The organism is Streptomyces sp. NPDC002835, assembly GCF_053591995.1.
Genome location: NZ_JBSFUW010000010.1, coordinates 192,021 through 240,969 on the forward strand (window position 1 = coordinate 192,021; position 48,949 = coordinate 240,969).

The 48,949-nt window shown below is 71.3% G+C and carries 43 protein-coding genes and 3 pseudogenes; 27 read left to right on the top strand and 19 right to left on the bottom strand.

What is annotated here, in order from left to right; genetic code table 11:
• From ACWD01_RS14130 to ACWD01_RS14145, 4 genes are all read left to right on the top strand, one after another.
• The coding region (locus ACWD01_RS14130) for an FG-GAP-like repeat-containing protein (protein ID WP_451161431.1) at nt 1-1,230 on the top strand (1,230 nt) is incomplete at its 5' end.
• 553 nt (nt 1,231-1,783) lie between these two features.
• Nucleotides 1,784-2,269 (top strand): hypothetical protein, encoded by a 486-nt coding sequence (locus ACWD01_RS14135; RefSeq protein ID WP_451161433.1) that lies wholly within the window; start codon nt 1,784-1,786, stop codon nt 2,267-2,269.
• Nucleotides 2,270-2,678: 409 nt separating this feature from the next.
• Nucleotides 2,679-3,742, top strand: a protein-coding gene (locus ACWD01_RS14140; RefSeq protein ID WP_451161435.1) for an IS630 family transposase whose coding sequence is annotated in 2 segments (ribosomal slippage) — nt 2,679-3,122 and nt 3,125-3,742 — 1,062 coding nt in all. Because the reading frame shifts where the segments join, the coding sequence is not laid out codon by codon here.
• Nucleotides 3,743-4,107: 365 nt separating this feature from the next.
• Nucleotides 4,108-4,506 (top strand): DUF4440 domain-containing protein, encoded by a 399-nt coding sequence (locus tag ACWD01_RS14145; RefSeq protein ID WP_451161437.1) that lies wholly within the window; start codon nt 4,108-4,110, stop codon nt 4,504-4,506.
• 188 nt (nt 4,507-4,694) lie between these two features.
• Here ACWD01_RS14145 and ACWD01_RS14150 read toward each other — a convergent pair whose 3' ends face one another.
• A complete protein-coding gene (locus ACWD01_RS14150) occupies nt 4,695-5,303 on the bottom strand; it encodes a dihydrofolate reductase family protein (RefSeq protein WP_451161439.1) in 609 nt (202 codons plus the stop codon).
• Between the two features lie 145 nt (nt 5,304-5,448).
• On the opposite strand from ACWD01_RS14150, the pseudogene ACWD01_RS14155 reads away from it, so the two are divergent.
• Nucleotides 5,449-5,541 (top strand): annotated as a pseudogene (locus tag ACWD01_RS14155) (transposase); the annotation flags it as partial.
• A 405-nt stretch (nt 5,542-5,946) separates the two neighbouring features.
• Here the strand turns inward: ACWD01_RS14155 and ACWD01_RS14160 are convergent.
• Both ACWD01_RS14160 and ACWD01_RS14165 read right to left on the bottom strand, forming a co-directional pair.
• Nucleotides 5,947-6,522 carry a hypothetical protein gene (locus ACWD01_RS14160; RefSeq protein WP_451161441.1) on the bottom strand — a complete coding sequence of 192 codons (576 nt, stop codon included), beginning with the start codon at nt 6,520-6,522 and terminating at the stop codon, nt 5,947-5,949.
• A gap of 351 nt (nt 6,523-6,873) precedes the next feature.
• Nucleotides 6,874-7,827 (bottom strand): LysR family transcriptional regulator, encoded by a 954-nt coding sequence (locus ACWD01_RS14165; protein ID WP_451161443.1) that lies wholly within the window; start codon nt 7,825-7,827, stop codon nt 6,874-6,876.
• Nucleotides 7,828-7,916: 89 nt separating this feature from the next.
• Between ACWD01_RS14165 and ACWD01_RS14170 the strand changes: the two genes are divergently transcribed.
• The 10 genes from ACWD01_RS14170 (at nt 7,917) to ACWD01_RS14215 (ending at nt 16,438) form a co-directional block, all read left to right on the top strand.
• A complete protein-coding gene (locus ACWD01_RS14170; RefSeq protein ID WP_451161445.1) occupies nt 7,917-8,840 on the top strand; it encodes a zinc-binding dehydrogenase in 924 nt (307 codons plus the stop codon).
• The gene (locus tag ACWD01_RS14175) at nt 8,837-9,964 is read left to right on the top strand and encodes an alpha/beta hydrolase family protein (protein WP_451161447.1); all 1,128 of its coding nucleotides are present in this window, start codon (nt 8,837-8,839) and stop codon (nt 9,962-9,964) included. The genes ACWD01_RS14170 and ACWD01_RS14175 overlap by 4 nt, the downstream gene beginning before the upstream one ends.
• 164 nt (nt 9,965-10,128) lie before the next feature.
• Nucleotides 10,129-11,412, top strand: a complete 1,284-nt coding sequence (locus ACWD01_RS14180) for a DUF7224 domain-containing protein (RefSeq protein ID WP_451161449.1) — start codon at nt 10,129-10,131, stop codon at nt 11,410-11,412.
• A 2-nt stretch (nt 11,413-11,414) separates the two neighbouring features.
• Nucleotides 11,415-12,017: a hypothetical protein gene (locus ACWD01_RS14185; protein ID WP_451161534.1), complete on the top strand. Its 603-nt coding sequence runs from the start codon at nt 11,415-11,417 to the stop codon at nt 12,015-12,017.
• On the top strand, nt 12,014-12,763 hold the full coding sequence (locus ACWD01_RS14190) for an ABC transporter ATP-binding protein (RefSeq protein WP_451161451.1): 750 nt from the start codon (nt 12,014-12,016) through the stop codon (nt 12,761-12,763). Before ACWD01_RS14185 ends, ACWD01_RS14190 begins: the two co-directional genes overlap by 4 nt.
• A 271-nt stretch (nt 12,764-13,034) precedes the next feature.
• Nucleotides 13,035-14,081 carry a sodium:calcium antiporter gene (locus tag ACWD01_RS14195; protein WP_451161453.1) on the top strand — a complete coding sequence of 349 codons (1,047 nt, stop codon included), beginning with the start codon at nt 13,035-13,037 and terminating at the stop codon, nt 14,079-14,081.
• 142 nt (nt 14,082-14,223) lie between these two features.
• Entirely contained in the window at nt 14,224-14,442 is a 219-nt protein-coding gene (locus ACWD01_RS14200) for a hypothetical protein (protein WP_451161455.1), read from the top strand.
• Nucleotides 14,443-14,525: 83 nt separating this feature from the next.
• Nucleotides 14,526-15,530 carry a sporulation protein gene (locus ACWD01_RS14205; protein ID WP_451161457.1) on the top strand — a complete coding sequence of 335 codons (1,005 nt, stop codon included), beginning with the start codon at nt 14,526-14,528 and terminating at the stop codon, nt 15,528-15,530.
• A gap of 103 nt (nt 15,531-15,633) precedes the next feature.
• Complete coding sequence (locus tag ACWD01_RS14210; RefSeq protein WP_451161459.1) at nt 15,634-16,089, top strand: tellurite resistance TerB family protein; 456 nt, start codon at nt 15,634-15,636, stop codon at nt 16,087-16,089.
• An 85-nt stretch (nt 16,090-16,174) separates the two neighbouring features.
• On the top strand, nt 16,175-16,438 hold the full coding sequence (locus tag ACWD01_RS14215; protein ID WP_451161461.1) for a GlsB/YeaQ/YmgE family stress response membrane protein: 264 nt from the start codon (nt 16,175-16,177) through the stop codon (nt 16,436-16,438).
• Between the two features lie 54 nt (nt 16,439-16,492).
• On the opposite strand, the gene ACWD01_RS14220 is transcribed toward ACWD01_RS14215, so the two are convergent.
• A complete protein-coding gene (locus ACWD01_RS14220; RefSeq protein WP_451161463.1) occupies nt 16,493-17,431 on the bottom strand; it encodes a M56 family metallopeptidase in 939 nt (312 codons plus the stop codon).
• 4 nt (nt 17,432-17,435) lie between these two features.
• Nucleotides 17,436-17,840, bottom strand: coding sequence for a BlaI/MecI/CopY family transcriptional regulator (locus ACWD01_RS14225; RefSeq protein WP_451161465.1), 405 nt, complete (start codon nt 17,838-17,840; stop codon nt 17,436-17,438).
• 189 nt (nt 17,841-18,029) lie between these two features.
• Between ACWD01_RS14225 and ACWD01_RS14230 the strand changes: the two genes are divergently transcribed.
• Together ACWD01_RS14230 and ACWD01_RS14235 are read left to right on the top strand one after the other, a co-directional pair.
• On the top strand, nt 18,030-18,605 hold the full coding sequence (locus tag ACWD01_RS14230) for a TerD family protein (RefSeq protein WP_451161536.1): 576 nt from the start codon (nt 18,030-18,032) through the stop codon (nt 18,603-18,605).
• Between the two features lie 50 nt (nt 18,606-18,655).
• Entirely contained in the window at nt 18,656-19,237 is a 582-nt protein-coding gene (locus ACWD01_RS14235) for a TerD family protein (protein WP_451161467.1), read from the top strand.
• 65 nt (nt 19,238-19,302) lie between these two features.
• On the opposite strand, the gene ACWD01_RS14240 is transcribed toward ACWD01_RS14235, so the two are convergent.
• The 5 genes from ACWD01_RS14240 to ACWD01_RS14260 form a co-directional block, all read right to left on the bottom strand.
• A complete protein-coding gene (locus ACWD01_RS14240; protein ID WP_451161469.1) occupies nt 19,303-20,499 on the bottom strand; it encodes a GDSL-type esterase/lipase family protein in 1,197 nt (398 codons plus the stop codon).
• A gap of 337 nt (nt 20,500-20,836) precedes the next feature.
• Nucleotides 20,837-21,268, bottom strand: a complete 432-nt coding sequence (locus ACWD01_RS14245) for a hypothetical protein (RefSeq protein ID WP_451161471.1) — start codon at nt 21,266-21,268, stop codon at nt 20,837-20,839.
• Between the two features lie 131 nt (nt 21,269-21,399).
• Nucleotides 21,400-22,338 (bottom strand): adhesin, encoded by a 939-nt coding sequence (locus ACWD01_RS14250; protein ID WP_451161473.1) that lies wholly within the window; start codon nt 22,336-22,338, stop codon nt 21,400-21,402.
• Nucleotides 22,339-22,447: 109 nt separating this feature from the next.
• Nucleotides 22,448-24,367, bottom strand: a complete 1,920-nt coding sequence (locus ACWD01_RS14255) for an MFS transporter (protein ID WP_451161475.1) — start codon at nt 24,365-24,367, stop codon at nt 22,448-22,450.
• A 163-nt stretch (nt 24,368-24,530) separates the two neighbouring features.
• Nucleotides 24,531-26,954, bottom strand: coding sequence for a serine hydrolase (locus ACWD01_RS14260; RefSeq protein WP_451161477.1), 2,424 nt, complete (start codon nt 26,952-26,954; stop codon nt 24,531-24,533).
• 221 nt (nt 26,955-27,175) lie between these two features.
• Between ACWD01_RS14260 and ACWD01_RS14265 the strand changes: the two genes are divergently transcribed.
• The 3 genes from ACWD01_RS14265 to ACWD01_RS14275 all read left to right on the top strand — a co-directional run bounded on the left by ACWD01_RS14265 (nt 27,176) and on the right by ACWD01_RS14275 (nt 29,518).
• Complete coding sequence (locus tag ACWD01_RS14265) at nt 27,176-27,913, top strand: GOLPH3/VPS74 family protein (RefSeq protein WP_451161479.1); 738 nt, start codon at nt 27,176-27,178, stop codon at nt 27,911-27,913.
• A 354-nt stretch (nt 27,914-28,267) separates the two neighbouring features.
• Entirely contained in the window at nt 28,268-29,137 is an 870-nt protein-coding gene (locus tag ACWD01_RS14270; RefSeq protein ID WP_451161481.1) for a helix-turn-helix domain-containing protein, read from the top strand.
• A 171-nt stretch (nt 29,138-29,308) separates the two neighbouring features.
• A complete protein-coding gene (locus ACWD01_RS14275; RefSeq protein ID WP_356899236.1) occupies nt 29,309-29,518 on the top strand; it encodes a DUF397 domain-containing protein in 210 nt (69 codons plus the stop codon).
• 135 nt (nt 29,519-29,653) lie between these two features.
• Here ACWD01_RS14275 and ACWD01_RS14280 read toward each other — a convergent pair whose 3' ends face one another.
• A complete protein-coding gene (locus ACWD01_RS14280) occupies nt 29,654-30,493 on the bottom strand; it encodes a hypothetical protein (protein WP_451161484.1) in 840 nt (279 codons plus the stop codon).
• 80 nt (nt 30,494-30,573) lie between these two features.
• Between ACWD01_RS14280 and ACWD01_RS14285 the strand changes: the two genes are divergently transcribed.
• Both ACWD01_RS14285 and ACWD01_RS14290 read left to right on the top strand, forming a co-directional pair.
• Nucleotides 30,574-31,356, top strand: a complete 783-nt coding sequence (locus ACWD01_RS14285; RefSeq protein ID WP_451161486.1) for an SDR family oxidoreductase — start codon at nt 30,574-30,576, stop codon at nt 31,354-31,356.
• A 213-nt stretch (nt 31,357-31,569) separates the two neighbouring features.
• The gene (locus ACWD01_RS14290; protein ID WP_451161488.1) at nt 31,570-33,123 is read left to right on the top strand and encodes a sodium:solute symporter family protein; all 1,554 of its coding nucleotides are present in this window, start codon (nt 31,570-31,572) and stop codon (nt 33,121-33,123) included.
• Between the two features lie 68 nt (nt 33,124-33,191).
• Here the strand turns inward: ACWD01_RS14290 and ACWD01_RS14295 are convergent, their stop codons facing one another.
• The 3 genes from ACWD01_RS14295 to ACWD01_RS14305 form a co-directional block, all read right to left on the bottom strand.
• Nucleotides 33,192-34,322, bottom strand: a complete 1,131-nt coding sequence (locus ACWD01_RS14295) for an ADP-ribosylglycohydrolase family protein (protein ID WP_451161490.1) — start codon at nt 34,320-34,322, stop codon at nt 33,192-33,194.
• 200 nt (nt 34,323-34,522) lie between these two features.
• Nucleotides 34,523-37,117: a bifunctional FO biosynthesis protein CofGH gene (locus ACWD01_RS14300; RefSeq protein WP_451161492.1), complete on the bottom strand. Its 2,595-nt coding sequence runs from the start codon at nt 37,115-37,117 to the stop codon at nt 34,523-34,525.
• Between the two features lie 90 nt (nt 37,118-37,207).
• Nucleotides 37,208-38,572, bottom strand: coding sequence for a cytochrome P450 (locus tag ACWD01_RS14305; protein WP_451161494.1), 1,365 nt, complete (start codon nt 38,570-38,572; stop codon nt 37,208-37,210).
• A gap of 221 nt (nt 38,573-38,793) precedes the next feature.
• Here ACWD01_RS14305 and ACWD01_RS14310 point away from each other — a divergent pair, with 221 nt between their 5' ends.
• The 3 genes from ACWD01_RS14310 to ACWD01_RS14320 all read left to right on the top strand — a co-directional run bounded on the left by ACWD01_RS14310 (nt 38,794) and on the right by ACWD01_RS14320 (nt 41,136).
• Nucleotides 38,794-39,984, top strand: coding sequence for a sensor histidine kinase (locus tag ACWD01_RS14310; protein ID WP_451161496.1), 1,191 nt, complete (start codon nt 38,794-38,796; stop codon nt 39,982-39,984).
• Complete coding sequence (locus ACWD01_RS14315; protein WP_451161498.1) at nt 39,981-40,757, top strand: hypothetical protein; 777 nt, start codon at nt 39,981-39,983, stop codon at nt 40,755-40,757. Before ACWD01_RS14310 ends, ACWD01_RS14315 begins: the two co-directional genes overlap by 4 nt.
• Nucleotides 40,758-40,938: 181 nt before the next feature.
• Nucleotides 40,939-41,136 (top strand): hypothetical protein, encoded by a 198-nt coding sequence (locus ACWD01_RS14320; RefSeq protein WP_451161500.1) that lies wholly within the window; start codon nt 40,939-40,941, stop codon nt 41,134-41,136.
• 103 nt (nt 41,137-41,239) lie between these two features.
• Here the strand turns inward: ACWD01_RS14320 and ACWD01_RS14325 are convergent, their stop codons facing one another.
• Entirely contained in the window at nt 41,240-42,067 is an 828-nt protein-coding gene (locus ACWD01_RS14325; protein WP_451161502.1) for an LLM class F420-dependent oxidoreductase, read from the bottom strand.
• A 145-nt stretch (nt 42,068-42,212) separates the two neighbouring features.
• Here ACWD01_RS14325 and ACWD01_RS14330 point away from each other — a divergent pair.
• Together ACWD01_RS14330 and ACWD01_RS14335 are read left to right on the top strand one after the other, a co-directional pair.
• Nucleotides 42,213-42,527, top strand: a pseudogene (locus tag ACWD01_RS14330) (CehA/McbA family metallohydrolase); the annotation flags it as partial.
• A 59-nt stretch (nt 42,528-42,586) separates the two neighbouring features.
• Nucleotides 42,587-42,958: pseudogene (locus ACWD01_RS14335) on the top strand (VOC family protein); the annotation flags it as partial.
• Nucleotides 42,959-43,015: 57 nt separating this feature from the next.
• Here the strand turns inward: ACWD01_RS14335 and ACWD01_RS14340 are convergent.
• The 4 genes from ACWD01_RS14340 to ACWD01_RS14355 form a co-directional block, all read right to left on the bottom strand.
• Nucleotides 43,016-43,387, bottom strand: coding sequence for a hypothetical protein (locus ACWD01_RS14340; RefSeq protein ID WP_451161504.1), 372 nt, complete (start codon nt 43,385-43,387; stop codon nt 43,016-43,018).
• 95 nt (nt 43,388-43,482) lie between these two features.
• On the bottom strand, nt 43,483-45,036 hold the full coding sequence (locus ACWD01_RS14345) for an APC family permease (protein ID WP_451161506.1): 1,554 nt from the start codon (nt 45,034-45,036) through the stop codon (nt 43,483-43,485).
• Between the two features lie 276 nt (nt 45,037-45,312).
• A complete protein-coding gene (locus tag ACWD01_RS14350) occupies nt 45,313-46,764 on the bottom strand; it encodes an aldehyde dehydrogenase family protein (protein ID WP_451161508.1) in 1,452 nt (483 codons plus the stop codon).
• A complete protein-coding gene (locus ACWD01_RS14355) occupies nt 46,761-48,500 on the bottom strand; it encodes an N-acyl-D-amino-acid deacylase family protein (protein WP_451161510.1) in 1,740 nt (579 codons plus the stop codon). The genes ACWD01_RS14350 and ACWD01_RS14355 overlap by 4 nt, the downstream gene beginning before the upstream one ends.
• Between the last annotated feature and the right edge of the window lie 449 nt (nt 48,501-48,949).

Below are 48,949 nucleotides of genomic sequence, written 5' to 3' on the forward strand. Positions count from 1 at the left end.
GCCCCCAGGACCGACTACCCCACCGACAGCGGCCCCGAGTCGGTGGCGGTGGGGGACTTCGACGGTGACGGCGACCTCGACCTGGCCACCGCCAATGTCGGTGCGAACACGGTGTCGGTGCTGCTCGGCAATGGTGACGGCACATTCGCCCCCAGGACCGACTACCCCACCGACAGCGGCCCCGAGTCGGTGGCGGTGGGGGACTTCGACGGTGACGGCGACCTCGACCTGGCCACCGCCAACGTCTTCGCGGGCACGGTGTCCGTGCTGCTCGGCAATGGTGACGGCACATTCGCCCCCAGGACCGACTACCCCACCGGCCTCACTCCGGTCTCGGTGGCGGTGGGGGACTTCGACGGTGACGGCAATCTGGACCTGGTCACCGCCAACTTCGTCCCGGGCACGGTGTCCGTGCTGCCGGGCAACGGCGACGGCACATTCGCCCCCAGGACCGACTACCCCACCGACAACGCCCCGGAGTCGCTGGCGGTGGGGGACTTCAACGGCGGCCTGCCCGACGTGGTCACCGCCAACGTCAACGCGAACACGGTGTCGGTGCTGCTCAACACCACTTCCCCTACTGCTCCGATGATCACCGGTCCGGCGGACGGTTCCACGATCGACGACACGACCCCGACGTTCACTGGCACCGGCGGGCCCGGTGACACCGTCACGGTCACTGACGAGAACGGCAACGTGATCTGCACGGCGACGGTGGACGAATCGGGGAACTGGTCCTGCACGGCGACCACGCCGATCCCCGAAGGGGATCACACCTTCACCCCGACCGCCACCAACGCCCAGGGCAGCACCACCGGTGAGTCGGTGACGGTGACCATCGAAGGGCCGGCTCCGACGGCCCCGGTGATCACCAGTCCGGCGGACGGATCCACGATCAGGGACTGCCCTGGACGTCCCGACAAGCACCCCGACGCCATGGAGGCCGCAGGGCGGGGTTGCACAGTGACCTTCATCGGCACCGGCGGACCCGGTGACACCGTCACCGTCACCGACGAGGACGACAACGTGATCTGCACCGCCACCGTCGATACCGACGGGAACTGGACCTGCACCTCCACCACGCCCCTTCCTCGGGGGACCCACACCTTCACCCCCACCGCCTACGTCGCCGGCGACACCACCACCGGGCCCTCGGTCACGGTGACCATCAAGCCACGACACAAGCCCCACCACCCCCACCCCAAGCCCCACGCCATGGGAGTTCTGTGAAACGGGGAGGGCCACGACCCAGGCACCCGCGGACGGCGGTTGTCCTGAGGCCGAAGCAGCGCCGCCCACGCCGACGTACACGCGGAGACAGAACGCCCCACGCAACAAGAGGCGACTGATGGCGCCCGCCCGACCCGTACAGCAGGGCCGTACAGCAACCCCACTGACCGTCCAGGTCGGATAGCGTCCCTCCGAGGCCGCGAAGCGACCGGTATGACCGCCGCTGACCGATCCGGCTAGAGCTACGGATCAAAAGGTGCCCGTGCCCTTCCCGTGCCCGTTCGGCCGGGAACTGACGGGGAACCACGGTTATTGACGGACAGCACAAAGAGAACGGCCCCCGACCGATTCACCTGGTCAGGGGCCGTTCATCTGCGGTGGGTGTGGGATTTGAACCCACGGTGACATCGCTGCCACGACGGTTTTCAAGATCGCTCACCCTCACGACTCGGCCCTGACTGTCCCACGACGGATTCTGACGACGGGCCGTGGAGTAAAGTCGTCGTGATCACTACAAGGCGGCCTCCTGGAGATCCGGCGTGTCCGGCGGACAGTGATTGTCACCACGGTGCTTGCGGCCTGTCTGTTGTCCTGTTCCGCGGGCGCGGACGACACTTCCCGGGGCGGCGGAACACGGGACACCTCCCGTTCCTCGTCCGCCACGGCAACGGCGAAAGCCGCGGCGCAGGATACCGCTGCCAACCCAACTCCCGCGGCGTCCCCCGGGCCGGAACTGGTCCGCGACGCCTTCGCCGGCCTTCAGGCCACACTCAACGACACCTGCACAACAGGGTCGGGAGACTGCGCGTACTTCCTGGGAAGGGTCCACGAAGAACTGATGGGCCTCGACGCGGCGATGAAGGCGGACCTAAAGGGGCCGGGTCACTTCCCTGAGCCCATCGCGTGGATCGCCGACCTCCGCACGACACTCGACGGCGACAACTCTACGGAGAACCTGGAGACTCACCGCACAGAGCTGATCAGTGTCCGCGATCGGATCAACGTCTGGATGCAGGACCACCCCGACGACTACCGCTGAGCACAAGCCGAGTGGCAGGGACATTCAGCGACACTGCTACCTGCCTTGAGCGATTGACATCAACGTCGCCGGATTCAGCAAGCCGTGCCGTACAGCACCGGAGTACAGCAACCACCGCGACCGCAGTCGCCGGCATCGTTCCCAGGCGGCCGTCTGACCATCCCAGTAGACCTCAGCGACCGCCCCGCCGATAGTTCGCATCGAGGTGGTCGGGCCGTGCCACAGCCGCGCCAGATCGGACGGGGAGCCACGGGGAACCGCGGGCGCCGACAGGGCATGCCCCCTGCATTCGTCGAAGTCGGCATGCCGCAGGTCAGGCCCCAACTCGCCCCACCACGCTCCTACTGAGCTTCAAAGCGTGGTGTCGGCAAGGGCTGACGGCTCATGATCCCTGCGGTATGCCGACTGCATGAGGTATGCGCAAGGGGGCGGGCTGACCGATGAGCGGCGGGCCTTCCGCGAGAAGTTGAGGATGGAAGCGGCCGTGCGGTTCGCCCAGGGCGACGAGAACGCGGTCATCGCGTACGACCTGCGGGTGAGCGTCCGGTCGGTGCAGCGCTGGCGCAGGGCCTGGTCCCAGGACGGGCCGAGAGCCCTGGCCTCCAGAGGCCCGGCGTCGTTGCCGCTGCTCAGTGACGAGCTCTTCGCCGTGCTGGAGCAGGAGTTGGCCAAGGGTCCAGTGGCGCACGGCTGGCCGGACCAGACCTGGACCCTGTCACGGATCAAGACCCTCATCGGGCGCCGGTTCCATAAGAGCTACACCGTGCAGGGTGTTGCCGCGCTGCTCAACCGGCACGGCTGGAGCTGTCAGATTCCGGCCCGCCGGGCGGTGGAGCGCGACGAGGCGGCGGTGGCCGGCTGGGTAAAGGAGACCTGGCCGAGCGTGGAAGGACCGTGGCGGCGCTCGACGCCTGGCTCGTCTTCGAGGACGAGGCCGGCTTCTCGATGACGCCGCCGACCACCCGTACGTGGTCCCGCCGCGGTCGCACTCCCGTCGTGCGCGTGCGGGGCCGCTCACGCCGCCGCTTATCCGTCGCCGCCCTGGCCTGCTACAAAGCAGGCGAACGCTCGCGGCTGATCTACCGGCCCTGTCCGGACGCCCGGCGCGACGGACGCAAGAGCTTCTCCTGGAAGGACTACCGCGACCTGATCCAGACCGCGCACCAGCAGCTCGGAGGCTCGATCGTGCTGGTGTGGGACAACTTGAACACCCACCTGACGGCAGGGATGCGCCGCTACATCGCCGAACGCGACTGGCTCACCGTCTATCAACTCCCGCCCTACGCACCGGACCTCAACCCGGTCGAGGGCATCTGGTCGGTACTGCGGCGCACCACCACGGCCAACCGCGCGTTCGCCGACCCTGAGGACCTGATCACCGCCGTCCGGCGAGGCCTACGCCAGCTCCAGTACCGCCACGACGTCCTCGACGGCTGCCTCACCGGAACTGGACTCGTGCTCGCCCCACCATGACGACATCACGCTTTCAAAGTCAGTAAAGCGGGTGTCGCAGGTTCGAATCCTGCCGGGGGCACAGAGAAGCAGCAGATCAGAGGCCCTGTCGCCCACATGGGCGGCAGGGCCTCTGGCCTTTCCGCGCATGTATGGCACACATGGTCCGCGAAGAGGTGGGAGCAGCAGACGATGCCCGCAAAGGATGAGGCGGGCCCAGCGTCGGCACCAGAACCTGGTCGATCGCCTGGAGTCGCTGATGAGAGCTGCCCTCAAGCCTCCTTGCGGGGTGAGCTTGCAGTGGCGGTGCACGATGTTCCTCGACGACGGACCACAGTCCGTCGAGGCCGACGATGTCGGACGCCCTTCGCTGTTACCGTCGCGCCATGTCCAAGACCGAGATAGACGTGGTGACCGCCGAGTTCTTCGATGCCTTTGACAACCGGGGCGGCAAGGCCGCCGACGTGGCCCGGATCCGTCGGCTGGTTATTCCGGGGGGCGTGATCGTCCATGTCGGGCCGGAGCTGACGGTATACACCGTGGACGAGTTCATCGAGCCTCGCCAGCGGCTGCTGGCCGACGGCCGGCTGGTCGAGTTCTCCGAGTGGGAGACCTCTGAACGAACAGAGATCGCGGGTGATATCGCGTCGCGGCTCGGCGAGTACCGCAAGGCCGGGATCTTGGACGGTGAGCCGTTCGAGGGAGGCGGGACCAAGACCATCCAGTTCGTCCGCACCTCAGAGGGATGGCGGATCACAGCGTTTTCCTGGTACGACCATCCGTGACCACAGGGGCGGTCGACGGCGGTGCTCATCGACATGAGTTCATGTGGTGCGCCGAACCGGGCCATCTGAACAAGATCCTCTTACAGGTCTCTGGACCGCTCCTTCCCTGGAGCGAGACCTGGCCGCCGTGGCGCGTCGGCCACTGATGAGCAGACGATCCGGACCGGACCGGCGACGGCGCCAGGTGCTCAGCCGACCACGCGGTATCGCAGGTGCGTGACCCCTGGGGCGTCGACGACGCGGACGAGGTCGAGCCGGTGGGGCGAGCCCAGCGCGCCGAAGAGCGACCGGCCGGCACCGAGCAGTACGGGGATCTGGTGGATCTCAAGCTCGTCCAGCACCCCGGCCCGCAACGCCAGCTGCGCCGTCGTCGCCCCGTGGACCATCACGTTGCGCTCACCGGCGGCCTCCTTGGCCCGCGCCATGGCCGCCTCGATGCCGTCGGTGGCGTAGTGGACGTTGGGGCCACGGACAGCGTCGTCGCCGGCCTCGGAGCGGGTGAACACCTCGATGTGGACGCCGTCGTGGTGGTCGCCGCCCCAGCCGCCGGCCGCGTCGAACGTGCGTCGCCCCGTCAGCACTGCGCCGGTGGCCAACATCTCGTGGACCACCGGAAGGCTGGCCGCGTCGGTTCTGATGACCGGTACCCCCACTCCGCCACGGGCCTCGTGGTCACCGTCGAACAGCCACGCGTGCAGCTGCTCGCCGCCGGTACCGAGGCCGTTCCCGGGACCGTCATCGGGACCGGCGATGAAGCCGTCGAGCGACATGGACATGTAGAGCACGGAACGGGACACGATCGGGTCCTCCTGTCGTGACGGAGCGTGGACGGGCCGAGCGAGTCATCAGGCTGCCTCATGTCGCCCCTCCTTCTCCCTACCGACCACCTGCGTGTCCGGACCTCATGGTGAGCAGCCCGCGTTATCGGCCAGGGCCGGCCGCTTCTGGTCCGGCTCCTACTTCGCCGGGTCCTGCGGCGGCGCACCGCTCCAGGTCGTCAAGGACTACATCGAGAACCAGAAACGCCCCACCTGACCGTCACAACGGAGGCGCAGAGAACTCCGGCGCTCCGCGCCTCCGCCCCAAGGACCGCATTCCCTCCCGGCCTGAAGGCCGGGATTCCCTGCCGGGACAGGGATGGAAGAGGAGCCACTCCAGCTCCGGCGACGCTGATGTCAGCCGGTGATGTCAGACCACGGGGTGTCCGCTCGGCAGGGGGGCGCGGACGAACCGGGTACATCGCTCGTCGCAAGCGCCCATCACATGGGAGTTCTTTCGTGCTTCCGTCAGGCTCAACCGGCCGTTGGGTCTGACATCACAGCATCCGCCCCGGCATCGCCGCTGATCGTGAGCGAATAGGTAGGAGCTGCCCAGCCGGCGGGGCCATGAGCCCGGGGCCGGCCGACTGATGGCCTGGAGCGGTCGCGCGAACACCGTGCCTCAGAGCTTGCCTCCCACCAGGACCGTGCGATGGCCACCCAGCGCGTGTGCGAATCGTTCAAGGAAGCTGGGGCTGAACTCGGGCCAGTCCCAGAACTCGAAGCCCAGGTAGCCGAATGCGTAGTAGTCGTTGTCCCAAGCCCACGCAGTCAGGTCACCGGCTCGACTACAGCGCGGGCAGGCAACGGCGGCTCGGCCCGTGGCGTGCCAGGTTTTGATGGCCCTGTGGAAGGGCTCGGAGGTACTCTCGATCACGTCCCACTCATCGGTATACAGGTCCACGTGGGCGGCACAGTCGGGGCAAACGGCGTACATGGCATCGCCTTGCCCGCCGTGGAATACGGTTCGGCCTGTCTCGATCTTGAGTCCGTCGCTGGGCTCCCAGTCCACTTGCCCGACCGCCTTGGCCCAGAGCGGACCGGGTGGGTGTCCCAGCGCGGCGCCGAGAACACAATTCGTGCGCTCGGCGCGCACCATCCCTTCCTTGACGAGCCATTCAAGGCCGCGGGCAGCGAGAACTGCCGCCGCTGCCGGCGTGGCATCCAGATCGACGATGGTTTGAAAGTGGCTCCCCATGAGGAGAGACGGTAGAAGACCCCACCGACAGCACCCCATTCCGGTCGCTGCACCGCCATGGAGGCACGCCATCGGATCGGAGACGGTTGCTGCGGTTGCGGTACTCGCTGCTTCATTCGCGTTCACCTCGCCTACCCGACCCGTGTCCCCAAACCCCGAGGAACCGGCCCACGGCCCGCTGCTCGTTCATCGTGTCCGGGACATGCGTCTGGGCCAGCGCCCCTCTGTAGGCCGCGTCTGTTTCCGCGGTGCGAAATCCGCTGGAAGGGACGCGAGTCCTGAAGAGGACGTCTGCATGCGGGTCGGAGTGGGGCCCCGGCGGAGACCCGCCGACACGTGCGCCCGCATCGGTCACCGCCCCGTGCCGCCCCCAGACGTCGTGGCGTGCGGTTCCGGCAGCCAGTCGTGGGCCGGGTCGTATTCCAGCCAGCGGTTGCGGCCGGCCTCTGCCATGAACGCCGCCACCAGGTCGCGCAGTTGGGGATGCCCGCCGTTGTCGCGCCACAGCAGGGCCCAGGCGTACAGCGGTGTGGGGTGCACCAGCGGAACGGACCGGACACCGGGTATACGGGGAAGCGGCACGTCGGCCGGCATCAGTGAGAAGCGGCGCGGGTCCGCGGACAGGTTGGCGAGGAAGTGGTCGAGGCCCAGGTTGGGGCCCTCGGCGTGGTCGCGGATGCCGAACCGTTCGGCGAAGCGGTGCAGGAAATCGAGCCGGTCCAGGGCGCCGGGAGCCCACAGCACACTGTCCCGGAGCTGTTCGGGCCGCAGCGCGGGCTCGGCCGCCAGCGGATGGTCCTCGCCGAGGACGACGTCCACCGGCTCGAGGCGCACCAGACGATGCGTCAGTCCGGCGGGCAGGGGCGGATGGACCCGGCCGAAGCCCGCGTCGACGTCGCCGTGCAGCAGTGCGGACGCCACCGACGGGAGGTCACGGCCGTGGCCGAGTTCCATGGACAACCCGCGGCGGTGTTCCGCTACTTCGGCCAGTGCCCGCATCGGCGCGTACAGGTGGCCCCACACGTCGACCCGTAGCGGACGGCGTTCGTCCCGCACCGCGGCCACGGCCTGGTCCGCGGCGGCCAGCGTCTGGCGGGCCGGTGCGAGGAAGCGATGCCCGGCGTCGGTGAGCCGTACCCCCTGGCCGCTGCGCAGGAACAGCTCGGTGCCGAGCCGGGACTCCAGCCGTGCGATCCGTTTGGACAGGCCCTGTTGTGAGATCGACAGCGTCTCGGCCGCCCGGCCGAAGTGCAGCTCCTGGGCGGCGAGGACAAAGGCGCGGACGTGCGCCAGGTCGAGATCCACGTCTCTCACCATAGGTGACAACCGATGGTTGTCCGCGTTTCCGTTCCCTTGTTGGATTGCCCGGCGCCGCCGCCCGTTTCATGAACCGCATGCAGAGACTGATCCCCACAGGCGATCCGGCGCGTCCGGTCGCCTTCGCAGAGGCTTCCCAGCCCGTTCCGGAGCCGGACGAGGCATTGATCAGGGTCGAGGCGTTCGCGCCGAACCGGGGCGAGACGTTCCTCCTGGAACAGCCGGGACCGGGGCTGCTCCCCGGCAAGGACGTCGCCGGCCTGGTGGTGCAGGCCGCGGCCGACGGCTCCGGTCCGTCCATCGGCGCCCGAGTGGTGGGACACCCGCCGCAGGGCGGCTGGGCCGAGTACGCGGCGGTGCCCACCCACTCGCTCGCGGTACTGCCCGACGGCATCGACGCTGTCCGGGCCGCGGCCCTGCCGCTGGCCGGGATCACCGCGCTCCGGCTGCTTCGTACGGCCGGTAGCGTGACGGGCAGGCGGCTCCTGCTGACCGGCGCCTCGGGCGGCGTCGGCCACTACGTCACCGAGCTGGCGGCGGCCGCGGGAGCGGCGGTCACCGTGGTAACCGCCACGCCGTCCCGCGGCGAGCGGCTGCGTGAGCTCGGGGCGGCAGCGGTCGTGCACCAAGTGGCCGAAGCACAGGGGCCGTTCGACGTGGTACTGGAGTCCACCGGCGGCGACCAACTGCCGCTCGCGCTGTCGAAGTCGGCGCCGGGCGGCATGCTGATCTGGTTCGGCCAGGCGAGCCGTACGCCGGTGACACTGGACTTCTTCGACCTCCTCGCCGGTCCCGAAGGGGCCACGATCCGCCACTTCCACTACGCCGGTGCGCCCTACGGCCTTGACCTGACCACGCTGGTGCGGCTGGTGGACGACGGGCGGCTGCATCCGGAGATCGGCCGCGTCGCCGACTGGCGGAAGACCACACAGATCCTGGTCGACCTGCGGGAACGCCGGATTCGCGGCAAGGCCGTCCTCACCACGGGAGCAGCCCGATGAGCGCCGCCGCATCCATCCCCGAAGGCCCCGCAGCCGCCAGAGCCGCCGCGTTCGCCCCCGAAGCCGCCGAGGCCGCCGCAATCGCCGCCGCAGCGGCCGAAGCCACCGCCATCGCCGCCGAGGTCGCCGCATACGCCGAGTCCCAGTTCACGCGCGCCACCGGAGCCGGGCTGGACCCGCACGAATACCGCCGCGTCACCGCCGGGCTGGCATCCGTCGACGGCTGGGGCGAGGCATTCGTCCGGGCCGCACAGCAGCACGTCGCCCGCGCGCAGCAGGCAGCCTCACCCGTATCCGCGGGCGAGCACTACGAGGTGGCAGCACGCTGGTTCCACATCGCCGCCCTGGAGCCGCACACGGACCAGGCCCTGGCCGAGGCGGCGGCGGACCGTGCCATGGGCCGCGCGCTGGCCCTCCTGGAGCCCGGCGCGCGCAGGGTCGAGGGACCGGGCTTCACCGGCTGGCTGCGCGGCCCCGCCGACGCGCCGGCCACGGTGCTCGTCGTCCCCGGCCTGGACTCCAGCAAGGAGGAGTTCCACGACGTCACCCGGGCCCTGCTGCGCAGGGGCATTGCGGTGTTCACAATGGACGGCCCCGGCCAGGGCGTACTCGCGGCCACCACCACCGTACGGCCGGACTACCACCGGGTGATCGGCCGGGTCGTCGACGCGCTCGGGGTCGACCGGGTCGGGCTCATCGGGCTCAGCCTGGGCGGCTACTACGTCGCGGAGAGCGCCGCCAACGAGCCCCGCGTGGCCGCTGCCGCCGCCGTGAGCGGCCCCTTCCACCTCGACTGGGACACCGCCCCGCCCTTCGTGCGGGACATCCTCACCCGGCGTGCCGGAGGACGCGAGGCGGCCCGCGACTTCGTCCGCCACGTCGACCTGTCCGCGCAGGCACCGCGTATCGAATGCCCGCTCCTGGTCGTGGACGGCGGCCGCGATGTGATCCCCGGCATGACCGACGGAGAGCCGCTGGCCCGGCTCGCGCCGCGCGGCGAGTTCCTGCTCGTCCCGCACGGCGACCACCTCCTCGGCAACGCCCGGCCCGACTGGCTGCCCGCCACCGCCGACTGGCTCGTGGGAGCACTTGCCGGAACCGCCGCACCGACAGGACCGTCCTGATCACGGCAGGTGGACGAGCAGGCCGGGACCGCCACCGGCTCGGCGAGGTTGGCGGCAGGATCTCCGGCACGGTAGACACGACCGACGCCGACTGATCCTGCCGACTGCCCGGGCGGCCGCGTACCGCGCGCGGCCGCCCGGTTCTGCTCTCCCTGCGAGGCTTCATGCGCTTCTCCTCCGCCCTGCGCACGCACCCGGCGGTGCTCGCCCTCCCCGTGCTGGGCCTCTTCTTCGGCTACGTGTTTCTGACGAGCACCCGGCACATCGAGCCGCTCATCGCCGTGCCGTGGCCCGCGCAGGCCGCCTCGTACGCCGTGCACGCGCCGTTCCCGATGGCCGCTGCGGCCGTGGCCGCCCTCGCCGCGGTGGAGGCGACCCGGCTACGGGCCCTCGGCACCTGGGAGTTGGGGGCCGCACGGGCCACGTGGCGGATCGCGGTGCAGCCCGTGCTCATCGCGGTGCTGCCCCTGACGGTGCTGACCGCCGGCGTCACGGCAGGAGGCTTGTGGGTGGTCGGCGTCGCCCCCGACCTGTACGTGCTGCAGCTGATGGGGATCGTCGTCGTCCTGCTCACCGCGCACGGGGTCATCGGGTTCGTCGTCGGGCGCAGGCTGCACGCGCTGTACTCGGCGCCGCTCGTGGCCGTGGTGGTCTTCGTCGGCATCAGCTTCCCGCTGGGGACGGAGAGCTACTGGGCTCACCATGTCACCGGGTCGATCGGCTGGTTGGGGTTCGGTGAGGCGTACTCGCCGGCCATGACGGTGGCCGCGGTGCTGCCGACGGCCGGGGTGGCGCTCGCCTGCGTCGTGCTGGCGGGCCCCCGGCGTATCCGCGTCGCCTCGGTCGCCGCCGGCGTTGTGTTCGCGGCCGGTGGCATCCTCGGTGCGTACGGCATCGCCAAGGACTGGCGTGCCATCGCTCCGGCCGCCGAGGGGCTGGCCCCGGTCACCTGCGAGGGGGCCGTGCCCGAGGTCTGCCTGCCGACGGCCGGCGCCGATCACATCGGGGAGATTCAGGCCGAACTCGCCCGGACGACTGTCCGGTTGGAGGCGCGCGGCATCATCGCCGAGAAGCCCGTCCGCATCACCGACCTCACCGTGGCCGGTGCCCGGCAGCCGGGCGCCACCGGGGCGCACTGGACACTCGACCTCGTGCCCGGCGACGCGGACCAGGCCCTCGGGGAGAACATCGCCATCGCCGTCGTCGGCACGCCCTGCGCGGAACCGGACTGGAACACACTGCACCACAACACCCTCTGGGCCGCCCGGACGATCGGCGTGGAGAGCCGGTACCTCGCCTGGCTGTCCCGTGAGACCGAGGGGTTCGGCCAGGGGCAGAGCAAGGAGCGACTCCTCGCACAGATGGCCAGGGTGGACGGGCTGCCGGCGCGGGAGCAGCGGGCCTGGTACGCCGAGCGGCTGCGGTACGCCTGCCGGGCAGGTCGGTGACCGTGATCTGGTGGCTGCGCCAGCGGGGCGCCCTGGGTCTGCTGCCCGGTGCGCTGCTCGGGTACGCCCTGGGCATCGGGCTCACCCCGCGCGTCGTGCTCGTCTTCCCCGCGCTCCTGGGCGACTACGCGATGGCGACGGAGCTCAGCAGCTTCCTCGGCCTCGTCCCCGGCGTCGCCCTGGTCGTCTGCCTCGAACGGCGGATGCCCTCGGTGGAACGCTCCGCCGTCCGCCGGCTCGACGCGCGGGACATCACGCTGATGACCTGCTTCGCGCTGCTGGCGACGGTGGTCGCGGTGGCGATGGCGCACCTCGGCACGGAGGCGATGTGGAAGGAGGCGATGTGGACGGCGGCACGCAACAATCTGTTCTTCTGCGGACTCGCCCTCGGCGCCTGGCCGTTGCTCGGGCACCGCGCGACGCTGCTGCCCGTCTTCTGGTTGATTCAATCCATGTTCCTCGGGGGCCGCAGCCGCAACGATCCCCACCCGTGGGTGATCGTCACGGAGGAGGCCGGCGTCGCCCATGCCGCCGCAGGGGCTGCCGCCGTCTTTCTCGCCGGGGTGCTCTCCCTCGTCTGCCTCGCATCAAGGACCGACCGATGACTCTGCTGCTCGACCGTGTCACCTTCGGCTACCACCGCTGGGTCCGCCCGGTCCTGAACCGCTTCACCTACGAGGTCCCCGCCGAGGGCCTGACGATCCTGCTCGGCCCCAACGGGGCGGGCAAGTCCACCACGATGGCTCTTCTCGCCGGCACAGTCGCGCCCAGGACCGGCAGGGTCGTGTTCAGCGGCTCCGACCTCACCTCCGCCAGCCGTGCATACCGCCGCCAGGTGGCCTGGCTCCCCCAGCGGGTACCCACCTCACGGCAGTTGACCGCCCGCGAGTACGTGGCGTACGTCGCCTGGCTGAAGGGCGAGAGCCGTACCCGTGCCTGGGAGCGCGCCGCGGCCGCCCTCGACCAGGTCGGTCTCGCCGAGCACGCCGGGCGGAAGACGGCCCGGCTCTCGGGGGGCCAGCTCCGCCGCGCCGGCATCGCCTGCGCCCTCGCCCACGACGCGCGCGTCGTCCTGCTGGACGAGCCGACGGCCGGGCTCGACCCCCACCAGCGCACCGTCTTCCGCGACGTGCTCAGGGAGGTCGCCGCGAAGACCCCGGTGCTCATGTCGACGCACGACATCGCCGATCTCGCCGACGAGGCCGACACCGTCACCCTCATGGACGGCGGCCGGGTGCTCCACCACGGCGGTACGGCCGGATTCCTCGGCCACGCACGCCCCGACGCGGGACCGGCCCGGCGGGCCGAGTCGGCGTACGCCGCGCTCATGGGGCTCGACGGCTCACGGTGACGCAGGGGCCGCGGGACGCCCGCCGCCCACTACCGCCCACCGCCCACCGCCCGCCGCCCGCCGCCCACTACCGCGGGGCGCCCGCCGCCGGCTGCCGCTGGACGCTGGACCCCGGACGACAACGCCCGTGCCGTACCCGGGTCCGGGGCCCCCGCGTCACTACGCTGACCGGCGGGAGAACCCCCCACGGCGAAGCGGGAGACATGCCCGGGGCCACGGCGGGGCAGCCGTACGACGCCGCCGTCTCTCCGTACCGCGTGAAAAGGTGACCGTGCCCGCATTCCTGGACGAGCTCTGGCCGTTGGGCTGGAGCGTCGGCGTCTTCCTTCTGGCCACCGGTGTCACCGTCGTGTGCAGCATCCGGCTGGCGGGCGTGGGGGACACACTGGCCGACCGGACCGGATGGGGCGAGGCGTTCTTCGGCGCCGTGCTGTTCGGGCTGGTCACGTCCCTGTCCGGGGTCGTGATGACGGCGGTCAGCGCGGCCGCGGACCAGCCGCAGCTCGCCTACGGCAACGCCGTAGGCGGCATCGCCGCGCAGACCGTGGCGATCGCGGTGGCCGACGCGTTCCACCGGCAGGCCAACCTGGAACACGCCGCCGCCTCGCTGCGGAACATGATGTTCGGCTGTCTGCTCATCGTGCTGCTGGGCATCGCGCTGATGGCCACGTTCAGTCCCGAGGTGACCGTCCTCGGAGTGCACCCGGCGTCGGTCGCCCTGGTGGCCCTGTACGGGGGCGGCCTGTGGCTCGTCCGCGGGCAGGTCGCGCCCATGTGGCGGGCGGTGCCCACCAAGGAGACGCTGGCGGACGTCCCCGCCCAGGACGACGTCGACGACGAGCTGGCCGCCCGCAGCACCCGGCTGCTGTGGACGGAGTTCGCCGCCGCCGCGCTGCTCGTCATGGTCGGCGGCTGGGCGGTGGCGCGCGCCGCAGAGGGCATCGTGGCGGGCTCGGGTCTCAGTGCGGCGCTGGTCGGCACGGTGTTCATGGGACTGGTCAACGCGCTGCCGGAGACCGTCACGTCCATCGCCGCCGTACGCCGCGGCGCCGTCACGCTGGCCATCGCGGCCATCATCGGCGGGAACTGCCTCGACGCGCTCAACCTGGTCGTGGGCGACATCGCGTACCGGGGCGGATCGCTCTTCCACGCCGCCACTCCGGCCCAGTTGTTCCTCACCAGCGGCGCGCTGGTGATGACCGCCGTCCTCCTCGGCGGCCTGCTGGTGCGCCAGCGGACCGGCTGGCTGGGGGTGGGATTCGACGGCGTCCTGCTGCTGACCATCTATCTCGCCACGGTGGGCGTGCTCGTCTTCTGACCCTCCTGGGAAGGCGTCCGGACGACGCGGGCGGTTTGCGCCACTCCCCTGGTGAAGGGCCGGGTTTCGTCCCTCGCGGCGCACGCCCGCCCCTATGCTTCTACATGCATGTAGAGGAAGTGTCTCTTCGCAGGAGGTTGTCGTGACGTCGACAGATCTGACCAAGGTCCTGGACAAGGCATGGGCGGACAAGCCGCTCACCGATGTGCTCGCCGCGCCCGTCGCCGCGCTCAAGGGGGTGTCGGACCGGGACGGCGAGCTCCTCAAGGAGGCGTTCGGCGTCGAGACCGTGGCGGACCTCGCCGACCTCAAGTACGTCCGCTGGGCGCAGGCACTGGCCGCCCTCGAAGCGGCCAAGTAGTCATCGGGACGCCGCCCCGGCCAAGGGGCGGCGTCCCGGCATTGCGCAGTACTCGCAAGCATCACGAAGGAGTAAGCGCCACGATGGTGTTCAAACGCCTGCTCGGCTCGATCGGCGTCGGCGGCCCGGCCGTCGACACGGTCCTCACCTCCGGGGCGGTGCTGCCGGGCGGCAGCCTCACCGGCGAAGTCCATCTCAAGGGCGGCACCGCGGACTTCGCCGTCGAGGCCGTCGGGCTGGAACTGGTGGCCCGCGTCGAGACGGAGACCGAGGACGGGGAACACGACGGCGTCGTCGTCTTCGAGCGGTTCCGCGTCGGGGGCGGCCTCCGCCTCGCCGCAGGGGAAGAGCTCGGCGTGCCGTTCACGATAGCTCTCCCGTGGGAGACCCCGATCAGCGTGCTGCACGGTCAGCCGCTCGGCATCGTCCTCGGCGTACGCACCGAAGTCGAAATCGCCGGCGCCAGGGACAAGGGCGACCTCGACACCCTTTCCGTGGGGCCGCTGCCCGTCCAGGAGGCGATCCTCGAAGCGTTCGGGCAGACCGGTTTCGGGTTCAGGTCCGCGGACCTCGAGTACGGCCGCATCGGCGGCACCGGGCAGCAGCTGCCCTTCTACCAGGAGATCGAGCTGACGCCCCCGCCGCGGTACGCGCACGCCGTCAACGAGATCGAGCTGACCTTCCTCGCGACCGCCGGGGGCATGGAGGTCGTCCTGGAGGCGGACAAGCGGAGCGGCCCGTACTCCGACGGCCACGACGCGCTGACCCGCTGCACGGTCGCCCTGGACGGCGTGGCGCACACCGACTGGAACGCCGAGGTGGAGAGCTGGGTGCGCCGGCTCGTCGAGCACCGTTCCGCGTACGGGCCCCACTCCTCGTACGGCCACGACGGCCACCACGACGAGGGCCACGGCCGACGGCCCGGTCCCGGCGCGGGAACCGCCGTCGCGGCCGGCGCGGCGGGACTCGCGGTCGGGGTCGCGGGCGGGCTGGTCGCGGCCGAAGTCGTGGACGAGGTGGGCGACTTCCTCGAGGGCGAGGAGGCGGAGGGCGAAGAGGAGGACGGCGAAGAGGGTGACGAGGGCTGAGCCGACTCCACCCCTGATAGCTTCTACATGACTGTAGAAGATTACGGCGGCCGGGCCGGTCTCCCGTACGGCCCGGAACCGCCCCGACACAACCGGAGTTCTCATGGCCCTGTGGGACCGCGTCAAGGAATCCGCATCGACGATGCAGACCCAGCTCATGGCGAAGAAGAACGACCTGAAGAGCGGCGCCTTCCGTGACGCCTCCATGGCGATGTGCGCCCTGGTCGCCGCCGCCGACGGCACCATCGACCCGTCCGAACGGCGCCGCGTGGCCCAACTGATCGCCACCAACGAGGTGCTGCAGAACTTCCCCGCCGACGACCTCCAGCGCCGCTTCGACGACAACCTGGGCAAGCTGACCGCCGACTTCGACTTCGGCAAGGTCGGCGTCATGCAGGAGATCGCCAAGGCGAAGAAGAAGCCCGCGGAGGCGCGCGCCGTCATCCAGATCGGCATCGTCATCGGCGGTGCGGACGGCGACTTCGACAAGACCGAACAGGCCGTCGTCCGCGAGGCCTGCTACGCGCTGGACCTGCCGCCGCACGAGTTCGACCTCTGACGCGGCCCGCCCCGCGTCGCCGTCCCCCTGCGTGGCGGCGCCGTCGTGGGGCAGAAGAACGAACGGCAACCAGGGAAGGAGGACCATGGAGATCAGCGGCATCATCAGCGCGATCGTGATCGGCGTCGTCATCGGCGTACTCGGCCGGCTCGTCCTGCCGGGCCGGCAGCGGATCGGCGTCCTGTGGACCATCGCCGTCGGTATCGTCGCGGCGTTCATCGGCACCGCACTCGCCGCGGCCATCGGCGTCGCGGACACCAAGGGCGTCGACTGGATCGAGTTGCTCGTCCAGATCGCACTCGCCGCCACGGGAGTGGCCGCGCTCGAACGGTTCAAGGCCCCTCGCTGAGGCCCCGGTCGGCCGCCCCGCAGAAGCCTGACCGGAGGCCCCGTGGCCGGCGGTTCAGAGCGGGGTGGCCGCCTTCAGTACGAAGAACAAGGTGACGGCCGAGTTCGCCGACGACAGCGCCGAGGCCGTCGCACCGGCCGCCGCGCCCCAGGCGGCGAGGCCGACCGTGGTCGACAGCGGCGGCCACACGCGCGCCGCGGGCGCCGGCCCCAGCAGGGCCGCCACCCGGCGCGGTACGGGTCCGGCGCCGGCGAATCCCGCGAGCGTCGCGACGGGCGCGCCGCGCGTTACCAGCCCGGCCTTGCCGATCGCGCGGGCCACGACGCGCCGGCTGCCGACCGCCGCGGCGGCCTCCTCGTCCGCCCACCGCTCGGCCGTGTACGTCACGGCGGTGCGCAGCGGACGCAGGAACGGGTTGGCCCGCGCGGCGAGTTGTACGGCCAGCAGGTAGCGGTGGTGGCGGCCGGCGAGGTGGGCCCGCTCGTGCGCGAACAGCGCCCTGCGCTCGGCCGCGTCCAGGCGGGAGAGGATGCCGGTCGTGACCACGACCCGACCCCGTTCCCGGCGGGTGCCGGGCAGGGCGTACGCGTACGGAGCGGGGTCCGGCAGCACGGCCACGGGCCGCGGCGGCAGCGCGGACAGGGCCTGGGCGGCCCGGCGCCGGACGCGGTGGTGGCGCCACGCGGCCCGGCAGCACGACGCGAGGACGACCGCCAGCGCCGGGATGGCGGCCCTGCCCGCGACCTCGTCGTACGGCACCGCCTCCCGTACCTCGGGGTCGGACCAGCCGTCGGGGAGCGGGTTGCCCGGTAACTGCGCGGTGCCGACGACGACGAGCAGTGCCAGGCACAGCGTGCTGCACACGGCGAGCACGCCGGCGACCGCCGACAGCAGCCAGGTGGCGGCGCGCGGGTGCAGATGGTGCTCGGCCAGGCGCGCGACCGGCCATGCGCTCAAGGGCAGTACGAGTGGCAGGAAGACGAAGACCCCCATGCGGTCAGTCTTCCCCTTCCTCCGCCGCCTGCGCCAGCAGGGCCCGCAGCAGCTGCTCGTCGTCCGGGGGCAGCGCGGTGACGAAGCTCGCGAGGACCGCTTCCCTGTCCGCCTCGGCGTCCAGCATCCGGCGCATCCGCAGCGCGGCGAGTCCCGCCTCGTCGGCGTTCGGCGTCCACGCGAACGACCGGCCCGCGCGCTCGCGCGAGACGGCGCCCTTCGCGTGGAGCCGGGTCAGGATGGTGATGACGGTGGTGTACGCGAGGTCCCCGCCGAGCCGCTCCTGCACCCACGCGGTGTTCACCGGCCCCGGCGCGTCACGCAGCGCGGCCAGCACCTGGCCCTCCAGCTCGCCCTGGCCCCGACGGCGAGGCGACTGCCGACCGCCGTCCTGGTTCTGGCCCGTCATGCCGTGTCCCTCCCGTCCCTCCTGCCCCCGCACCTGGCGCCGGAGCGGTTCATCGTACTGAGCGGGAACGCCGTCGTCGGCCGCGGACCGGTCCGGAAAAGCCCCTTCAGTTCTACACTGATGTAGATTTTTTGTCGGGCCTGTCGCGGGCCGGCGATCCGGGAACGCGTCGTGGGGAAGGGATTCGAGATGGGTGTGAGCCTCGGCAAGGGCGGCAACGTTTCACTGAGCAAGGAGGCACCGGGACTGACCGCGGTACTGGTCGGCCTCGGCTGGGACGTACGGACGACGTCCGGCGCGGACTTCGACCTCGACGCGAGCGCGCTGCTGCTGAACGAGACCGGCAAGGTCGTCTCCGACCAGCACTTCGTCTTCTACAACAACCTGACCAGCCCCGACGGGTCGGTCGAGCACACCGGCGACAACCTCACCGGCGAGGGCGAGGGCGACGACGAGTCCATCAAGGTGAACCTGGCCGCCGTGCCGGCCGGCGTCGCCAGGATCGTCTTCCCGGTCTCCATCCACGACGCCACCGCCCGCGGGCAGAGCTTCGGACAGGTCCGCAACGCCTTCATCCGCGTCGTGAACCAGGCCGGCGGCGCCGAGCTCGCCCGCTACGACCTGTCGGAGGACGCGTCGACCGAGACCGCGATGGTCTTTGGCGAGCTCTACCGCAACGGCGCGGAATGGAAGTTCCGCGCCGTCGGCCAGGGTTACGCCTCCGGACTCGCGGGCATCGCCTCCGACTTCGGCGTCAACGTCTGACCGGCGCCCCCGGCGCCATCCACACACAAGCAAGCGAACAGAGGCACCTCATGTCCGTGAACCTGTCCAAGGGCCAGCAGATCAGCCTGAGCAAGTCCGACGGCGGCGCGCTCAGCGTCGTACGGATGGGGCTGGGCTGGAAGTCCGCGCCCCGTAAGGGGTTCCTCGCGCGGATGACCGCACGCGAGATCGACCTGGACGCCTCTGCGGTGCTCTTCGCCGACAAGCAGCCGGTGGACGTCGTCTTCTTCCAGCACCTGGTCAGCGACGACGGCTCGGTACGCCACACCGGCGACAACCGCGTGGGCGGCGCGGGCCAGGGCGGCGACGACGAGTCGATCCTCGTGGACCTGGCGCGCGTACCGCTGCACGTCGACCAGATCGTCTTCACGGTGAACTCGTTCACCGGCCAGACCTTCGCCGAGGTCGAGAGCGCCTTCTGCCGCCTCCTGGACGAGACCAACGGCCAGGAGCTGGCCCGCTACACCCTCACCGGCGGCGGCCGCTACACCGCCCAGATCATGGCCAAGGTCCACCGCGCCGGCACCGGCTGGCAGATGGCCGCCATCGGCAGCCCGGCGGACGGCCGCACCTTCCAGGACCTCATGCCGGCCATCGCCGCCCACCTCTGACCCCCACCGCACGCCGTCCGGCCCGGCAGGACACCCCTGCCGGGCCGGCCGGTGCGCCCGCGGCGTCAGGGGGTCGTGGAGAGTTGCTGCAGGTACATGCCGGACGTGTCGGTGCCCGGGGTGTTGTGGCAGGTGTAGTCGCCCGTCGGTCGCGCGTAGACGAGGGTCAGGCAGCGGGCCTGGGCCTGCTGGCCGTAGTAGTTGGGGTGGGCGGACTCCTGGACCGGGCCCTGGGTGCCGTCGCTGTCGATCCAGCGGGTCCATTCGCTGGTCGCCGCCGACGGGGGTTGCGCGGCGGTGACCAGGCGGCTCGACCTGGCGCAGATCTCACGGCTCTGGAGCATGTCCCGCAGGTCCAGGAACTGGGCGCTCTTGGCCGCCGCCACGGCCTTCAGCCGGTTCGCGAGCTGGGGCACGAGGGAGTCGCGCGCCCAGTCGGAGTCCCGGTTCCAGAACGGGCATCCGCCGGTGCTGACCCGGGACCAGCCGCTCTGGTAGTAACGGTTCTCGCTGCCCCGGGGGATCGGCGAGGGGTACGACTGGAGCACGATGCGGTACGAGGAGGCCGAGTACCCGGCGCCGGACATGACGGCCCGGATCTCGTCGACGGCCTTGCCGACCTTGGCCATCGCCCCGTCGATCTTCGCGTCGACGACGGCCTGCTGGTCGTCGTGGCAGTACGAGTAGTAGACGATGTAGTCCATCGCGCAGGAGGTGATGATGTCGGCGAAGCCGAGGTCGTTGCCGCCGATCGACAGCGCGATCACCTCGACGTCGTGCGAGGCGGCGACGGCGGCCAGTTGGTCGGCCTGCGGCGCCTCACCCTTGTACGAGGTGCCGCCGCTGGACGCCCGGAACACGTTCTGGGTGGTCGCACCGGAGCAGGCGAGGTTGATCAGGGCCTCGGTGGTGCCGGTGGCGCCGCGCACTTCCGCGGAGTCCGACCGGTGGCATCCGTTCGACGCCGTCGTCCCGTACACCCGGGCCGGGTCGTAACCGGTCCCGGTCCAGGCACGGTCGGTGCCGTCCCTGCTGCCGCTGTCGGTGAGGCTGTTGCCCCGCCAGCGTCCGGCCTCGCCGGAGATGTAGCTGTCGCCGAGCGCCACGATCGCACTCGGTCCGGTCCCCTCGCCCGCCCGGGCCGTCGTGGCCCCGCTGGTCACGAGGGCGGCGAAGGCGAGCGGCGCGGCGACGGCGGCACGCCGCCACCGGTGCCGGCGAGCGGCTGGAAAAGTCGGTCTGAGAGAGCGGAATCCGGACACGGCGAAACTCCTGCGGTCAGCCACGGAAGAGCACGATTCGCGGTCGGGCCCATGAGGGTGTGTGGCGTACGGGTGGGGGATTCCACTGGCCGGTGGTGTGCGGAATTTGGCACGCCGGAACTTGTTACCGCTAGGTAGCGTCAGGTCTCTTTTCCGTCACACGGCTGACGCTTCGACAGAAACAGAGCGTGGCCGGTTCTCGCCCATCGCCGCACGCCGCCCGCCATCGGACGCGGACCTGGCTGTAACCCCGAGTAGCAGCGAGCGGGCGAATGGTGTCCTGCGTCACGGCCGGGCGTGGAGTGATCTGGATCACAACGCCCGGGACGCGTACCCGTCAGCCGCAGCCGCGGCCGTTGTTGTTTCCCCCATGGCGGTCACCGGGGCAGTTGTCGCGCTCCCGCGGCTCGTCGGACGGGGAGGGCTTCACGGCGACGGACGGGGCGGCCGGCCCCACGGAGTCGGACGCGGTCGCCGAAGGAGCCGGAGCCGGAGCCGGCGAGGTGCCGGCGCGCGACGGGGCGGGCGTCGGGGCGGCGGTGCTGGGGTCGGGCCCCAGATCCGTCGGGGTGATCAGGTTGGGACGACCGCCGACCTCGAAGTCGGCCCCGGGGACGGCCGGGTCGCTCACGGCGTCACCGCTGCCGCCCCCGATCAGCAGGGCCGCGCCCGTGAACAGCGCGCCCGCCGCGAGGGCGGCACCTGCGATCAGCAGCGCCTTCGGGCGCGCCGGCGCCCGGTGACGGCCCGGTGTCCGGGTCGTGGGCACCGTGTATGACCCGCACGTACACGACGTGCGTCTGCATCCCTCGCAAACCATGTCGGTCACTATGCAGCAAGTCCCCTGCTACCGGGGCGGGCAGGGCTGCACCGGGCACTGCGCACCTCACCCACCGCGCCTCAGGACCGGCACTCCGCCCGCATCTGGGCCGCCGCGTGGTGGGCGTCGGCGCCCTGGCCCCGGCCTCTGTCCACGAGTTGGACCGTCAGCCGCTGGTCGTGGACGGGGACCTTCTCGACCACCACGCCGCTGCCCCGCAGCCGCGTCTGGTCGACCTCGAAGACCTTGACCACGCTGTCCGGGTCGTCGACGTCCGACAGGACGTGGTACGTCGTCGGTTCACCCGCCGCGTCCCGGTCGCGCCCGCTGTCGGGGACGACGACGGCGACCGAGCAGGTGGGGTAGCCGCTGCCGACGTACCAGGACCAAACGGCCGTGGAGCCGCGGTCCTTGGCAGGGTTGCCGGACATCGGGACCGCCGAGAAGCTGCCGTCGCAGCCGTCGCCGAGGTGGCCGCCGGAGCCGACGGTGTACCAGCCGGCGTCACCGTCGGCGAAGCGGCCGTCCTCGCGGTACAGGCCGCCGCCCGCGCAACCGGGGCCCGCCCACGCCGAGTACGAAGGGCCGCGGGCGGCGCTCGGCGGCCCGGTCTTCGTCGGCGGCTTGGGCCTGGCGCGGTCCGGGGAGGCGGAGGGGACGCCGGGCGGGTCCTCCGGCTGGATGCGCTGGGGCACGCCGCCGAGATCGCCGATGCCGTCGGACGGGCCGTCCGACGCCCCGGACGTCTCAGTGCCGCCGCCCGGCCCGCACGCCGTGAGGGTCAGCGCCAGTACGGCGACCGCGACGGTCCCGGCCGGCAGGAGTGTTCCGCCGCGCGGGCGCCGCGCCGCCGGGCCGGCCGCCGTCGCGCACCGGGGGCAGGCCGTACGGGGCCGTGATCGAGCGCCGACGCGCCGGACGGTGCTGTCACGCAGGCGGCCGAGACCGCGCCGGACGGTGCTGTCAGGACGGCGGTTGGCACCGCGTCGGGGCTTGTCACCGCATTGTTCGCACGCCATGGAATCGCACCTGCACCAATGGACCGACCGATCAGTATGCCGAGCGCGTCCACTATGCACGAGCAGCACGGGACGAGATAGGGGTTAACCGCGGTAAGGCGCGAACGATCTAACGGAGTTCGTCAGGACACGGTGTGCCGCGCGGAAGCTGGTACGGCGCGGCGAGCCGGTAGGTGCCCGGCCGGGGGGCGAGCAGCTCCGTCCACTCGTCGCCCTGGGAGTCCTCCTCCGCCTTCAGCAGACAGCCGTTGGGGTTGACGTACTCCTTCGGCCCGTCCTCCCGCGCCTGCGACTCCGGCGTCTCGTACGGCCCCTCCACACCTTGGCCGTCCGTGTCGACGAGGCTGAGCCACGGCGAGTACGGGACGCGGATCAGCACCCGGCCCGCGTTCCGCACCCGGATGGTCATCTCCCCGGCGCCCGCGTGGTCCACGGTCGCCGGCGGGTCCGCCATCCGCGTCGGGCTCTTCACCGCGAAGAGCTGCCAGTTGGCGTCGCCCCAGACGCGGGTCAGATAGGGCTGGCCGGCCCGTACGAGCTCCGCCTCCTGCTGGGCTCCGCTGGAGTCGGGTGCGCCCGTCGGCAGCACCACGTAGTGGACGGCCCAGCGGTGCAGCCAGGTGTGGTAGCTCGCCGAGGTGAGGGGGGTGTCCTCGTCGTAGAAGATCGGGTTGCGCTTCATGTCGGCCTGCCGGTTCCAGCCGCGGGCCAGGTTGACGTACGGCGCCAGCGCCGACGCCTCGCGGTGGCTGCTCGCCGGGACGACCTCGACCCGGCCCCGCTCTGCGCCGACCTGCTGGAGCCGGTCCACGAGCGGCGCGAGTTCACGGGTCCAGGACGCCGTCGGGGCGGTACGGACGATGTCGTCCACGCCCTTGTAGCCGATCCAGACGTTGAGGCCGAGGACCGCGAGGACGACGGCGTACCACTTGCGCGAGCGCGGCACCGTGTACGGCAGGGCGGCGAGCAGCACGACCCCGGCGAAGAGCATCGGCAGCCGTGACACGTTGGACCCGATCTGCGAGTCGAACGCCCAGGTCAGCAGCGTGCCCACCGCGTACACCGCCGCGCCCGTGCGCACCGTGCGCCAGTCCTTCGGGACGAGGAAGAAGACGAGGACCCCGAAGAGGAAGGGGAGCGACGTCGACAGGACCGACATGGGCTGGGTGCCGGAGAACGGGAACAGCCAGGCGGACAGGGCGACGACCAGCACCGGCGTGAGGCCGACGGCGTACGCGCCGGGGCGGCGGCCGTTCAGGAACAGCGCGGCGGCGACCACGCCGAGGAACAGGCCGGCGACCGGGCTGGCCGCGGTGGCGAGCCCGGCGAGCGGCGCGGCCACGGCCGCCTTCGCCCAGCGGTTGTGCCGCAGGTGGTGCGGCCAGCAGAAGACGGCGCCGACCGCGCCGAGCGCGAACATCATGCCGAGACCGAAGGTGACCCGGCCGGACAGCGCGTTGCACAGGAACGCGAAGGCCCCGACGAGCGAGCAGGCCACCGGATTCCGCACGGCCCGCACCCGCACCAGCATCAGCGCCGTCAGGGCGGCCGACACCGTGCCCGCGAGCATCATGGTCGTCCGTACGCCGATGAGCGACATCACGTACGGGGAGACCACGCTGTACGAGACGGGGTGCATCCCGCCGTACCAGGCCAGGTTGTACGCCGAGTCGGGATGGCGGCCGACGAACTCGGCCCAGGCGTCCTGGGCCGCGATGTCCCCGCCGCTGTTTGCGAAGAAGAAGAACCAGAGCAGGTGGACGAGCGCGGCGACGGCCGTCGCGAGGGCGACGGGGTGGCGGGCGAGACGGTCGCGGACGGCAGTGAGCCGGGAAAGGGCGGCGGCCGCCCGGTCCGGCGAGGGGGTGGGTGACGGCCTCGGCGCGGGCGGCGTCCGCGAGGACGGCACGGACGGTGGCGACGATGGTGACGGCTGCGCGGGGAGCAGGACACGCGGACCGGTGCCGCTGACGCTGTCGGCGCCGGTGCTGCTGCTGCCGTCCGCCCGTTTCGGCTCAGCGGTGGTCACTGCGGCTCTCCCCGTCCTTTTTCTGCTGTCCGCCGACGTCCCCCGGCCCGGCCGCGCCTGTCCGCGCCCCCTTGTGCATGTAACAAGACGCCGTCAGGGCACCCTGAGTTGCCCCGGGACGCTAGCACGCGGGCGCCCCGGCCTCCCGGGACGCCCGCGCCGGTCAGCCGATGCGGGTGATCTTGGCTCCGAGACCCGGCTCGCTGAGGTCCTGCTTCAGGGCGACGGGTGCGCTGACCTTGCCCACGCCCTCACCCACGGACACCTGGCCGACGACCGTGCCCGCCCTCGCGGAGTGCGGGATCGCGTTGCCGTTCGGGGCGATCTCGATCTTCACGTCGAGCCCCGACCAGCCGACGGCCTTCAGGTCCTTGGTGGCGACGACCTCGGTGCGGCCGCCGAGGCCGTCGTCGACGTGGCCGACGACATCGCCCTTCTTGACGACCGTGGCGGAGGAGACGGCCTCCTGGGCCGGCGGGATCAGGGCGATGCTGTAGTCGATCGCCTTCTCCAGCTTCTGCCAGAGCTGGGGAGCGTCCTGCGCGCCCATCACTATCCCGATGATCCGGCGGATCTCGCCGTCCACGAGGGCGTTGGCGGACCAGAGCAGGTTGCCGCCGGCCGGGGTGGAGGAGCCGGTCTTGATACCGCCGACGCCGTCCATCAGCAGGGCGCGGTCGTTGTTGTTGCGGATCGTTCCGTCGATGCCCGGGATCTCCGCCTGAGTCATGTTCACGATCTCCCGGAACACGTCGTTCTCCATGACCGCCTTGCCCAGCTTGATCTGGTCCATCGGGGTGGAGACGGTGCTCGACTTGAGACCGCTCGGGTCGGTGTAGGTGCTGTTCGTCATGCCGAGGTCCTTGGCGGCGTCGTTCATCTTCTTGAGGAACGCCTCCTCGGAACCGGCGTCCCAGCGGGCCAGCAGACGGGCCGCGTTGTTCCCCGAGGGGATCATCAGCAGCTGCAGCATCTGCCTCTCCGTGAACTGCTGCCCCTCCTTGATCGGAGCCGTCGACTCGCTCGTCGCCTTCGACTCCTCCTCTGCCTGCTTGTCGACGGTGATCTTCGGGCCGACCTGCTTGCCCGTGAGCGGGTGGTCCCTGAGGATCACGTACGCCGTCATCGTCTTGGCGACGCTCGCGATGGGCGCGGGCTTCTGGGCCCCGTACGTACCCATGCTGCCGACGCCGACGACCTCCACCGCGCCCTGGCCCTCCGAGGGCCACGGGAGCTTCAGCCCGCCGCCCTCGAAGGTGTACGACTCCTCGGCGGTCAGCGCGAGGGTCGGCTCCGGCAGCGGCCGCACAAGCTGTACGACCGCGAAGACGATCAGCAGGAGCAGGACGAGCGGCGTCCAGATCTTGACCCGCCGGACGGCCGTGCGGACCGGCGTCGGGGGCGGCGGCGGGGTGTTCGTCAGCTCGGCGAGCAGGTCGAGCGGCGGCATCGGCTGCTGCCGCGTCCGCTCGGCCTCACCGAGGGACGCGGCGGGCTCCACCGCGGCCGGCAGGGGCCTCGCGGGCGCGGCGGGGCCGGCGGTCATGGCCGGCGCGGGGCGTACGTCGTCCCGGCGCAGCGGTACGAAGGTGCTGGTGCGCTCGGCGTCGGCCTCGAACTCGGGCTCGGGGCGCGGCTGCGGCTTGGCCTTCGCGGGGAGCGAGGGCATCTTGAGCGCGGTGGTGGGCTGGTCCACGGGCGGCCGCCGCAGGGCCTTGAACACCGTCGTCGGCTGATCGACGCGGCCTTCGCTCTTTGCATCCGCACTGCTCGAGGAAACGGGAGCGGGGGTCGGGGCGTCGCCGTCCGCGGGGCCTTCTTCGGCCTCTTCCGCCGGGTCGTCGTCGGCGTCGTCGTCGGCGGCTGCGGCGGCGGCGGCGGTGTCGTCAGCGGTGTCGTCGGCGTCGTCGGCGGCTGCGGACCTGGAGTCGCCGTCCGACGGCTCGTCGGCCGGCGCAGGGGCGGGCGTGGGCTTCTCCGCACCCCGTACGGCGCCGGAGGCCGGGGCCGGGCTGTCGGGGGCCCTGGTGGCGTCCTCCGTGGCCGTGGGGGCGGGCTCCTCTGCGTCGTCGGGCTCCGCGTCGCACGTGTCAGCGGCCACGTCGGCATCGGCGTCCCGGTCGCCCTCAGGGCCGTCGCCCGCGTCGTCGGCGTCGTCCGCACCGGCCCCGCCGCGCTCCGGGGTCACGTCCGCGTCGGCGTCCGCGTCGGCGTCCGCGTCGCCCGTATCCGCAGCGGCCGCCTCGGGCCGGCGTTCCCCGGCGTCCCCGGCGTCTTCCGCGTCCGGCGCGGACCCCTCCGCGGCCCCGTCGGCAGACTCCCCGCCCGGCGCGTCGTCGTCCGCCGTCGCCACCCATGCCGCAACCGCCGCGCGCAGTCGCGTGTCATTGCCCGAGGGGGCGGCGTCGTCGTCCGACGAGGACGAGGACTCGGAGGGGGTGTCGTGGCCGGAACCGGACTCGTGCTCGGCCTGGCGGAACACCGTGAGACGCGGGTCGCGCCCCTCCCGAGCCGTCTCCCCCGACGACCTCCGCTGCTCCGACTTGTCGGGGGACTCGCCCGCCACCGTGCCTCCTCCATGAGTCATGTGCCACGCGCCATGCGTATGTCTTCACGAACGCCGCGAACCGGCGGCAGGCCGCCGGTCCATCGTGTCCGAACCATCTACCAGTGTCCTGTGTGAGCGCTTGGCTCCGGTGCTAGACGAGAACGACATACCTATCGGTTCCCTAACAAAGCACCCAGGTGCTCTCGACAGACCAATGTGAGAGGGGTCACCCTGTCATTCATCCACGCGGGGAGGCATGGATGGGCAGGAGCCGCAGAACACTTCCGGAGGAGCTTCTGCTGCTCGCTCTGGACCCGGCAACGGGTACCACAGCGCAGCCGCAGTCGCTCGACCTCGGCCTGGCCGGGGCACAGCTAGTAGAGCTGGCTCTGGCAGGACGGATAGCCCCAGACGGGGATCGTATCGCCGTGGTGATGCCACGGCCGACCGGAGATCCGACCTTGGACTCCGCACTGGAACTGCTGCGCAGACGCGGCAGCCCGGTCCGGGCCGTCCACTGGATCGGCGGGCCCCGACTGGGGCTGCGCCAGATTTACCTCTCGCATCTGGAGCGGTGCGGCATGGTGCATGCCGTGGCGGGCCAGATGTGCGGAGTGCTGCCGACGACTCGCTACCAGGCGACGGAGACGGCTATCAGCCGGGACATCAGGGCCCGGCTGGACAGTGCGATCCGCACCGGTGTACCGCCGGACCCGCGGACCGCGGCGCTCGCCGCACTGGCCCACGCGGTCGGACTCGGCAAGCACCTGTACCCGGGCAACGAAGGGCGTTCCTCGCGGTCCCGTCTGCGGGACCTCATCAGGCACGACCCCATGGGCGGCCTCGTCGCGCACGCGGTGATGGACGTCCAGAACGGTGCGGCCGCCCAGCCGCGCCGCAACCAGCCGACGGCCCCAAGTGGCCGCCAGCCGGGTCCGGTACCGATGCAGCCGCGGCGCGGCAGCAGCAGCATGGCCGCACGCGTCGCCGCGCACTGAGCGCGGTACCGGCGAAAGCAGCACCGCACCGAAGCAGCACCGAAGCAGCACGGCACCGCCGCAGGACCACGGCGTCACCGCCGTGCGAGCACCACAACCGCACCACCGCCGCGCCGTCGTCCCCCTACGGGCCGGTCCGGGAGCCGCGACACGAACGCGCGGGGCAGCACACGCTGCCCCGCGCGTTCGCGCGTGCTGCCGCGCCCACGGGCCCGCCTCCGCAGCCGCGCGGCCGCCACCCGGCGCAGCCGCCTCGTTCGCGTGTGTGGCCATTTCGCAGCGCGGCGACCACCATTGGTGGCAATCTGCTCAGCAGTAGATACGCACAGCTACCCAGCCGGAGGTGCAGTTTCCGTGGCGTCCAACGTCAATCCCACCGTCAGGAGACGCCGATTGGGGCAGGAGCTGCGCCGGCTCCGGGAGATGAAAGGCATGACGGCCGAGGAGGTGGCGGACCGCCTGCTGGTCTCCCAGTCGAAGATCAGCCGCCTCGAGAACGGCCGTCGCTCCATCAGCCAGCGCGACGTCCGCGATCTGTGCGGGGTGTACGAGGTCGAGGACCACCGGATCGTCGATTCGCTGATGCAGATGGCGAAGGACTCCCGCCAGCAGGGCTGGTGGCACGCCTTCGGCGACATCCCGTACAGCGTCTACATCGGGCTGGAGACCGACGCGGCCAGTCTGCGGGTGTACGAGCCGCAGGTCGTCCCCGGCCTGCTGCAGACGCGGCCGTACGCGGAGGCGCTGATCACCGGTGCGCTGCCGGAGAGCGGGACGAACGACATCGAGAAGCGCGTCAGCGTCCGGCTGCGCCGCCAGGAGCGGATCAGGGACACCGACCATCCCTTGCGGCTGTGGGTGGTCATCGACGAGGCGGCGCTGCGCAGGCAGGTGGGCGACAAGCAGCTGATGCGTGAGCAGCTCGAGCACTTGGTGGAGTTGTCGCACCAGCCCCATGTCACCGTGCAGGTGCTGCCGTTCGAGATGGGCGCGCACCCGGGCATCAACGGGCAGTACGCGATCCTCGAGTTCCCCGACGCGTCCGATTCGAGCGTCGTCTACATCGAGGGCGTGACGAGCGACCTGTATCTGGAGAAGGCCAACGACGTGCAGAAGTACAGCGTCATGTACGAGCATCTGCGCGCCCAGGCGCTGAACGTGGACCAGACCCGGCAGTTCATCGCCGAAATCGCCAAGGTGTACGCCCAGGGAGACCTGGCCTGACTGTGTGGGCGGGAAGGTACACCAGAGGCACCCTGCGGCGGAAGAGTCGCATGGCATAAGCCATCCGGTCGAGTGAACGCCCGCCTCGGGCTCCGCACTTGGCGAGTAGCGTCGATCAAGCCAGCAAGAACGCTGGCTCGGATCACATCACTTGCCGGAAGCGGAGCGAACATGGCAATCCTTCAGGGCGCGACGGAGACCTGGACGAAGTCCTCGTACTCCACCGGAAACGGCGCATGCATCGAGGTCAGGTCCCCCATCGTCCAGGCGGTTTCCGTACGGGACTCCAAAGTCCCCGCGGGACCGACGATCACCTTCGTTCCCGACTCGTGGAACGCGTTCGTGAACGAAGTGGGCGACGGCGCGTTCCAGCTCGGCTGAGCGCGCCACCGCCGCAGCACGTTCGACGACACGAGGGCCCTCTCGACTGGTTCGCCGTCCCGGCCGAGGGGGCTCGGCCATGCCCCCGCGACCGGGCCGCCCCCGCGCCTCCCCGCGACCGGCCGCCTCCCCGCGTCACCGCAGCCGGTCGACGTACCGGTCGGTCCCCGGCACGGTCGGCACGAAGGGCGCCACCAGTTGCACCCGCCCCAGCCCCGCCTCCCCGACGGCCGTGTCCAGCCCCGTGAACGTGTCGTCCCACCGTTCCCTCGGGTCCTGTTCGAGGAACCACAGCAGCGTCAGCCGGGTGTCGACACCCTCGACCTGCTTCACATAGGTCATCCGGTCGCCCGGCAGCGGGGTCGGCCGGAAGACGGTCACCATCGCCGCGCACGAGCCCGCCAGCCTCCCCGGCAGGTGCTTCGCCCGCAGCCACTCCAGCAGTTCGGCCCGCCGCTCGGGCCCGTCGGCGTCGATGACCTCCACCACCAGGCCGGCGTACGGATGGTCCAGCGCGTGGTGGTCGCGCGGGCCGGCCGCGCCGTCGCGGTAGACGGTGGCCTCGTGGTCCTGGAAGGCCGTGAAGACATGGGTCCGCCGCTGGTGGACCCGGCCGTCACGGCCCAGGCGCCTGTTGATGGCGACCGTCCACTTCATATGGTCGTCGTAGCGGCCCTCGGTGATCCAGTAGACCGAGAGGTAGCACCCGGCGGTCACCGGCTGCGCCACCGCCGACGTGGCCGGATAGCGCAGCAGTTGGAGGTCCCGGGTGGCCACCCAGCGGCGTCCGGCGCTGATCCAGGGCATCGCCATGGCGCCCGCGTAGTAGTGGTCGTCCTCGTACCAGCGGTTGTACGCGTACTCGTGGCCCGGATGCGGCTCCACCATCGTGATCAGCGCGTGGCCGGGGCGCACCCCGTACGGGCCGACGGCCGCCAGCTCCGCGTACACCTCGCTGCGCGTGTCCTCGCTCACGGTGCTCCCCTTCCCTCCTCCGCCGGACGGACCTACTCTGACGCTCCGTCAGGTAATCCGCCAGCCTCGGGAGGCGCCGGATGCTGCTCCAGGGCAGAACCGTCATCGTGTCCGGCGTCGGCGCCGGGCTCGGGCACCAGGTCGCGGCGGCGGTCGTCGAGGACGGGGGCAACGCCGTGCTGGGCGCGCGTACGGAGGCGCGACTGGCCGAATCGGCCCACGCGGTCGACCCCGGTGGCGCGCGCACCGCGTACCGGGTCGCCGACATCACCGACGAGGCGCAGTGCGAGGCCCTGGCGGCGCTCGCGCTGGCGCGCTTCGGGCGCATCGACGCGGTGGTGCACGTCGCCGCCTCGGACCGCTGCTTCGGGGGCCTCCAGGACGCGGACTTCGCGGTCTGGCAGGGCGTCCTGGACATCAATCTGCTCGGCACGCTGAGGATGACGCGCGCCTGCCTGCCGGCACTCAGGGAGCGCGGCGGCTCGGTGGTCTTCATCGGCACGCAGTCGGCGGTGGCCGCGCCCTCACAGGTGCGGCAGGCGGCCTACGCGGCGTCCAAGGGCGCGCTCACGTCGGCGATGTACTCCCTGGCGCGGGAGCTCGGCCCCGACCGGATCCGGGTGAACACCGTGCTGCCGGGCTGGATGTGGGGCCCGCCGGTGCAGGCGTACGTGCGGTCCGCCGCCCGCGCCGAGGGGGCGCCGGAGGACGAGGTGCTCGGCCGGCTCACGCGGCGGATGGCGCTGCCGGAACTCGCCACGGACCGGGACGTGGCCGAGGCGGCCGTGTTCCTCGCCTCCGACCGCGCCCGCGCGATCACGGGTCAGTCGCTTCTCGTCAACGCGGGTGAGCTCATGAGGTGACAGGCGCTCCCGACGCGACACGGCCGCACCGGCACTCGTCCGGCGCGGCCGTTTTCCTGCCTTTCGGGCGGTCATGTATCTGAATCAGGGTCAACTGACAGAACAATTTTACTCCGCCTTGACCTGCAAACGCGTTGTTCTGTCGCCCCGTCGGGCCGGAACATGAACCGCGTTCATCATACGGACCGACCACCCGGATCCCCTGGAGGGGACATGAACAGTCTCGACTGGGCCGTGCTCATCGGCTACTTCGGTGTGATGGTCGCGATCGGCGTCTGGTCCCACAAGCGGGTCGAGAACGTCAGCGACTTCTTCACCGCCGGCGGCAGGATGCCCTGGTGGCTGTCCGGCATCTCCCACCACATGTCGGGCTACAGCGCGGTGATGTTCACCGGATACGCGGCCATCGCCTACACCTACGGCGTCACCTCGTACGTCACCTGGTCCTTCCCCATCGCGATCGGCATCGCGATCGGCGCCAAGCTCTTCGCGCCGCGGCTCAACCGGGTGCGGTCGCGGCTGCACGTCGCCTCACCGCTCGAATACCTCAAGAACCGCTACAACCTGCCCACTCAGCAGGCGCTCGCCTGGTCCGGCGTCCTGCTGAAGATCGTCGACGTCGGCGCGAAGTGGGCTGCCATCGCCACGCTTCTCTCCGTCTTCACCGGCGTCTCCCTCAACATGGGCATCCTGATCACCGGCGCCGTCACCGCCGTCTACTGCACCGTCGGCGGGCTGTGGGCCGACGCCCTCACCGAACTCGGCCAGTTCATCATCCAGTTCGTCGCCGGCATCGCGATGCTCGTCGCCGTCATGGCCGAACTGGGCGGCTTCAGCAGCCTGTGGACCGTGTGGGACGAGCCCGAACTCGCCGGTCACGCGGAGCCGCTGGCCGGCCCGTACATGATGGTGTTCCTGGTCGCGTACCTCTTCATCAAGACCTTCGAGTACAACGGCGGCATGTGGAACCAGGCGCAGCGCTACATGGCCACCGACTCCGCCGAGTCCGCGCGGCGCTCCGGGGTCCTGTCCGCGGTGCTGTGGCTGGTCTGGCCGGCCGTGCTGTTCTTCCCGATGTGGGTCGCCCCGCTGCTCATCGACACCGACACCCCCTCCGACAGCTACGCGCTGATGGCGGAGCAGCTGCTGCCGCACGGTCTGCTGGGCCTGGTCATCGTCGGCTTCTTCTCCCACACGATGGCCATGTGCTCCTCCGACGCCAACGCCATCGCCGCGGTCGTCACCCGCGACATCATGCCCGCGCTGTCCCGCAAGGCCCGCGAGTGGGACACCCGGCTGGGGCTGCTCGCCGCCCGCTGGACCACGCTGCTCTTCCTCGGCCTGTCGATGGCGATCGCGACCCAGGTCAACTCGCCGTTCTTCGGCGACATCATCACCGTCGTCATCAAGTGGGTGGCGGGCCTGATGGGTCCGATCGCGATCCCGTTGATGCTGGGCCTGCTGCCCTGGTTCCGCAAGAGCGGGCCCACCGCGGCGCTGCTCAGCTGGGGCGTCGGCCTGGTCACCTTCTGGCTGGTCAACTACCCGGTCCACTGGGCCGTCGAGGGCGGGGTGCCGCTGCAGTACCAGGTGTCCGTGCCGCTCGTGGTGTCGCTCGTCCTCTACGTGGTGGTCGGCTGGATCAAGCCGGAGGACACCCCGGAGCGCGACGAGGTCCTGGCGAAGATCAACGGCGACGACACCGGCGACTTCGGCGCGGCGGCCGTGGTCCCGGCCCCGCCCGCCCGGGAGACCACGGGCAGCTGACGCGGGGCCCGGGGGGCCGGGCGCGGGCGGTCGTCCGGCCTGCGGGACGGCCGCCCGCCCCTCGGGCTTTACGTCAGCTCCGCCGCCCCGCGCGGATACCGCTGCAGCCAGCCCGGGGCCGTCGCCGTCGGGCTGTGCAGCGCCGGCCCCTGGGTCATCTCCATCGCGAAGTCGTCCGCGATCTCCAGCAGCGTCGGACGCCCCTCCAGCTCGCACAGCCACGCCGGCGGCAGCGCCGTCTCCCCGTGCAGCACCCCCAGCAGCGCGCCGCAGACCGCGCCCGTCGCCTCGGACGGGCCGTCGTGGTTGACGGCCAGCCGCAGCCCGTGCCGGATGTCCTCGCCGACGAGGGCGCAGTAGACGGCGACGGCGAGGGCGTCCTCCGCGACGTGGCCCTCGCCGAGGGAGGCCACCCGCGCCGGGCTCGGGATGCCCTGCCGTACGGCTCCGAGCGCCTGCTTGAGCGCGTCCGTCACGGGCTGGTGCCCCGGCCGGGAGGCCAGCTGCACCAGCGCCCGCTGCACCGAGCCGTCCAGCGTCTCCCCGCGGGCCAGCCCGTGCACAATGACGGCGAACGCGCCCGCCGACAGATACGCGGTCGGATGCCCGTGCGTCTGCGCCGCGCACTCGACGGCGAGCTGGCACACCAGCTGCGGCTCCCAGCCCACCAGCAGGCCGAACGGCGCCGAACGCACCAGCGCCCCCGCGTCCCGCGCCGCCGGGTTCTTCGGGGCCTGCAAGGTGCCCATGCTGTCGTCGGCGAGACCGGTGAGCGTGTCGGGCGAGGGGTTGCGCCGGCTGTAGAGCCACTCCTCGCGGGCGAGCCAGCCGTTGTCCTTGCGGCGCTCGTCGGGCCCCCAGTCGCGCTGGGTCGCCGCCCACCGCAGATACGCGCGGTGCACATCGGTCGGCGGATGCCAGGCCCCGGTGTCGCGCCGGACCTGCGCCCGGATCAGCCCGTCGACGGTGAAGAGCGTGAGCTGCGTGGCGGCCGTGACCGCGCCCCGGCGGCCGTTGAGCGGCGTGAGGTCGGTCAGCCCGTCCGGCCCGTGGGCGGCGCGGATCTCGTCCAGGGTGAGTCCGCCGACCCCGGCGCCGAGCGCGTCGCCGACGGCGCCCCCGAGCAGCGCCCCGCGCACCCTCGCACGGAAGTCCTGCTGCTCGGCACGGCCCCACACTCCTGCGGCTGCTGCGCTCACCGCGCTCCTCCCCCCGACGTCGTCGCACGAACACTGCCCGGCGCAGCACTGTAATCGAACGGCCGTGGCGGCTTCAGGGGCGCTCGGCGGCCCCGTCCGTCACCTCGCGGGGTAAGGACGGGTATGTCGCCGGACGTGAGCCGCTGCCGCCTACCGCCTGATTCGTCCGCGCCGGGCACGCAGCCGTTCGACCACGCGGGTCACTCCGGCAGCAGCGGCAGCAGTTCCGGCAGATGCCCGTCGGACGCGCTCGCCGCCCGCTGCCGGTCGGCCGGGACCTCGCCGTACAGGGTCGTACGCGGCTTCGCCGGACGCCCGGCCGCCTCGGCGATCGCGGTGAGGTCGCGGACGGAGCGGTACGAGCCGTAACCGGAGCCCGCCATCCGGGAGATGGTCTCCTCCATCAGCGTGCCGCCGAGGTCGTTCGCCCCGGAGCGGAGCATCTCCGCCGCGCCCTCCGCGCCGAGCTTGACCCAGCTCGTCTGGATGTTGGTGATGTGCGGGTGGAGGAGCAGGCGGGCCATCGCGGTGACCGCCCTGTTGTCGCGGACGGTCGGGCCCGGCCGGGCGATGCCCGCCAGATAGACGGGCGCGTTGGTGTGGATGAAGGGGAGCGTCACGAACTCGGTGAAGCCACCGGTCTCCTGCTGGATCCGGGCGAGGGTGCGGAAGTGGCCGAGCCAGTGCCGGGGCTGGTCCACATGCCCGTACATCATCGTGGACGAGGACCGGATGCCCAGCTCGTGCGCGGTCCTCACCACCTCGATCCAGTCGGCGGTGGGCAGCTTGCCCTTGGTGAGGATCCAGCGGACCTCGTCGTCGAGGATCTCCGCGGCGGTGCCGGGAATCGAGTCCAGCCCGGCCTCCTTGGCCGCCGTCAGCCACTCGCGGACGGACATGTTGGTACGGCTGGCCCCGTTGACGACCTCCATCGGCGAGAAGGCGTGCACATGCATGCCCGGCACCCGCTCCTTGACGGCCCGCGCGATGTCGAAGTACGCGGTGCCCGGCAGGTCGGGGTGGATGCCGCCCTGCATGCACACCTCGACCGCGCCGACGTCCCACGCCTGCTCCGCCCGGTCCGCGACCTGACCGAGCGACAGCGTGTAGGCGTCTGCGTCCGTACGCCGCTGGGCGAAGGCGCAGAAACGGCAGCCGGTGTAGCAGACGTTGGTGAAGTTGATGTTCCGCGTGACGATGTACGTCACGTCGTCGCCGACGACGTCGCGGCGCAGCTCGTCGGCGATCCGGGTCAGCGCGTCCAGGGCGGGGCCGTCGGCGTGCAGCAGGGCCAGCGCCTCGTCGTCCGTCAGCCTGGTCGGGTCGTCGGCGGCCGTGGCCAGTGCGGACCTCACGTCCGTGTCGATGCGCTGCGGCACCATGCCGGGCACGGCGGCCTCCCGCAGCGCGTCCCAGTCCCCGTAGACGTGGTCGAAGTCGTCGCGGCGGTCATGGGTGCGGCCGTCGGTGTCGATGGTCCGGTGCAGATCCGTGCGGCCGGTGGCGGTGAAGCCCTCGTCGGGCTCCTGCCACGGCAGCCCCGCGGGGAGGGCGTCGCTCTTCGCGAGACCGGTCTCCTCGTCGGCCAGCGCCCGGACGTGCGGGACCAGCCGCGGGTCGAGCCACGGCTCGCCGCGCCGTACGAACTCCGGGTACACGCAGAGCCGTTCGCGCAGCTCGAACCCCTCGGCGGCGGACCGCGCCGCGAGCTCGTCGATCTGCGGCCACGGCCGCTCGGGGTTGACGTGGTCGGGGGTCAGCGGCGACACGCCGCCCCAGTCGTCGATCCCGGCGCGGATGAGCCGGGCGTACTCGGCGTCGACCAGGTTCGGCGGGGCCTGGAGGCACGCGGAGGGCCCCATGATGTGCCGGGCGACGGCGACGGTGGCGACCAGCTCGTCCACCTCGGCGTCCGGCATACCGCGCATGGCCGTGTCCGGCTTGGCGCGGAAGTTCTGCAGGATCAGCTCCTGGATGCCGTGGTAGGCGCGGGAGACGCGGCGCAGCGCGAACAGCGACTCGGCCCGCTCCTCGTACGTCTCCCCGATCCCGATCAGCAGCCCGCTCGTGAACGGCACGGAGCTGCGCCCCGCGTCCTCCAGCACCCGCAGCCGCACGGCCGGTTCCTTGTCGGGCGAGCCGTGGTGCGGGCCGCCCGGCTCCGACCACAGCCGGGTCGCGGTCGTCTCCAGCATCATGCCCATGGACGGCGCGACGGGCTTCAGCCGCTGGAAGTCCGTCCAGGACATGACCCCCGGGTTGAGGTGGGGCAGCAGCCCGGTCTCCTCCAGGATCCGGATCGACATGGCCCGCACATACGCGATCGTGTCGTCGTACCCGTGCGAGTCCAGCCACTCACGGGCCTCCGGCCAGCGGTCCTCCGGCTTGTCGCCGAGCGTGATCAGCGCTTCCTTGCAGCCCGTCTCGGCGCCGCGCCGGGCGATCTCCAGCACCTCGTCCGGCGACATGAACATCCCATGACCGGCCCGGCGCAGCTTGCCCGGGACGGTCGCGAAGGTGCAGTAGTGGCACTTGTCCCGACACAGTCGGGTGAGCGGCACGAACACGCTCTTCGAGTACGTGATCACCCCGGCGCGCCCCGCGGCCTCGAGCCCCGCGTCCCGCACACGCGCGGCGGACGCCGTCAGGTCCTCCAGGTCCGCGCCCCGCGCCTGCAACAGCACCGCGGCCTCCGCCACATCGAGCGCGACCCCGTCCCTGGCCCGCTTCAGCGCACGCCGCATCGCGTTCTCGGTGGGCCGTACTGAACTGGGTCCGCCCTGGTGATCGGTCATGCGTCGAGCATACGAGCGGCCCCGGCCGACCCCGCCCGGCCCCGCCCGCGTGGCCGAGACCGCCCCCTTGCGTCCTGCCGCACGGGTCCGTCACCCGGCCGGCCGCCAGAGCATCGTGAGCGGGCCGGTGATCGGCCCCAGCCCCTGGCCGCGGCTGCGTCGTACGGGCAGGGGGCGGTCGGGCATCAGGATGATGCCGCTCTCGGTGCGAAAGCCGATCCGTGTGGCCGGCATGGCCCATCCGGACTGTTCGAAGATCAGTGCGAGGGTCGTCTGCACCTGCAGGTCCGCGAAGCCCGCACCGGGGCAGCGCCGCTTCCCGAGCCCGAAGGGCAGGAAGGCATACGGCGAGGGCCGGACACCTGCCCAGCGCTCCGGGACGAAACGGTCGGGATCGGTGAAGACCTCCGGGTTGCGGTGCTCCAGCAAGGGCGAGACGAACGCCACGGTGTTCGCAGGTGCGCCCGTGTTCGCGGATGCACCGTTCGAGTCGCCCAGGCGGACGTCGCTGCGTGCCCGGCGCGGGAGCGAGATGGCCACCGGCGGCAGTATCCGTTGTGTCTCCTTGACGACGGCCTCCAGGCCGTGGGGCACGAGGTCCGGCCGGCTCATGGACGTCAGCGTCGACCAGATCATGGCGCTCGCCGTCGTCTCGTAGCCGGCCGCGAACAGGCCGTGGAGCTCGCCGGCGATCTCGGCGGTGGTGAGGCGGTCACCCGTCTCGTCGACCGTGTGGCACAGCATCGACAGTGCGTCCCGCGACGGCGGCTCGAGCCGCCGACGCTCGATGAGGCCGGCCAGGGCCAGGTAGGTGCGCTCGACCCGGCCTGCCCAACGTCCGTAGGGTGTCCACGGTCTGAACGACCGGAACAGGATCACGGCGGGGTTGAACATGGAGTTCAGCAGCCTGGTGACATCGCCGGCCAGCCGCAGGTTCTCAGGGGTGGGGAGCACGCCCAGCAGGCAGACGAGCATGTTGACCCGCGCGATGCGACGGCACTCCGTCACCAGATCGAACGTGCCTGCCTCGGGGTCGGCGAATTGGGACGTGGCGAACGTGTCCGTGAAGACGGCGCGGTAGGTCTCCATCAGACTGCCGTGGAACGCGGGGGCGGTCAGTTTGCGGCGTCGGCGGTGGTCGGCTCCGTTGGCGGTGAGGACCGTCTCGAACATGCCGGACCACACCTGTCCCGCGGGCAGGGAGAAGATGCCCCCGTCGGCCCGGGGGAAGGTCTCGGTGTCGGTGAAGAACCTCTTCACCGCTTCCTGGCCGCGGCCGACCACGAGAGCACCGTTGCGACCGCTGAGGGGAACGAAACCTTCGCCGGCCAGCGGCGCGATGTGCCGCAGGAGGTAGCGGGCCGGGTTGCGCAGAAACCTGGAGTAGTTGACCAGGCGGGGGCCGGACGGTCCGGTGACCGCGGTACGAAGCGAGGTGTCGAGCATGCGTTCCATCAGCACTCCGGAATCTGTTGCCGATCACGGTGCCGAGCTCGGGCCGGGTCGAGCCGTGCCTGGCGCGGCTTCGTCAGCGTGACCGGGGAACGTGCCGGGACGAAAGGACAGTTGTCCCTCCTTGCCGGACACCGGTGTGCCAGCATCGTCGGAACCGACCCGGTCGGGCCGGATCAGCTGGTACGACCGCGAAGAGCGGCTGTCACGTCCGGGGCGGTGCTTTGGTTACCGACGCAGAGATCCGTCGTCTGGCGGACCGCGAGCAACTGACCAGCACAACCATCAAGTACATGGTCGGCAACCTCGAATGGTCCGGACCCGTGTTCCAGTCGATGACCTTGTTCGTCAGCTCGATCTTCGATTCGTACCGGGGAAACGGCAATACGGTCGTGGCGATCCTGGCAGTGGCCCACCTGGGGCTCGCTCCGCTCTTCTTCGTCGGATACGGCCCGCTCGCCCGCGGCGGCCGGTGGGCCCTGGCGTACCCCGCGCAGGCCCTGCTCATGAACGGCCTCCTCATGGGCATGTCGGAACCGGGGGCGTACGGCAGCTCGATCCTGTGCGTGCCCGGATGCAACTACTCCGCTCCGATGTGGCTCTTCCTCGCCTACTACCCCTGGCCGCCGCCGGACGTCGTCCGCCGGCGGCGCGTCGTCGAATGGGCGGCGCTCACCGGCTACTTCCTGATCTTCCTGCTGCTGGTGTACGCCAACAACGGCGTTGTCCGCGGACCGCATGTCCTGTCGGCCGGGATATCGGCCATGTGGCTGTCCGTCGGCTACATCCTCGGCATGGCGATCAGCAAAATGTGCGTGGCCGCCGCGGAGAAGCAGATAGAGGTCCAGCAGCAGAACTTCGGCGAGTTCTTCGACTTCCTCCACTCCCACGTGAAGTCGGGCATCGCATCCATCCGCGCCGACGTCGACGACCCGCCCCGGGTCCAGGAGAAGCTCAACGAACTCGAGCAGGCGGTCAGCAACTACCGCGTGGAACTGCTCCTGACGCGAGACCAGGTGCCCCTGGCGGCACTGCTCAGCGAACGCGTCCGCACGTTCTCCGGAGTACTGCGCATTGGCTCCACCCCGCGCGTCGGGCCCGCCTCCGTGGCCCGGCCGATCGCCATCCTCGTCGGGCGTGCCCTGGGCGACCTGCTGTCCAACTCGGCCAAGCACGGTGCGACGGCCGTCGACATCGCCTGCGACATCAGCCGCGGTCTGATCTCGGTAGAAGTCGCCGACGACGGACCGGGACTTCCCGAGGGCGTCCTGGACGACGAGGCGCGCAGCCTGAACCACCTCCGCGGAGCCGCCAGAGCCCTCGGCGGCGAACTGACCGCACATGCCCACACCGACCGGACCGGCACGGTCATGCGACTGAACATCCCACTGCGCACCAAGAAGGCGACAACATGAAACAGGGATTACGGATCCTCCTCGTGGAGGACTCCGACCTCCTCGCGGGCGCCGTGAGCAGGGAACTCGACCGCGAGTACGGTCACACGGTCGTCACCGTGCACGACCCGCTCAACCTGGACGCCCTCCTGGCCACCGAGCGTTTCGACGTGGCCATCGTCGATCTGCTCTATGAGCACCTGAACAGAGCCTTCGACACCCTCAGGCTGTCCGGACGGCTCTCGGTCCGGCGCGACACCCTGCTGATCAGCGGACTGACCGCGATCCGCACTCTCCACGCCCGCACACCCGCGATCCCGACGGTGGTCTGGACGTCCGGCGAGGCCAACAGGCGGCTCCATCTCCTGTACGCCTATCAGAACCTCGGCGTACGCAGCTACTGCTCCAAGAGCCCGGGAACCGGACGACTGGACGTCCTGGAGAGGACCGTGCGGGAAGCCGCCCTCGGGCGCCCGTACGTCGACCCGGTCCTCAATCCCTACCTGCCGGCCGACAACGCCCGCACCACCAGCGGCATCCTGCTGCGCGAGGAGAACAAGAGAGCCATCTGGCGGGCCGTCGCCCTGGGCGCGGCCGCCCGGGAGGAGATCGGACGGCTGACCGGCTACGCCCCGCGGACGGTCGGCAGGCTCATTCCCGAAATGTACGAGGGCCTCAGGGAATTCGACGTCGGACTGGTGGAGAGCCGCACGCCCTTCGTCGACCTGGTCCGCTATGTCGCGAGCAACTGGCAGTTCTTCCTGGACGAGGCCGTCCGGGTCGAATACCCCTAGGAACACGCGCCGCCGAGGCCGGGCCTCCGTGGCGCAGAAGGGACATCTGTCCTGGCTCCGGCCGGGCTGTGATCGGCACCCTGTCCATGTGCCTTCCTCACCGACTCCCCGCCCGACGCACTACGTCCACCTGCGGATTCGGTCAGGACACATGTGTCCGTTCACGCCAAGGAGTCACACAGTGAAGCTTCCTGATCTCACACGTCAGCTGTCCCGCCCGGCCCGAGCGGCCGGTGACCGGATGCGCCGCATGGCGTCCTGGTCGGCGCGACGCCGCGGCATCGTGGCGCACCAGTTCCTGCGCGGCGTGTCCTACGGGGCGGGGACCTCGGTGGTCGCGGTCGTCGTGTGGTGGTTTCGTGCCAGGCACGGTGGCTGACCACCAGACGCCCGGAGACCGTCACCCAGGGGGACGGTCTCCTCGGTCGTGCAGCGGGCGTCGGCTGCCGCGGGACACAGCGACGCGCGGCACACCGGTCCCGCTACAGATACTGCGCGTAGTCGTCCAGCGCCCGCAGGACCGCCGCCTTGTCGCCCGGCGGGAGTTGGAGCACCACCTCGTCGATGCCCTGGTCCGCGTAGTGCGTCAGCTTCCCCGCTGACGGCCGGACCGCGTACGGGACGATCTGGAGGGACTTCGGGTCGCGGCCCGCCTCTTCCCAGGCGGTGCGGAGGAGCGGGACGGAGTCCTGGAGGCCGCGGCCGCCGATCGGCATCCAGCCGGCGGCGTACTCCGTGATGTGGGCGAACAGCTTGGGGCCGGCCGCGCCGCCGACCAGGACGCGCGGGGTGCCGCCGGCCGGTTTCGGGTGGGCGTAGGAGGCGCGGACGGACGCGAAGTCGCCCGTGTACGCGGCCGGTTCCGGGGACCACAGGGCGCGCATCACGCGCATCCGGTCGAGGACGAGGTCCCGGCGCGAGGCCCAGTCGACGCCGTGGTCGGCCGCCTCCTCCACGTTCCAGCCGAAGCCGACGCCCAGCGTGAAGCGCCCGCCGGAGACGTGGTCCAGGGTCGCGACCTGCTTCGCCAGCACGATCGGGTCGTGCTGGGCGACGAGAGTGATGCCCGTGCCGAGGGTGAGCCGTTCGGTGACGGTCGCGGCCTGCGCGAGGGCCACGAACGGGTCCAGGGTGCGGCCGTACTCGGGCGGGAGGTCGCCGCCCGCGGCGTACGGGGTGGTGCGCTCCACCGGGATGTGCGTGTGCTCCGGGAGGAAGAGGCCGGCGAAGCCGCGCTGTTCCAGTTCGCGGGCGAGCCGTACCGGATCGATCGTCTCGTCGGTGAGGAAGATGGTCGTCGAGATCCGCATGCGCTCAACGTATGCCGTACGTACGGCCCTCGTCGCCGGTCATGACCGCGTCGTCCCCCGACCCCCTTCCCTTGGCCGCCCGTTCACGGCTCAATACCAGGGTTCGACTGCGAACCGGCATCACTCCTGTCCTTCTTCGACACCCTTGTCCTTCGCCGCGACGGGTGGCCGGCGCGGCGGGCACGCCGGGATCGGGGAGCGGCTGCGCGTGGCGGACGACGACCCGGTGACGGTACGGCTCGACGTCACGGGCGCCCCGGGCTGCACGGTCCGGTTCGTGACCGACCAGGGCGTGCTGCACACGGCGGCGCTGCCGGGCAGCGGCAACGGCACGGTGGAGTGGCGTACGACCGCGCAGTACGCGGGCTACGTACGGGCCGAGGTGCGGCACGCGCCCGTCCTGCCACCGCTGCCGGGCCCGCTCGCGGCGTTCACCAACCCGGTGTTTCTGGGGCGTTGACGCGCACGGCGCCCGGAAAGCCGGTGCGGTCGGTGCGGTTGGTCCCCTACGCTCCGGCCATGGGATCACTTGTTCGCCACATCACGATCGACTGCGCCGACGCCTTCCGGCTGGGCACGTTCTGGGCCGCGGTACTGGACGCCGAGCTCTCCGAAGAGGACGCCCCCGGCGACCCCGAGGCCCTGGTCGAGTCGAAGGGCGGGACACTGCTGTTCGTCACCGTCCCGGAGCCGAAGACGCTGAAGAACCGGATCCATCTGGACGTCGTGCCGACGGACCGCACCCGTGACGAGGAGGTGGCGCGCCTGCTGGCGCTGGGGGCGACCCTGGTCGCCGACCACCGACTCCCGGACGGCAGGGGCTGGGTGACGCTCTCGGACCTGGAGGGCAACGAGTTCTGCGTGGAGCGGAGCGAGGCGGAACGCGCGGCGTGAGCCCCGGACCCCCCGGCCACTGCCTGCGATCGCCACGGGCCCCGAAACCCGGTCCTACCTCTGGTCCCTGCCGACCGGGAAGAGCGGGGTCCACGGCAGCGCCGTACGCCATGTGCCGCCGTCGCGCATCCAGTCGCCGATGACCCTGGCCACCGGCTCCGGGCCGATGATGTCGCCCTGGGACGGCACATGCGCCTCGAAGTGCAGGTGGTCGCCGCCCTCGCGGTACTCGACCTGATAACTGAAGTCGTCGTTCAGATACACCTGCATGAAGTGCTGGTCCACCGGCTCCCTGTCGGTCCGCTCGACGATCACGAACGGGTGCGACAGATTCATCTCGGCGAGCAGGTCGTGGACGGCCACGTCCGACGGGTCGTCGACGGACTTCCCGCCGGCTTCGGTGGCACGGATCAGGGGCTTGGTCATACGGGCGACTGTAGGGCCGGGGTCGGACATTCGGCGTCGCCAGGAGGCCCGGCCTGCGGCGCACGGCGCGCGCCACAGGCCGGGCACCGGGCCGATCAGTCCGCCAGTTCCAGTGCCGGGGTCTCCTTCGTGAGGACCTCGCCCCGGAAGAACGCCGGGCTGCGGCGCTGCATCACGATCATCAGGACGACGCCGAGCAGGAGCAGTCCGACGCCGATGACGAAGACCGAGCCCATGCCGAGGACGGAGGAGCCGGAGCCGTACGCCGGGTCCCACATGTCGAAGAGCGTCTTGCCGAAGACGGCGGTGAGCATCAGGCCGCCGACGCCGGGCAGCACACCCTTGAAGAACAGGTTGGCGGTCGACCGGCGCAGCTCGTTGCGGAAGAACCAGACGCAGGCGAAGGCCGTGATCGAGTAGTAGAAGCAGATCATCAGGCCGAGGGCGTAGATGGTGTCGACGAGGACGTTCTCGCTCACCAGGCTCATCACGGTGTAGAAGACGCCGGTGGCGACGCCCGCGGCCACGGTCGCGAGACCGGGGGTCTTGAAGCGCGGGTGGACCTTGGCGAACGCCTTCGGCATGGCGTCGTACGCGCTCATCGCGAGAGCGGTGCGGGCGACCGGGATGAAGGTGGTCTGCAGGCTCGCCGCGGCGGACGCGAGGACCGCGGTGAAGAGCAGGATGCCCAGCCCCGAGCCCATGACCGGGTCGGCCAGGACGGCGAACACGTTGTCGGAGGTGTCCGGGTTGCCGAGGCCGGTGCCCTGCTCGCCGATCCCGGCGTACATCTGCACGGCGATGGCGACCATCAGGTACGAGGCGACGATGACGACCATGGCGAGCATGGCGGAGCGGCCGGGGGTGCGGGCGCTGCCGACGCTCTCCTCGTTGATGGACAGGCAGGCGTCCCAGCCCCAGTAGATGAAGATCGAGAGCGAGAGCCCGGCGGTGAAGGCGGAGAAGGACTCGACGCTGAAGGGGTTCATCCAGGACAGGGAGAAGTCGAGGGAGCCGGCCACCTCGTCGGACTTCATGACGGCCATGGCCGCGAAGACGACGATGACGGCGAGCTGGAGGCCGACCAGGGCGTACTGGACCCACTTGGTCGCGGTGATGCCGCGGTAGCTGATGGCCGTGGCCACCGCGATGAACGCGAGCGTGGTGAGGATGTGGACGGCCTTGTTGCCGTCGAGGGCGGCGACGCTGCCGCTGCCCGTGATCTCCCCGGCGGTGAGCCAGAAGAACGACGTGGCGACGCCGGCGAGGTTGGAGAGGACCACGACGGTGGCCACCAGCAGGCCCCAGCCGCACATCCAGCCGATGCGGGGCCCGAAGGCCTTCACCGACCAGGTGAAGGAGGTGCCGCAGTCCGGGACGGCCTTGTTGAGCTCGCGGTACGCGAAGGCCACGAGCAGCATCGGCAGGAAGCCCGCCAGGAAGATCGCGGGCATCTGGAGCCCGACTTCCGAGACGGTCGGGCCCAGGGTGGAGGTCAGGCAGTAAACGGGGGCGACTGTCGAGACGCCGATGACGGCTCCGCCCATCAGGCCGACGGAGTTACCGCCGAGGCCCTTGGTGCGGACGCCCCCGTCGGGGGCGCTCCGTACCGTGTCTCCGGCCTGTGGCCGCGCATCGAGCTGAGTCATGAGGAGGACGTTAGGTGCTGCGGTTTCCACATCCGGAAGATCGAAGTCCGGATAACGGGACGGTGCCGAGAGTTCGATTCCAAGGCAAGATCAGCCATCTCGCGCCTACTTGCAAGCCGTACGACCGCCATCGACAGTACATCACGAGGCCGACGGCCCCCTTATCCGATATGCGAGAACCGCAGCGACGTCCGTTTTGTCCGTTTTCAAATTTTCCCGTCTCATTTTCCGCACAGTCGCCGCACGGGCCCGCCGGCCGGCCCCTCAAACGGCCCCTCAGCCCGCCCAGACCACCGACTGGAGCTCGCTGTACGCGTGCATCGCGTACGAGCCGACGTCCCGGCCCACGCCGCTGCGCCGGAAGCCGCCGAACGGCGCCTCCATGTTCCTGCCGACCGTGTTCACCCCCACCCCGCCCGCCCGCAGCCGCCCGGCGACCCGGAAGGCACGGGCCGAGTCGCCGGAGAAGACGTAGTCGATGAGGCCGTAGTCGCTGTCGCCCGCCAGCGCGACGCCCTCGTCCTCGTCGTCGAAGGGCAGGACGACCACCACCGGCCCGAAGATCTCCTCCCGCACGATCCGCATGTCCTTCGCGCAGTCGGCGAACAGGGCCGGAGCCACATAGAAGCCCTTGTCGTACGCGGGGCGCCCGCCGCCCGTCACCAGGCGCGCCCCCTCCTTGCGGCCCAGCTCGACGTACGACTCCACCCGGTCGCGGTGCGCCGCCGAGATCACCGGGCCGACGACCGTCGTGGGGGCGGCCGGGTCACCGATCCGCAGGGCGCGCGCGTAGGCGGCGAGGTTCTCGACCAGCCGGTCGTACACCCCGCGCTGAGCGATCACCCGGGTCGGGGCCGTACAGATCTGGCCGCTGTAGAAGGAGAACGTCGTACCGATCCCGCGCACCGCCGCGCCGAGGTCCGCGTCGTCGAAGACCAGCGCCGCGCCCTTGCCGCCGAGCTCCATCAGCTGGCGCTTCATCGAACGGCCACAGACCTCCGCGATCCGCTGCCCGACCGCCGTGGAGCCGGTGAAGCTGACCATGTCGACGTCCCCCGACGCCACGGCCGCCTCCCCGACGGCCGGCGCGGAGCCGGTGACCACGTTGACCGTGCCGGGCGGGGCGCCGGCCTCCTGAAGGGCCTCGGCCATCCGGTACACGGACAGCGGGTCCTGCGGGGCCGGCTTCACGACCACCGTGTTGCCCATCGCCAGCGCGGGCGCGACCTTGCCCGCCGGGTTGGCCCACGGATTGTTGTACGAGGTGACGCAGGTGACCACGCCCACCGGGCGGCGTACGGCGACGGCCCCGAGGACGCCGCCCTTCCCCATCGGGCCCGCCGCGGCGACCTGCGGGGGCAGCGCCTGCTCGACCGGCTCCAGCGCGCCCCTGGCGTAGCGCCGGAAGCGCGCCGCGGCGACCCCGACCTGCATGGCGCGCGCGGTCGCCGTCGTCGCGCCGCTCTCGGCGCGCGCCAGCTCCGTGTGCGCCTCCAGGTCGCGCTGCACGAGGGACGCCGCCCGGTCCAGGATCGCGGCGCGCTCCTCCGGCCTCGTACGGGACCAGGCGGCGAACGCCTCCCGGGCGGCGGCCGCCGCGTCCAGGACCTGGGCGCGGCTCGCCTCCGGGGCGATACCGACGACCTGCTCCGTGGCCGGGTCGATCACCTCGTAGTGGCCCTCGTCCGGCTCGACCCACTCACCGCCGATGAACAGCCGCTCCTTCACCGGGTCGACACCGTCCTCGTGTCCCGGCCGGAACGGAGCACCCTGCCCGGTACGGCGCCGGTGACCTCGTCGTCCCGTATCGCCTCCACGCCGTTGACGCGGACCGACACGACGCCGACCGCCTTCGCGTCCAGCCGCGGGCTCCTCCCCGGCAGATCGTGCACCAGCGTCGCCGGGCCGGCGTCGATCCGCTCCGGGTCGAAGAGGACGAGGTCCGCGTGGTGGCCCTCGGCGATCCGGCCCCGGTCGCGCAGACCGAAGAGGCGCGCCGGGTCGTCGGTCAGCATCTTCACCGCCGCCTCCAGCCCGGCCAGCTTCCGGCCGCGCAGACAGTCGCCGAGGAACCGGGTCGTGTACGGGGCGCCGCACATCCGGTCCAGGTGCGCGCCGGCGTCCGAGCCGCCGAGCAGCACGTCCTCGTGCTGCCACGTCTCGGCGCGCAGCGCCCACGAATCGGGGTCGTTGTCGGTGGGCATCGGCCACAGGACCGTGCGCAGGTCGTCGTTGGCGCAGATCTCGACCAGGCACTGGAACGGGTCCTGGCCCCGCTCGGCCGCGATGTCGCGGACGACCCGGCCGGTCAGGCCCGCGTTCTCCCGGGTGTACGTGTCCCCGATGACGTAACGGCCGAAGTCCGCGAGCCGGCGGAAGACGCCGGCCTCCTTCGAGCCGGCCCGCCGCAGCATCTCGGCGCGCACGGCCGGGTCGTGCAGCTTCGCGATCCGCTCCGGTACGGGGAGCGACAGGATCTCGCCCCAGCCGGGGATCAGATTGAGGGCGCAGAACGTGCCCAGCGACATGTTCATCGGCGTCAGGATCGGCATGGTGAGCGCCACGACCCGGCCACCGGCCTTACGGGCCCGCTCGGACGGCAGCAGCTGGCGGGGCACGCGCTCGGGGACGGCAGCGTCGATGGTGAGCACGTTCCAGTTCAGCGGCCGTCCCGCGGCGGCGCTCATCTCGACCAGCAGCTCTATCTCGTCGTCCTCGAACCGGTCGAGACACCCCGCGACGATCGCCTCCAGCTGCGTCCCCTCGTGCTCGCCGACCGCCCGCGACAGGGCGAGCAGCTCGTCCGGCAGGGCGTGCCGGGAGGCGACGGGCCTGCCGTCGCCGTCGGAGTGGGTCGACGACCGGGTCGTCGACAGCCCCCAGGCGCCGGCGTCCATCGCGTCGTGCAGCAGCGCCACCATCTGCCCGAGCTGCGCCTCCGTCGGCCGCCCGCCGATCGCGTCCGGGCCCATCACATGCCGGCGCAGGGCGCAGTGGCCCACCATGAATCCCGCGTTGACGGCCGTGCGGCCGTCGAGGGCGTCCAGATACTCCCCGAAGGTGTGCCAGTTCCAGGGCGCGCCCTCCTCGAGCGCGACCAGGGACATGCCCTCCACCTTCGACATCATCCGCCGCGTGTAGTCGGCGTCGCCGGGCCGGTCCGGGTTGAGAGGGGCGAGCGTGAAGCCGCAGTTGCCGGCGGCGACGGTCGTCACTCCGTGGTTCAGGGACGGGGTGGCGTACGGGTCCCAGAACAACTGGGCGTCGTAGTGGGTGTGCGGATCGACGAACCCGGGGGCGAGGACGAGCCCGGTGGCGTCCTCCGTGGTCGCCGCGCGTGGCCCGTGCCCGGCCTCGGCGACGACGGCGATCCGGCCGTCCGGCCCGATCCCGACGTCCCCCGCGAACCCGGGGGCGCCGGTGCCGTCGACGACGGTCGCGTTACGGATGAGGTGGGCGAGCATGGGGTCCCCTTCTGCGGCTTGCCGCGTGGGCGCGGCGCGGGCGGGTGGTCCGTGATACGGCCCGGGCGGAGGGCGCGGCGGCCGGCCGCGACCGCGCTGCGCGCTCCGACCGGGCCGGTACGGGCGGCGGTCCGGGAAGACGCCGTCCGTGTTCGGGGGGCGGGCGGGTGGCGCCTGCGGCGGGCTGTTCCCCTACCCTCCCCCTGCGGCCTGGCGGCCGCGGGGGGACCCCCACCTTCCCGCTGTACCGATTTGCGGCTCCGCCGCGTGGCGGGCAGGCCCCGGACCCCGTACGGCCTTCGGCCGTGCCCTCAATCGCCGGCCGGGCTGGATTTCGCTCCGCGAAATCAGCCTCGCCGGGGGCACCTCCCACGGCCGCCAGGCCGTAGGGGGAGTTTGCGGCGCGGGGTTCGGGGCGGAGCCCCGACGAGACCGGCAAGCTCCAGCCC

Coding starts and splice junctions, on each gene's coding strand:
- ACWD01_RS14260 (WP_451161477.1), bottom strand. CDS start 26,954: ATGACTCATGGAGGAGGCACGGTGGCGGGCGAGTCCCCCGACAAGTCG.
- ACWD01_RS14265 (WP_451161479.1), top strand. CDS start 27,176: ATGGGCAGGAGCCGCAGAACACTTCCGGAGGAGCTTCTGCTGCTCGCT.
- ACWD01_RS14315 (WP_451161498.1), top strand. CDS start 39,981: ATGAAACAGGGATTACGGATCCTCCTCGTGGAGGACTCCGACCTCCTC.
- ACWD01_RS14345 (WP_451161506.1), bottom strand. CDS start 45,036: ATGACTCAGCTCGATGCGCGGCCACAGGCCGGAGACACGGTACGGAGC.
- ACWD01_RS14300 (WP_451161492.1), bottom strand. CDS start 37,117: ATGACCGATCACCAGGGCGGACCCAGTTCAGTACGGCCCACCGAGAAC.
- ACWD01_RS14180 (WP_451161449.1), top strand. CDS start 10,129: ATGCGCTTCTCCTCCGCCCTGCGCACGCACCCGGCGGTGCTCGCCCTC.
- ACWD01_RS14290 (WP_451161488.1), top strand. CDS start 31,570: ATGAACAGTCTCGACTGGGCCGTGCTCATCGGCTACTTCGGTGTGATG.
- ACWD01_RS14235 (WP_451161467.1), top strand. CDS start 18,656: ATGTCCGTGAACCTGTCCAAGGGCCAGCAGATCAGCCTGAGCAAGTCC.
- ACWD01_RS14225 (WP_451161465.1), bottom strand. CDS start 17,840: ATGACGGGCCAGAACCAGGACGGCGGTCGGCAGTCGCCTCGCCGTCGG.
- ACWD01_RS14175 (WP_451161447.1), top strand. CDS start 8,837: ATGAGCGCCGCCGCATCCATCCCCGAAGGCCCCGCAGCCGCCAGAGCC.
- ACWD01_RS14275 (WP_356899236.1), top strand. CDS start 29,309: ATGGCAATCCTTCAGGGCGCGACGGAGACCTGGACGAAGTCCTCGTAC.
- ACWD01_RS14305 (WP_451161494.1), bottom strand. CDS start 38,572: ATGGAACGCATGCTCGACACCTCGCTTCGTACCGCGGTCACCGGACCG.
- ACWD01_RS14340 (WP_451161504.1), bottom strand. CDS start 43,387: ATGACCAAGCCCCTGATCCGTGCCACCGAAGCCGGCGGGAAGTCCGTC.
- ACWD01_RS14210 (WP_451161459.1), top strand. CDS start 15,634: ATGGCCCTGTGGGACCGCGTCAAGGAATCCGCATCGACGATGCAGACC.
- ACWD01_RS14145 (WP_451161437.1), top strand. CDS start 4,108: ATGTCCAAGACCGAGATAGACGTGGTGACCGCCGAGTTCTTCGATGCC.
- ACWD01_RS14190 (WP_451161451.1), top strand. CDS start 12,014: ATGACTCTGCTGCTCGACCGTGTCACCTTCGGCTACCACCGCTGGGTC.
- ACWD01_RS14250 (WP_451161473.1), bottom strand. CDS start 22,338: ATGGCGTGCGAACAATGCGGTGACAAGCCCCGACGCGGTGCCAACCGC.
- ACWD01_RS14285 (WP_451161486.1), top strand. CDS start 30,574: ATGCTGCTCCAGGGCAGAACCGTCATCGTGTCCGGCGTCGGCGCCGGG.
- ACWD01_RS14170 (WP_451161445.1), top strand. CDS start 7,917: ATGCAGAGACTGATCCCCACAGGCGATCCGGCGCGTCCGGTCGCCTTC.
- ACWD01_RS14220 (WP_451161463.1), bottom strand. CDS start 17,431: ATGGGGGTCTTCGTCTTCCTGCCACTCGTACTGCCCTTGAGCGCATGG.
- ACWD01_RS14160 (WP_451161441.1), bottom strand. CDS start 6,522: ATGGGGAGCCACTTTCAAACCATCGTCGATCTGGATGCCACGCCGGCA.
- ACWD01_RS14325 (WP_451161502.1), bottom strand. CDS start 42,067: ATGCGGATCTCGACGACCATCTTCCTCACCGACGAGACGATCGATCCG.
- ACWD01_RS14355 (WP_451161510.1), bottom strand. CDS start 48,500: ATGCTCGCCCACCTCATCCGTAACGCGACCGTCGTCGACGGCACCGGC.
- ACWD01_RS14205 (WP_451161457.1), top strand. CDS start 14,526: ATGGTGTTCAAACGCCTGCTCGGCTCGATCGGCGTCGGCGGCCCGGCC.
- ACWD01_RS14215 (WP_451161461.1), top strand. CDS start 16,175: ATGGAGATCAGCGGCATCATCAGCGCGATCGTGATCGGCGTCGTCATC.
- ACWD01_RS14230 (WP_451161536.1), top strand. CDS start 18,030: ATGGGTGTGAGCCTCGGCAAGGGCGGCAACGTTTCACTGAGCAAGGAG.